The following is a 57,671-nucleotide window of genomic DNA, read 5'->3' on the forward strand; positions in this document are numbered from 1 at the left end:
TTTCCTCCCAAATCATACAGTTCTCGACAAACTTATGATAAGGGATGGGTGTTAAGGGTGGTCAACTTTTTGGTTAGCGAAAACCGCTAAAGTGGTCAACTTTTATTTTAGCGTTTACATTTTCCGTTTATTGTGGTGAATACTCCTAATTTATAAGCTCCATTCTAAGACGCAATGATATAAGACTGTCAGTTAGGAAGTAAAGTGTAATTGAGACTCAGGGTATGAATAATATTAATTAGATATTTATTGAAATATACATAAAATTTGATGAAAGCTTCTCTGAGCATCTAATAAGAATTTATTCTTAAAGGGTGATAGACTAAAATACATAGAGTTTTCGAAAAACTCTATCAATACATAATAAAGGAGCTAATGATCATGGAATACCGGCGTCTTGGAAATACAGGCCTTAAGGTCAGCGAGATCAGCCTCGGCAGCTGGCTCACCTATGGAGGGTATGTGGAGGAGCAGAAGGCATCATCTTCCATAGATAAAGCATATGAGCTCGGCATCAATTTTTTTGATACGGCTAACGTGTATATGCGCGGAGAGGCAGAAAAGGTCGTTGGTAAGGCACTTGCCAAATATGACAGGAGCTCCTATGTGCTTGCAACGAAGGTTTTCGGCAAGATGGGGGACGGGCCCAATGATTCAGGGCTTTCGCGCAAGCATATCATGGAGCAGGCGGATGCAAGCCTGAAGCGGCTTGGGCTTGATTATATCGACATCTACTATTGCCACCGCTTCCATCCGGAAACCCCTCTTGAAGAAACCTTGCGCGCTCTTGATGATCTGATCAGGCAGGGCAAGATATTGTATGCAGGTGTGAGCGAGTGGACGGCAGAGCAGATGACAGAAGCCGTACACCTGGCAGATAAGAAGCTGTGGGACCGGATCGTCGTGAACCAGCCGAATTACAGCATGCTGCACAGGAATATTGAAAAAGAAATCATCCCTGTCAGCGAAAAGCATGGAATCGGCCAGGTCGTGTTCTCGCCGCTTGCCCAAGGCGTGCTGACAGGCAAATATAAAAAAGGGGAAGCACCGCCGGAAGGAAGCCGTGCCTCTCAAAAGGACCTGGGCACTCTTTACGGTGTCCTGAACGACCGTAATCTTGAAAAAGCAGAGAGCCTGGAAAAAATTGCGCAGCAAGAGGACCTTACCTTATCCCAGCTCGCACTTGCCTGGATCCTCAGGCAGCCAAACGTAGCAAGCGCCCTTGTCGGGGCAAGCCGCCCTGAGCAGCTTGAGGAAAATGTAAAGGCATCTGGCGTAAAGCTGAAAGAAGACAGCCTCCAGCAGATAGAAGAAATCCTTACTGCTGAATAAGGCTAATCTGACAGCAGCAGTTCTCATCTATTTAATTTTTAAGGGTTCCGTAGTAAAACTTACCGGAACCCTTTATTTTTTTGGAAACATGGCGCTTTGCTTTCCGTGCATTAATCCTATTCGTTTGACCATTGATTATTCTATAAAGTATATACCTATAATTAAGGCAGGCCGCTGGCAGAACAAAAAAATGTTAACGTTAACAAAAGTCGTTTACAGACCTTTTTAAATTTGTTAGACTGAATTTATAGAAAATTGTTAACGTTAACAAACAAATGGAGGGTGATTCATATGGAAAGGTTTATGGGTGAGAATTTTCTCCTGAAAAATGAAACAGCTGTGTCTTTATATCATGAGTCTGCAAAGGATCTGCCGATCATTGATTACCATTGCCACATCAGCCCAAAGGAAATCTATGAAAATAAAAAATTCAAGAATATTACGGAAGCATGGCTGTACGGGGACCATTACAAATGGAGGGTAATGCGGGCCAATGGGATTGATGAAAAGTACATAACCGGTGATGCAGACGATTATGATAAGTTTCTTGCCTGGGCGAGGACCGTGCCGATGACAATAGGAAATCCGCTTTACAATTGGACTCACCTGGAGCTTCAGCGCTTTTTTGGCATCTATGACATTTTAAACGAAAAATCCGCCTCGGACATTTGGGATAAGGTCAATAAGCAGCTCGCAACAGAAGATTTCAGAGTCAGGGAGATCATTAAGAAATCTAATGTCCGGGTCATCTGCACGACCGACGATCCAGCTGATTCACTTGAATATCACCAGCTTCTTTCAAAAGAAGCGGATTTCCCCGTACTTGTCGTACCGGGCTTCAGGCCTGATAAAGGACTGGAAATCAACCGCCAGGGCTATGAAGAGTGGATAAAGCGGCTTGAAACAGCGAGCGGTACAACGGTTGACAGCTATGCAAGCTTCCTTGATGCATTGGATTCAAGAGTCCACTTCTTCCACTCACTCGGCGGCCGGGTTTCCGACCACGCGCTTGATCAGGTTGTATATGAAGAAACAACCTTTGAAGAGGTTTCAGAGATTTTTGCTAAAAAGCTTTCAGGCGGCATTGTGTCCGAGAAAGAGGAAAAGCAGTATAAAACTTATACGCTCGTTCACCTGGGCAAGCTTTATGCCAGCCTGGGATGGGCTATGCAGTACCATATGAATGCACACCGCAATAATAATACGAAGATGTTCCAAACCCTTGGCCCTGATACTGGCTATGACTCTATCAATGATGACAAGATTGCAAAGCCGCTCGTCCGGCTGCTTGATTCTTTAGCTCAGGCAGGAGGGCTGCCTAAAACGATCCTGTATTCATTGAATCCGGGCGACAACTATATTCTTGCCAGCATCATCAACAGCTTCCAGGACGGCAGCATACCTGGGAAAATCCAATTCGGGACTGCCTGGTGGTTCAATGATACGAGGGATGGGATGCTCGATCAGATGAAAGCCTTGGCAAATATGGGGCTCTTCAGCAGGTTCATCGGGATGCTTACCGATTCAAGAAGCTTCCTGTCTTATACCAGGCATGAATATTTCCGCAGGATTGTCTGCAGCCTGATCGGTGAATGGGTCGAAAATGGGGAAGTTCCGAATGACAAGGAACTGCTCAGCCGGATTATCAAAGGGATTTCCTATTATAATGCAGAGGAATATTTTCAATTCCAGGAAGCTGGAAAACAGCATGCAGCTGCTGTTAAATAATCCGTGATCACGTCCAGGCTTGGAGCCGGCGGGCAGGGAAGGTTATAATAAAAGGATGAATAGCATTGATTGGGTAAAAGGAAGGTTTATATATGGTAACGATTAAAGATATTGCAAGAATGGCCAATGTGTCGCATACAACTGTGTCGCGGGCATTGAACAACAGTCCGCTGATCAAAGAGCCGACAAAGCGGAAAATCCTTGAAATTGCCTCCCAGCTGAACTATTCGCCGAATGTGAATGCCAAGAGCCTGGTTATGCAGAAATCACATACAATCGGCCTGTTCCTGACAAGCATCGCAAATGGAACATCCGCAAGCTTCCTTGCGGATACAATCAAGGGAGTCAACGGGGCAATTTCTCAGGATTATAATCTGTTCATCCGCGGAATCGATGATTATCAGGATTTCTCCAGCATCAACAGGCAGCGTTTTGACGGAATCATCCTTATGAGCCAAAGCGTCCGGGATAACCCCTTTATCTACCATGTCCTGCAAAAGGAGATTCCTCTAATCGTCCTGAACAGGGAGATAGAAGAAGAAAGTGTATACAATATATGCTCAAACGATGCTGAAGGCTCGAAACAGGCAGTGGAATTTCTGATCAATAACGGCCATAAGGATATTGCGATCATTGAGGGAACTTCAAGCTTTAAATCATCTCAGATGCGCAAGGACGGTTATATGAACGCATTGATTGAGAAGGGAATTCCTGTCAAAAGCAGTTATGCAGTGAAAGGCAATTATGATATGGAAAGCGGCTTTCTGGCCATGGAGCAGCTTTTATCCCTTAAGGAACCGCCGACTGCCGTTTTCTGCTCGAATGACGATATGGCGATCGGTGCCATGAACTGTGCATTTGAAAAAGGTCTGAAAGTGCCCGATGATCTATCTGTTATCGGCTTTGATGATATAGGTTATTCACAATACACGACTCCGCCGCTTTCCACCTTGAAGAGGCCTGTAGAGCAAATCAGCCTGCTGGGTGCGGAAAAAATGCTCTCTCTTGTTCAAGGAGGGCTTGATGCGGAAAAAATCTTTGTTAACACAGAGCTTATCATTAGAAGCTCTGTGAAGAGGCTTAGCTAGCACAGCCCGAAGCCAGCGGGCTTCCGAGAAAATGTTAACGTGTGCAGGATTGAATAAAAGGGAGGAAGGATATGGAACGCCTAAGCAGTAAAACACATGCCAAAAGGATATTCCCTGAAAAAATCCTTCAATTTGGCGAAGGGAACTTTTTAAGGGGTTTCGCAGACTGGCAGATTCAAATTTTAAATGAGAAAAAAGGGTTCAATGGAAGTGCGGTTGTCGTACAGCCCCGTGGGTCCAGCAAAATTGAACGGCTTAACAGGCAGGATGGGCTGTACACCCTTTATCTTGAAGGGCTGAAGGAAGGGGTCCCTGTAAAGGAACATATGATAATCGATTCAATCAGCAGGGGAATCAATCTTCAAACAGATTATGAGGAATTCAAAAGGCTTGCCGGACAGAAGGAGCTCAGATTCATCATCAGCAATGCGACCGAGGCTGGAATGGTCTTTGATCCCGATGACAAGCTGGAGGACCTTCCGCAGAAGGGGTTTACCGGAAAGCTTGCAGGTTTTTTATACCATCGTTACCTGGCCTTTAAGGGTGATGAAAAATATGGATGCATCATCCTTCCGTGTGAACTGGTTGAAGATAATGGCGGGAAATTGAAGGAAATCATGCTCCAATATGCAGATTCATGGAATCTCGGCGCTGATTTCAAGAATTGGATTGATAAATCCAATGTCTTTTGCTCGACATTGGTCGACCGGATTGTCCCGGGTTTCCCTAAGGATACCCTGGAAGAGAAAACAAAAGAACTGGGTTACGAGGACGAACTTCTTGTTACAGGGGAGCATTATCATCTCTGGGCAATAGAGGGGCCGTCCTGGCTGAAGGATGAGCTGTCTGCTGAGGGGACTGGTCTGAATCTTGTCATCACTGAGGACATCACTCCATTTCGTACAAGGAAAGTAAGGGTATTAAACGGTGCTCATACGGCAATGACGCCCCTGGCACTCCTTTCCGGGCTTGAAACAGTTGAAGAATCTGTCACACATCCAGAGGTGGGGCTTTTTATAAGAAAGCTGATAGAAGAGGAAATCCTTCCGGCACTTGATGGGGACAGAAAAGAGCTGGAGCAGTATGCAGAAGAGGTAATGAACCGTTTTGCCAACCCTTATATCAAGCATTACCTAAAGAGCATTTCCTTGAACTCGATGTCGAAATTTTCTGCCAGAAACCTGCCTGCCCTGCTTGATTATCTAAAACAAGAAGGAAAGCTGCCGGCAAAAATCGTCTTTTCCTTATGCTGCTTATTGTATCTATACAAGAAAATGGATGTGGAAGACAGCAGTACGGTACTCGAAATCCTTCAATCGGAATGGCGAAGCTTTGAGAAAAAGCAGATTGGGATAGAGCAGCTGTCCGCTAACCTTTTGAAAGAACAAAAGCTTTGGGGCATGGACCTCACCGGGATTGCAGGCCTTAAGGAAGCAGTTGCTGAATATCTCAGGGAAATAGAAGAAACAGGCATTCAGAAAGCGCTTCAGCGCGTAATCGGCAAGCCTGTCCTAGCTAGGGGGAACTAGAATGAGAGATTTTCTTAAAATCAATCCGGCAGACAATATTATTCTCGCACTGAAAGACCTGAAAGCCGGTGCTGAATTAACAGTGGATGGCCAAACCATCATCTTGCGCGAGGATATCCTCCGTGGACATAAAATTGCAGCAGCCGAAATTAATGAGAATGAAAATATCGTAAAGTACGGCTATCCAATCGGGCATGCAGCAGCAGCGATCGGCCAGGGAGAGCTGGTCCATACCCATAATACGAAAACGAATCTTTCCGGCCAGGAGGAATACAGCTACTCCCCGGCTTTTGCAGACAGTCCTTTCCGCAATGAACAAAGAACCTTCAAGGGATATCGGCGCAAGAACGGCAAAGCCGGAATCCGCAATGAATTGTGGATTGTCCCGACGGTCGGCTGTGTGAATGGAATTGCTGAGAAAATCATCAGCCGCTTTGAAAAGCATGCCGGCGGCCAAAATCCATTTGACCAGGCCCTGGTTCTAAAGCACAGCTATGGCTGCTCCCAGCTGGGAGATGATCATGAAAATACGAAGCAAATCCTTCTTGATGCAGTCCATCACCCTAATGCAGGCGGCGTGCTCGTTTTAGGTCTTGGATGTGAGAACAATGAGATGGAGGAATTCAGGAAAGCTCTTGGAACAGTAGATGAAAGCCGGGTTAAATTCCTCGTTTCCCAGGAAGTTTCAGATGAGATTGAAGCGGGATTTCAGCTAGTGAAAGAAATCTATGAAGCAGCCAAGGATGATAAAAGAGAGGATATCCCGCTCTCTGAATTGAACATCGGCCTGAAGTGCGGGGGATCTGACGGGTTCTCGGGCATAACCGCCAACCCTCTGCTCGGCCGCTTTTCTGATTATCTGATCGCCCAGGGAGGGACGACCGTATTGACTGAAGTGCCGGAAATGTTCGGTGCAGAGACCATCCTTATGGAAAGGGCGGAAAACGAAGAGGTTTTTGAAAAAGTTGTCAGCCTGATCAATGATTTTAAAGGTTATTTCCTTGAACATAAACAGCCTGTCTATGAGAATCCATCACCAGGCAATAAAGCGGGCGGCATCACCACTCTTGAGGATAAGTCTCTTGGCTGCACACAGAAAGCCGGAACCTCCAAGGTGGTTGATGTCCTGCCATACGGCGGCACTCTCCGTAAAAAAGGGCTGAACCTTCTCAGCGCGCCAGGGAATGATCTGATTGCTTCCACTGCACTGGCCGCAGCAGGCTGCCATATTGTCCTGTTCACCACAGGCAGGGGAACCCCGTTCGGAACTTTTGTACCGACGATGAAAATCTCGACCAATACCCAGCTTTATGAAACAAAGCCACATTGGATCGATTTAAATGCAGGCACACTCCTTGAAGAAGAAATTTCTGCAGATGAGGTACTGCAGCAGTTCACAGACTATATCATCAGTGTGGCAAGCGGGGAATTGGTCAATAACGAGAAAAACGATTTCAGGGAAATTTCCATTTTTAAAAGCGGAGTCACTTTATAGGCAGGAGATGCTGATCAATTTTCTGCCGGGGAGGCAATTATGAAGAAGCTGAACATATTAAATCGATTAACAGAATCTGGAGTGGTGGCGGTTGTCCGGGCCGATTCAAGGGAAGAGGCCGTTAAAATCTCTGAAGCCTGTGTAAAGGGAGGGATTGCCGGGATAGAAATTACCTTTACCATCGATGGGGCTGAAGCCGTTTTAAAGGAATTGGCGGGATATTTTGCAGATGATTCGCGTGCAGTGCTGGGGGCCGGAACTGTCCTGGATGCGGCGACAGCGAGGATTGCCATTCTCGCAGGCGCCGAATTCATCGTCAGCCCTGCCTTTGACAGGGAGACTGCCAAGCTGTGCAACCTTTATCAGGTGCCTTATATGCCGGGCTGCATGACGATCACTGAAATGAAGGAAGCGCTGGAATATGGGGCAGATATTATCAAGCTGTTCCCTGGGAATGCCTTCGGGCCGGACTTCATAAAGGCGGTCAAGGCGCCGCTTCCGCAGGCTAATCTCATGCCGACCGGCGGAGTCAGCCTGGAAAATGCCGGGGAATGGATCAGAAACGGCTGTGTGGCAGTAGGGGTTGGAGGAAACCTGGCGGCGCCTGCCAAAACAGGAAACTATGAAAAAATTACCGAAATGTCTGCAGAATATATAAAAATTGTCAAAGAAGCAAGGAAAGAGGGGCTGCAATGAAGAAGATTGTAACTCTGGGAGAGATTATGCTGCGATTTTCAACAGAAGAGGGCGTAAGGCTTTCCCAGGCAGCAGGCCTTACCGTCCACTATGGCGGTGCAGAAGCTAATGTCGCTGTATCTCTGGCCAACTTTGGCTATGAATCTTTTTTTGCCGGCAAGGTGCCTGACAATCCTTTAGGGCAAGGGGCAGAAAGGCATTTAAAAGCAAATGGCGTCCGGACAGACTTCCTTTTAAAAGGCGGAGACCGCCTCGGCACCTACTATTTGGAATCAGGGACAGGGGAACGAAGCGCCCAGGTCACCTACGACCGCAAGCATTCGAGCTTCTCGGAACTGGTGCCTGAAGAAGCAGACTTGGACGAAATGCTGCGCGATGCTTCACTTTTTCATGTAAGCGGAATCACACTGGCCCTTTCTCCTGAGCTCAGGGAGCTTGTACTCCTCGCTTTCAAGAAAGCTAAGGAATATGGGGTGCTGACAAGCCTTGACTTCAATTACCGCGGAAAGCTCTGGAGCCAGGCAGAAGCCGGGGAAGCCTTAAAGAAACTGCTTCCATATGCAGACATCTGTTCATGCGGGGAATTGGACAGCATCCATCTCTTGGGGATGGAGCCTGCAGATAGCTCTCTTTCACAAACGGAAAGGCTGCAAAACTATTATAGTAAACTGGCTGCTTCATATCCCGGCATCCGGTATATCTGCTCTACCTTCCGGAAAATCAAATCAGCCACAAGCAACACGCTTCAGGGTAATCTGTACATTGGAAGCCGGCTTTTTCAGTCTAAAGTCCACAATATAGAGCCTATCGTGGACAGGGTTGGCGGAGGGGATGCCTTTATGGCCGGAATTCTTGCTGGTGTGCTGGAGGGGTGGGATCCCCAGATGACGGCAGATTTTGCGACAGCGGCTTCAGCTCTTAAACACACAGTCCATGGAGACAGCAATTCATTTACAAAGGTAGAAGTTTTAGCTTTGGCGGAAAGTGAACCAGGAAAAATACTCCGCTGAAAATAATGATTGAAAAGGAGAATGCACAATGGAAACACGCTATGCGATTCATCCCGAGGATATGAAAAAGTATACGACAGATGATTTAAGAAGAGAGTTCCTGGTGGAAACACTGTTTGAATCAGGGCAGGTCCACCTGACATATACACATAATGACCGGATGATATTTGGCGGTGTTACACCTGCAGAGGGCGAACTGACCATTAAGCTCGACAAGGAATTGGGCGTCGATTATTTCCTGGAACGGCGTGAGCTTGGCATCATCAACATTGGAGGGGATGGGACAGTCATCCTCGATGGAACAGAGTATGATATGCAGGCCAGGGACGGTTTATATGTAGGAAAAGGGACTAAGGAGGTGCTTTTCCGCTCCAAAGATGCGGCAGCGCCGGCAAAATTCTATATAAACTCCACCCCTGCCCATCAGCAGTATCCGACAGTCAAAATTGATATCAATGAAATCAAGCCGCTGGAAATGGGAGAGCCGGGAACCTTGAATGAGCGGAAAATCTACCAGTATGTCCATCCAAATGTCTGTGAGAGCTGCCAGCTGCAGATGGGCTTAACAATGCTGTCGCCGGGAAGCGTCTGGAATACGATGCCGTGCCATACACATGAGCGGAGAATGGAGGTTTATCTCTATTTTGATATGGAGGAAGATACCCGTGTGTTCCACTTCATGGGAAGGCCGGATGAAACAAGGCATCTTGTTATGAAGAATGAACAGGCTGCCATCTCCCCGAGCTGGTCCATCCATACCGGCACGGCAACAAGCAATTATACCTTCATCTGGGGAATGTGCGGAGAGAATATCACTTATACCGATATGGACCATGTCAAAATGGAAGAATTGCGATAAGAGACTGATAGAAACGGAGGATTTCGTATGACAGAGGCACTGAGTTCTTTTTCAATGGATATGTTCAGCCTTGCTGGCAAGACTGCAATCGTAACAGGGGGAAATAAAGGCCTTGGCCAGGCATATGCGGCGGCGCTTGCCAAGGCAGGGGCCGACCTGTTTGTCATTTCAAGGAGCGGCGATTGGCAGGAAACTGAAAGATTAATAGAAGAAACAGGGCAGAAGGCGGTATTTTTCCAGGCAGACCTTAGCGATCGAACAAAGATTAAAGAAGCAGTAGACGCCTGTCTGAATGAATATGGAAAAATTGATATCCTTGTCAATAATGCAGGCACGATCCGCCGTGCCCCGCTTCTCCAGTATAAAGAAGAAGACTGGGATGCTGTATTGGAAGTTAATTTGAATTCCCTTTATCTGCTCAGCCAGGAGGCAGCGAAAGTAATGGCTGAACAGAAATCCGGGAAAATCATTAATATCGCGAGCATGCTGTCTTTCCAGGGCGGAAAATTCGTCCCTTCCTATACGGCAAGCAAGCATGCAGTGGCAGGCCTGACGAAGGCGTTTGCGAATGAGCTGGCAGAATCCAATATCCAGGTCAATGCGATTGCCCCAGGCTATATTGCGACAGATAATACAGCTGCAATCATGGCTGATGAAAAGAGGAATGCAGAAATTCTTTCACGGATTCCTGCAGGGAAATGGGGGCAGGCTGCCGATCTGATGGGGGCCGTTGTGTTCCTTGCAAGCGACGCTTCCAGCTATATGAATGGACATCTTCTAGCAGTAGATGGAGGCTGGCTCGTACGATAAGAGAATATATGAGAGAAGCCGTACAAGAGTGCGGCTTTCTTATTAGGAGGGAATTAAAATGAACCTTGGAATCAGAGCCCACGATATTGAAAAAGATTCATTGGAGGAGCTGGCAAATGAAATTGGCCGGAAAGGTTTTTCATGCATCCAGCTTGCCCTGGGAAAATCACTAGCATCTCTTTATCCCTCACCAGGCAGCCTGTCACCGGGGCTGGCACAATACATTGGGAATACATTCGGAAGTGCCGGCGTCCAAATTGCTGTCCTGGGCTGTTATGTGAATCTTATTCATCCGGATCTGTCAGAGAGGCAGAAAGGACTGGAGAAATTTAAAGAGCATATCCGGTATGCAAGGGATTTTGGCTGCAGCATCGTCGGTACCGAGACTGGAAGTGTTCTTCCTGAAATGGGCTATAGTGAAAGAAATTTTGAGGAAAAGCCGTTTTTAGCAGCAGTGGAAAGTGTTGCCGAGCTCGCACAGGAAGCTGAAAAATTCGGTGTAATTGTCGGTGTAGAGGCAGGGGTTAATCATCCAGTCCACTCAGCTGATAGACTCAAACGCCTCTTGGATCTTGTAGATTCAAATAATGTCCAGGTCATATTTGATCCCGCCAACCTCATCACGGTTGAAAACTATCATAGGCAGGATGAGCTGTTAGCAGAAGCTATTCACCTTCTTGGGGAAAGGATCGCCATTTTCCATGCAAAAGACTTTGTTATCGAAGAAGATCAGGTGAAGATCGTCCCGGCAGGACAGGGCCTGTTAAACTATAGCCTTATCTCAAAGCTGCTTAAAGATCGGAAGCCGTACATCCAAGTCCTTATGGAAGGAACAAGAGAACCGGATATTGATGCATGTTCAGACTTTCTAAAAATGAAATTTGACAGCAGAGGCATTGGCTCAGGCCTTTCCAGGTAAGGAGAAACACTTCCCAGCGGAAGTGTTTTTTTTAGGGCAAATCGCTTCCTTTCATTCCCATACCCCCTAATTCTTTATAAAGAATCCATTTTATTGTAAAATAGTAGATAGTTCCTAGCTTTGCTGGGAATACCTTCAAAGTTGAAGAATAAGATGATAAGCGGAAGCGTTTTTAGGATAGAAGTTTGTGTATTCTGGAAATAAAAAACAGGGTTGGGGGACTCATGGCGAAAAGCAGACGATGGATTGCAGCTTTGTTGATTGGCAGTTTGGCAGTTTTGGGCGGATGTGCGGACCAGGCATCCAAGGAGGAGAAGCTGGAGGAAAAAGTGAATGAACTTGAAAGCCAGCTTCAAAAGGAAAAAGAAAAGCAGGAACAGGAAAAACTGGCTGAAGAAGCAAAAGAACCCGTTGTGGTCCAGATTATTGATCCGAATACCAAAGCAATCATTAAGACCTTTAAACCAGAGGAAATGGGCTATGAAAAAGATCTGGAAAAGTATAAGAAGCAAATCAGCCAATGGGCGAAGGATCTTGCTAGAGGGACGGACGCAAACGCTGGCTATGACAAGAGGATGGTACCGGACAGGATTGATGCGAACGGCGGGATTGTGAAAGGCAATCCCAGGACGATTCTTGAAGAATCCGAGCTTACGGCAAAGGTGATTGAAGCTTCTGCTGAGGGAGGAAATGTTGAACTGCCGCTCGTCGTCTCTGAAAGCGGCTATAAGCCGGAGGACGCTGCTCATTTAAGCGAAGTGGTGGTTGCCTCTTATACAACCAAGTTTAATAGCTCTGTAGCAGGAAGGACAAAAAATATCGAGCTGTCGGCCCAGGCGATTCAAAATGTGATTGTGGGAGCCGGCGATTATTTCTCCTTTAATACAACAGTAGGGCCAAGCGATGAGGCACATGGCTATCAGCCCGCGCAGGAGGCCATCAATGGAAAGCTGGTTATGGGCATCGGCGGCGGAATTTGCCAGACATCTTCGACTCTCTTCAATGCAGTCGATCAGATCGGGGTAGACTATGTTGAAAAGCATCATCATTCTGTAACGGTCGGTTATGTGCCTGTCGGCAGGGATGCCACTGTTTCATACGGAGGCAAGGATTTCCGGTTCCAGAATAAAGCAGGAGCCCCGTTCCTTCTGAAAACTGTCATGGCAAACGGAAAACTGACAGTTGAGGTGAGGACCTCCAAGCAGTACGCTGATATCATTAAGAAGAAAATATGATTCTTTTTTCTATAAATTGGATGTTATCTCCTTCGAAAACAGGGTAAAGATGGATTAACAGTACATCGAAGAGAGGGATTCATCCATGAGGATTATTGAGAAACTTTGGGACAATATGATAAAAAGCGACTGGACTTACCTGATAGACGAAGAAGAGCACCTGAATACATCAGAAGAAGACGAATGAGAGAGAGCTTCCCCTGCGAAGCTCTTTTTTCTTTTATTTTTATAAAATCAAGATGTTTGAAATCCCAAAAAGAAAGGTGTACGATTCATTTAACCAAGAATTCTTACATAAAATAAGCCAATCTTGTCCGCTTCAAGATGAATAAGAAAAGGGAGGAATTCATTCATGGCCAAACAGGTAATCCTTAATGGGAACCGGATTGATGTGTACAACTATAAAGAGGAAACACTGGCTGAAAAAGGGGAGCAGGCCATTCATCTCTCCTTTGATTTCAAAGTGAGCCATCAGGAATATCATGACATCACCACGCTGTTATATGATCTATATTTTGATGTGTCGGTGCCTGAGGATGAATTAGAGTTCCGTGGAATGATTGATAATTATTATACCTCGTTAACGAATCTTTACGAGGAGGATGCAGTCGGGGAATTTCATTTAGAGCTGAAAGAAACAGACGGCAAAGAAGACTGAAGGTGGAAGAAGGAAACAGGGCGGTACGGCTGTTTCCTTTTTCATATGAATATATAAAATGGAAGACTTATGTATAATTTTCAAATCTGGATCCGCGTCCAGCAGGGTTATAAGCCGAACCTACCAAAAAGGCAAAGAACGCCTGTCCGGGAGGTTCGGCTTATGATTGCTGGAGGTGATCAAGGCGCTTGCGCTTTTGTTCTTCCATTTATTGAGGAGCATTGTCCTGGTCGTATTCCAAATGCAGCAGGATTTCATCTTCAAGTAGGGATAATGCCATCCTTACAGCCTTCAGCCGGCTTTTTGAGAACTCCTGCACGGTAATTTGCCGGATCTGTTCCTTGGCCATGGCAATATACCCTTCTTCTCCACCTTTCGTGTTTCCTGCAGGGTATATGGATATTTCTATCTGCCTGTCCGGGTTATTGATGAATAAACCTCTCCATTCCATAGCATCACCTCTTATGTCTCTACGGTGCTGTTCCATTTTTACCCTCATTTCTCTAATTATAAGCCGTTTTGTTAAGTAACAGCTGAAAATTAATGAAAACGTTCAGATGTTTTGTCCACACTTTTTCTGGAGGATTGTAATATATTGAAAGGGAAGACTTCCTCCGTATATTTCAGTATCTGCTGCTGCAGGTGCTGAGCTGCCGTCTCTATAGACGGGCACCATGAAAGCTTAGTGCTTTCATGGTGTTTTTTTTTTTTATCTGAAAATATCAAAAGAGCAGCATATGACCGACTCGCAAATATCGGCTGAAAACAGCAAGCCTCCCCTTAGCCTTTATGCTTTTTCTTTTTCCTGGCTGCAGGTTTGCTGAGAAATGACTGCTTGTACATTTGATGTCCAAGCACAGCTACCCCTGCAGCAATAACGCCGTTCAGGATCCCGTTTAGGGAAAAGCCAAAGACAAACGCCCCAAAGCCGACCGATAGCAGCAAAAGGATCCAGATGATGGTCCAGTCAGGAACCCGGGGTGTGTGCTTCAAGGCCAGCCCAATGACCCATAGCGCCGGCACCATCATGATATATTTCTGGTTCAGAAACTGAAGCAAGTCCAAAATAGTCACCTCCTTCATGGTATGCGAATGACGGTAAGATATGCTGCTAATGGTACATCCTATGCTTGCTGTGATCTTTTGCCTGTTTTAATGCCGTATGCCGGAAGCATGAAGGATGAATCTATAAAAATATTCGGAATATATTGACTATAAGAAGGCGCTTTCATTATGATGTACTTAATACCAGGTTATAAAAGGAGGTTACAGAATTGAATTCAATTTGGCTGGCGGTTATCGGCATGCTTGTTTTTGCGGCAGGCTACAGGTATTACTCAAAATGGGTGGCAGAAAAGATTTACAGGCTTGACCCCAACTATGTCACTCCTGCTCATCAATACCAGGATGGGGTTGACTTTGTGCCCACCAATAAATTTGTCCTTTGGGGGCATCATTTTACATCGGTTGCAGGAGCTGCACCGATTGTGGGACCAGCTATTGCAGTATATTGGGGGTGGCTGCCTGCCTTTTTGTGGGTCATTCTCGGGACTGTGTTTGCAGCCGGAGTCCATGACTTTGGCACGCTCGTGCTGTCTGTCAGGAATAAAGGGCAATCGATAGGAACCATTACAAGCAAACTAATAGGCAAAAGAGCAAAAATGATGTTCTTATTCATTATTTTAATTCTGGTTCTTATGGTGAATGCCGTCTTTGCATGGGTAATTTCCAATTTGTTCATTCAGTTTCCTGCCAGCGTCCTGCCTGTGTTCATCGAAATACCGCTGGCCATCTGGATCGGGTATGCCGTGTACAAACGGAAAAAAGAAATGCTCATCCCGTCCATCATCGCCCTTGTGGTCATGTACGGAACTGCCGTGCTCGCGAGCCTGGTGCCTGCCCTGCAGATCGATTTGCCGAAATACTTAGGCGGAGCAGAGACTGAAGTGCTTTTTGGGCTTGACGGCGTGGCGATGTCGTTCTTTATCTGGATCGTCATTTTGATGATTTACTGCTATATCGCATCAATCCTTCCGGTATGGAAGCTTCTGCAGCCAAGGGATTATATCAATTCCCATCAGCTTGTCGTCGGTCTTGTCATCATGTATGCCGGACTAGTATTCCTGCAGCCGAAGGTGACAGCGCCAGCCGTAAATGCGAGCGCCGCGGATCTTTCATGGCTGCCGCTATTATTCATAACGATTGCCTGCGGTGCGATTTCAGGCTTTCACGGGCTTGTTTCCTCAGGTACTTCTTCCAAGCAGCTTGATAAAGAAACGGATGCCAGGTTTGTGGGCTACCTTGGGGCAGTAGGGGAAGGGGCACTTGCTTTAATCTCCATCATCGCTGTCATTACCTTATTCGCTTCACAGGGTGACTTTACGGCTGCTTACAGCAGCTTTGCCGCTGCAAGCTCAGGAGGGCTCGGGTCATTCATCAATGGAGCGGCCCAGCTGGCAACCGGCGTCTGGATCCCTGCTGATATTGCGAAAACGATTGTATCTGTCATCGTCGTCAGCTTTGCTGCGACAACGCTTGATACATCAGTCCGGCTGATGCGCTATATCATTGCTGAAATAGGTGAAGAATACAATTTCAAGCCGCTCACAAAAGCCCATGTCGCAACATCGGCAGCCGTTGTTGCAAGTGCAGCATTGGTCCTGCTTCCTAAGGGGCCGAATGGCTTCGGTTCAGGCGGGTATCTGCTCTGGCCGCTCTTTGGCACAAGCAATCAGCTTCTGGCAGGAGTCAGCCTTCTGCTGATCAGCATTTGGCTGAAGCGCCAGGGCAGGAATTTCCTTGTTACTTTCATACCGATGGTTTTTGTATTCATCATGACTCTTTGGGCGATGATCAAGCAGGTTGTGTTTGACTGGTCAGGATTAGGCACTGCGGACGCCAATATGCTTCTGTTTATTTTGGGAGGGCTGATCCTTGTATTTGTCTTCTGGATCATCCTGGAAGCATTTGCAGCCTTCAAAAAGGATGTGCCGCCTGCAGACACAACCCATCATTTCTAAAGCCTGGCCGGCATTGCCGGCCATAGCTTTTTCAGACTGAAAGGAGGGAACCGGGATGGATCTGCTGTCACAGCTGAAAAAGGCTGCTGCCTTTTATGATGAGGTGCTAAAGCTCCCGCATCGGGCCGAAATTGCGAGGGAGCTAAGGGATGAAGAGGATTTATTCATTCTCCTATGCTTCTCGGAATTGGCAGGGCTGCCCAATCCTGCTTTTTATTACACACTGGAGCTTTATCCGCATATCATCGAGAAATTTCATCAGTGGCATCTGCGGATGGGAATGGAGAAATCTCCGCTTGACGGAATCCGCTGCTGCTGAAAAGGAGGCTATGAAACTGATACTGGATAAAAAGGTTTATTTTGTCGGAGGAAAAGGGGGAGTCGGGAAAAGCACCTGTTCCGCGGCGCTTGCCCTGCTGCTTTCAGAAAAAGGAAAAAAGGTCTTGCTCGTATCAACGGATCCTGCCCATAACACAGGTGATCTGTTCCACCTTAAGCCGGGTCAGGGAATCATGAATGTCAGCCGGAACCTGGATATTCTTGAAATAGATTCTGAGAGAGAAGCTAAAAGATATATTGAAGAGGTCAAAGGCAATCTCAAAGGCATGGTGAAAGCCTCTATGGCTGACGAAGTATACCGCCAGATCGATTTGGCCGCTTCTTCGCCCGGCGCCGATGAAGCGGCGGTATTCGACCGGATCACTTCACTGCTGCTTGAGGAAATTGCCTCCTACGATACCATTGTGTTTGATACAGCCCCGACAGGACACACAATACGCCTGCTGACACTTCCTGAACTGATGGGCGCATGGATAGACGGGCTGCTTCAAAGAAGAAAGAAAAATAACGATAACTTCGCGCAATGGATGAATGACGGGGAACCAGTTGAGGATCCCATATACGAAAAGCTTCTCACCCGCAAAAACAAATTTGCCAAAGTGAGGGATATCCTTTTGGACAGCCAGTCGGCAGCCTGCCTGTTCGTGCTGAATGCCGAGCGCCTCCCGATCCTTGAAACAGAAAAAGCGGTTAAGGTCCTGGCCGGCCATGGACTTCATACGGAGGCAGTCATTGTCAATAAAGTGATACCCGAAGAAGCAGATGGCCGGTTCATGAAGATGAGAAGAGAAAATGAAAATCTGCATCTTATTGAGATCCGAAAGGTGTTCTCTGCTATGAAGAATATCCATATTCCCCTGTTCCACCATGATATATCAGAGCCTGCCCATCTTGGCTTGTTTGCCGGGCATTTAAGTTCAGAACTGGTGAAAAGCAAAGAATAACAGGAGTGGTCCAAGAGCCACTGGATTTTTTGTAAGCAAGCATTTATGATAGCAATAATAGGGCTTTGACCTTCATTGAAAAGGGGAGGATAGACCATGAACACACCGATAGGACGCTTTCGCATCATGGGGTTTCTGGAGGGAGGCTCGCTGCTGGTCCTGCTGTTTATCGCGATGCCTTTAAAGTATTTTGCCGGGTTTCCTGAAGCGGTTACTGTAGTAGGTTCACTGCATGGATTATTATTTGTTACATACCTGTTCATCATCGCCTATGTGACCTTTAAGGTCCGCTGGTCCTTTATATGGGTCGCGAGTGCATTGGCTGTTGCTTTTATCCCATTCGGCAATTTCGTTTTGGATTCAAGGCTGAGAAAATCGAGATTTGCCTGAAAAGCCGGTAACCCGGCTTTTTTTGTTTTTTATATTATCAAAGGCAGAAGAAAATGAATATGTCTGCGAACCTGAAATATATTAGGCGCTGAGAACGCTATCTAATTCTAGAAGCCCTGCTGATTGGAGTGGAAGGCACGCAGACTCCTGCGGGATTGCAGCGGCAAAGCTGAGATCCCGCAGGAGCGGCAGCGACGAGGAAGCTCAGCGCCGCCCCGCGGAAAGCGAAGTGCCTGGAACGCAAATCAGCAGCCCACTTTTATAAATATAACCCATTGCTTTAATCCCCCTATACCGGCTTCCCCGGCCATTACTCCTGCCCCTTTCAATATTTTTGAAGTTTGAGGTTCCCTCTTCTAAAGCGTATGAAACTCTCTTTCACACACAACACAGAAAAACCCTTTTCTGAAAAAATTTTCATCACCCATGTCCTTTTCGCCGGCAAATCTATATATAGAAGGTGAAAGGAGGTGATGCAAGATGGCACAAACAGTCGCAACAGCTACAAGCCTTCGAATCTATTTCGAAACAGGAATGAACGAAAAAGGCGATCCGATTTACAAATCCAAGACATTGTCCAATGTCAAAAACTCAGCTACAGCTGACCAGCTTCACCAGGCAGCCCAGGCATTCGGAGCCCTTAGCGAACATCCTGTCAACTCTGTTCAAAGAAACGACAGCTTTGATGTAATCGCCTAATAAAAATGAATCAGGAAAGGAGGTGAGATGATGGCAAAGACACTGGAAATCCAATTTCTCACTGAAAATGGCAAAACCGCATCCCTGACAGTAGATTCACCAAAAGAACCAATCGATACGGCCGCCGTGAAACAGGCGATGGAGGAGCTGATTGCAGCTGACATTTTTGCGGGGCCAAGCGGAAAGCTGGTTTCTGTCAAAGGGGCAAGGGTGATTGACCGCAATGTATCTGAATATGAGCTAGTCTAATAGAATGAGAGGGCCGGCTCAGGGTTTGGGCCGGCCTCTTTCTTTTCCGGAAGTGACTATATGATGATAGAAAGTTTTATGAAGGAGGAGCATATGGACCAATTGATCCCGTTAATCAGCGATGTAGGCTTTCCTATAGTTGTAACCTTGTATCTGCTTCACAGGATTGAAGCGAAGCTGGATTCAGTGGTGCAATCCATACAGAGCCTGCCCGGGAATTTAAAGGAAAAAGCCTGGAATGACAGTGCTTCCGGCCTATAATGTAACAGGTGCCAATCCTTGACAGTCTATTGGAATAATGCTAAATTTATATTAACCGTTCTGCATCGTGATAGATTTGCAAAGCTGCTTGTTCCAGCGTTAAATACTTGTTTGGAGAAGTGTGATTCGTAAAAGCTATATACGCTGTAAATGGTGAATTTACACATGGCTGTAGCTGGCCATTAGGAGGATACTCTTTATGAAAAACGGTAAAGTAAAATGGTTTAACGCAGAAAAAGGTTTCGGTTTCATCGAAGCTGAAGACGGAAACGATGTATTCGTTCACTATTCTGCTATCCAATCAGAAGGTTTCAAATCCCTGGAAGAAGGCCAAGAAGTTTCTTTCGAAGTTGTTGAAGGAGCTCGCGGACCTCAAGCGGCTAACGTTACTAAACTATAATTAGAAATACCATATATCGCAGTTCAGCCTTCGCGGCTGGACTGTTTTTTTATATAAAGAAGGGACTCAGGCGGCGCGGCCTTCATCCATATTGGCAAATGCCCTGCAGATCAGAAGAATATCTTTATAGATGGCCTTTTTGACCGGCTTTACATTGCAGCGGCAGTATTCGTTCAATAGCTCTTTCAATTCATTTAAAAAAATCATTTGTTCTGTCATTATTATCACTGCCCCTAAATTCAGACTTATTTCACTGCTACTTTATACCCACAAGGAAGCGTCAAAAAACCTATCTAAGTAAATTCAGTCTTTTCTGGAAAATTTTTCTCGGTAAGCCCCTGCTTTTTCTGTTAAAATAAGAGAACAAACATTCTGGCTGGAAAGGCTTCTTATTTTTTCAGAAACTTTCCCTATGCTCTTTTTGATATAATGATAGGATTCTGAAAGAGAAGCAATAAGGTAAAAGAGGGGGAGAATCATGAAGTTTATTCATACTGCAGACTGGCATCTGGGCAAACTTGTCCATGGTGTGTATATGACAGAAGATCAGCGGGAGGTGCTGCAGCAGTTTGTCAGACTGGTGGAAGAGGAAAAACCGGACGCCGTTATCATTGCAGGCGACCTTTATGACCGTTCCGTCCCGCCTACAGATGCTGTCCGCCTGCTGGACGAAACCCTGTTTAAGCTGAATATTGATCTCAAAACGCCGATTGTGGCGATTTCCGGCAACCATGACAGTGCCGAACGCCTGTCATTCGGCAGCTCGTGGTATCAGCACAGCCAATTTTATTTGAATGGTAATATTGAAGCCAGCTTTCGGCCTGTACATATAAATGGCGTCAACTTCTACCTGGTTCCTTATGCAGAACCAGGTACTGTCAGGCAGCTTTTGGGAGATGATTCCATTCACTCCCATCAGGATGCCATGAAGAGCCTTATAGGAAAAATGGAAGAAACAATCAATCCTAATGAACCGAATGTGCTTGTGGGACATGCTTTCGTGCTGGGAGGACAAACCAGCGATTCTGAACGGACTTTATCTGTCGGCGGGTCCGGCTGTGTCACTGCGGATCTGTTTGCGCCTTTCTCTTATACGGCGCTCGGCCATCTTCACAGCCCAGATGCCATCAAGCATGATACGGTCCGGTATGCCGGCTCACTGCTGAAGTATTCTTTTTCTGAAAGCAAGCAGAAAAAGTCAGTTTCCATCATAGAAATGGATGACAATGGCTCCTTTGAAATCCGCGAGCATTCTCTTGCTCCCAAGCAGGATATGCGCGAGGTTGAAGGCTATCTGGAGGAGCTTCTCGATCCATCGTTTGCAGGGGGTCAGAATCATATGGATTATCTGAAAATCACCCTGCTGGATGACGGCAGCCTTATTGATCCGATGGGCAAGCTCCGGCAGTTATATCCTAACGTCCTCCATCTGGACAGAAAAATCGAACAGACCGACCTGAAAAGGAAAACGGCCTTCCAGGCTGTGAAAGAAGAGAAAAAATCCGAACTTGATCTGTTCGAGCAATTTTATAAAGAAATGACAGAGGCAGAATTCACAGGCGAAAAGAAATCAGCTATGGCTGATATTATTCAATCTGTGCTGAAGGAGGAGGGTTTGAAATGAAGCCGTTAAAGCTTTCTATGCAGGCGTTTGGACCCTATGCAGGGACCGAAGTAATTGATTTCTCCTCACTCGGCAGCAAAACCATGTTTGTGATCTCAGGAAAGACCGGCGCGGGCAAAACTACTATTTTTGATGGCATCAGCTATGCCATCTATGGAAAAGCAAGCGGGGAAGACAGGAACGGTCCTGAGCTTAGAAGCCAATTCGCTGAAAATAATCTGCTGACAGAAGTATCGCTCCAATTTTCGCTGCGCGACCGGACCTACTATATCACACGTTCTCCGCAGCAGGAAAAAAAGAAGGAGCGGGGCGAAGGCTACACGACAATCGGCGCCAGGGCCGAGCTTTATATGTATGATGAAAAAAATGAGAAAGTGCTGCTCGCTGCCAATGTCAGGGATGTGGATGAAAAAATTAAGGAGATCATGCTCATCGACAGCAGCCAATTCCGGCAGATCCTGATGATTCCACAGGGGGAATTCCGCAAGCTGCTTACTTCTGACAGCAAAGAAAAAGAGGTTATCCTCCAAAGGCTGTTCCATACGGAGATCTATAAAAAAATTGAAGAAAAGCTCAGGACTGAAGCGACAGAGCTGAAGAAGAGTGTTGAAAAGCAGGCAGACAAGAGAAACCTTCTTCTGCATGGGATCCATGCCTCCTATCAGGAAGACTTGCTCGAAGCTTTGGAAGAAGATCCGCTGAATGACAGCAGAATCCTCCGGCTGCTTGAAAAAGAGATCGAGCTTTTAAACGGGGAAATGGATAAGCTTGTTCAAGAGGGCCGTAAGAAGCAGGAGGAAAGGGATTCTCTCCAGCAGAAAATCTATGAAGCAGAAGCAGTCCTGAAACAGCTGGCTCAAAAAGAGGAGCTTAAAGCCAAAAAAGAACTACTGGAAAGCCGGAAGGAATGGTCGGAAGCAAAAGAGCAGGAAATCATCCTCGCTCAAAAGGCCGCAATCCTTGAGCAGCAGGAAGAGCTATGCCATAAGCTGAAAAGTGATTTGGACTCTTGCAAAGCTGAATTTGAACGGCTTGAGAAAAGTACGGAGGCATTATATCGGCTTCTCCAGCAAAAAGAAGCCTCATACCAGTATGAAAAGAACAGGGAAGCTGAACGGAAAGAATCAGCGGAAGCTGTTTCAAGGCTGCAGGCTATGAAAGAAGATGTCCTTGCCCTGTCCAAAATTAAATCAGAGGCTGAGATATTGAAAAAGAGGCTCGATTCCTCCAAGCAAACAATAGAGAATCTTGAAGCAGGCCAGAAGCAGTGGGATGATACATTAAAACGGCTCAATGCTGAGAAAAAAGAGGCTGATGGAAGCCTCCTGCAAGCCGTTGAAATGGAGAGGAAGCTTGAAGGGTCCCAATCTCTTCTTGAAAATATCAATAAATATGAGATCCAGGAACAAAAGCTGGCCGATTCACTTAAAAATTTGGAACAGCAAAAACAGCTGCTGGAAAAGCAGCAGGACCGCGCTGAAGATGCCAGGCAGCTGGTGGCGGAGCTTGAGCAGAAATGGCTGCATGGCCAGGCGGCAATTCTTGCCGGCAAGCTTCAGGATGGAGAAGCATGCCCTGTATGCGGATCCATGGAGCATCCTTTGCCTGCCGTATCCGGCGGCCCGGATTTTCCGGACGAAAAGGATATAGAGGCAGCCAGGAAACAGCAGCTTTCTTGCGAAGAAGACCGCTCCAAGGCAGAGTCCCGCTATTATGAAATCCAGTCGGCAGCCAGCAGCCTGAAAGAGTCGATGGGAGAATTGGCTGCCAGAGTGGCAGAACAAAAACCGGGGCTCTCACAAGAAACCATTACAGCGTATAAGCAGGAGCTCCTTTCGGAAATAAGCAGGATGGAAAGTGAGCTTGCAGGGTTTCTCAGAAAAGCATCTCAGGCTGACAGGCTTGAGCAGGAAATCAAAAGAGCTGAAAGTGAAAAAAGCAGGCAGGCTGATGAGCTTCGCCAGGCCGCAGCGGATAATCAGGAGGCGGGCATTCTTTTTGCAGAGAAAAATACGGTGCTTTCCAGAATGATGGAAACAGTTCCGGAAAATCTCCGCTCCCGCCAGGCGTATGAGGAAGAGCTGCAGACGGCCCAAAAGCAGCAGCAAAAGCTCACTCAGCTGCTGGAGGAGGCACAGGCTGCCTATACAGATACAAGGGAAAAGCATTCTAATGAGAAGACTCGCCTTGAGGTTGCCGAAAACCAGCTAAAGCAGACTGGCGACAAGCTTTCCGCCGAGCGGGAGCTGTTCCGGGACAGGATGGTTGGACAGGGCTTCAATGTCTACCAGGACTATCATCATGCCAAAAGGAATGAAAGGGAGCTTGAAGGCCTGCAGGCAGAGCTCAGAAGCTACCGGGAAGAACTCCGCTCCGCGGCAGACAGGTACCATGAGCTTACAGAATTACTGAAGGATGTTAAAGAGCCTGATATCCAGGCCCTGAAGGAGCAATTCGGGGAAGTGGACAAGCTGCTTGCAGCGCTGCAGGAGCAGTATACCGGCCTGCTCGTGAAAAAGCGGGAAAACGAGGAAATCCACAAAAAGGTTTCAGCAATCAACGAAGACATCAAACAGCTTGAGGAGCAGTATCATCTCCTTGGCCATTTGTTTGAGATTTCCAAGGGCCAGAACACATTCAGGATTACATTTGAGCGCTATGTACTTGCAGCTTTCCTTGATGACATACTGCGCGAGGCAAATGGCAGGCTGGCCAAAATGACCAGCGGAAGATACCGGCTTTTAAGGAAGACGGACCGTTCCAAAGGAAATGTACAAAGCGGCCTGGAGCTGCTCATCTTTGATCAGTACACAGGACAGGAGCGCCATGTTAAGACACTGTCTGGCGGGGAGAGCTTCAAGGCGGCATTGTCGCTCGCGCTTGGCCTTGCAGAAGTTGTCCAGCAATATGCGGGCGGCGTCTCGCTTGAAACGATGTTCATCGACGAAGGCTTCGGGACCCTTGATCCTGAATCACTTGACCAGGCTATAGAAGCGCTCATCGATATCCAGAGCACAGGAAGGCTAGTGGGCATCATCTCCCATGTTCCTGAACTGAAGGAGCGCATCGATGTCAGGCTTGAAGTAACAGCAACCCAGCTGGGAAGCAGGACCGAGTTCCACTTTTTAAACGGATGAATACACGGGGGCAGGGATTGATTCCTGCCCTATTTGTTTTGGGTGGGAGTTTGCCGATTGGAGCAGGGAGTGTGAGGATGTTGTTTTATATAGAAAAGTGTAACTGATGAACGAGTGTGAGGGGAAAGGGGCGAGTCATGTAGTAATCAATGCATGAGTGCCGTGGAAAGAGCAGAGTCGCGCTTAAAAAAGAGAGTAATCTATGCATGAGTACAATTGAGAGAGCAGAGTCATGTATAGAATAGAGTGTAATCGATGCATAAAAGCCCTGAAAAGAGCCAAGTCATGCATAGAATGGAGCACAATCAATGCATGAGCCCCCTGAAAAAAGCCAAGTCATGCATAGAATAGAGCACAATCAATGCATGAGTGCCGTAAAGTGAGCCAAGTCATGCATAGAATAGAGCACAATCAATGCATGAGCCCCCTGAAAAGGGCCAAGTCATGCATAGAATAGAGCACAATCAATGCATGAGCCCCCTGAAAAAAGCCAAGTCATGCATAGAATAGAGCACAATCAATGCATGAACCCCAAGCAAAGAGCCAAGCCACGCATAGAATAGAACAAAATCAATGCAAGAGTACCATAAGAAAATCCAAATCATGCACAGAAAGAATCCTAAGCACCGCAAGACCCACTTAAAAAGGGCCATATGAAAGGAAAAATCCCAATTCCTTTAAATTCAACCAACCACATACAGCCTTTCCCCTATAAAAAAACATCCTGCAGCACACGCCGCAGGATGTTTTTCCCATTCTACTTGCTTTCAGCCGGCACTTTCTTAAATCCAAGATAAAGCATCGGCACGATGATTACGGTAAGGATGACTGAGAACAGTATCCCGGAAATGATGGTGATGGCCAGCGGTGTAAAGAGGGCATCTCCGCTGACTGCGACTGGTATCAGTGCTACGATGGATGTCAATGCAGTCAGGAGGATCGGCCTCAGTCTCACACGGCCGGCTTCCACTACGGCATCTTTGATGGCCATTCCGTCACGCAGCCCCTGTTCCATGAATTCTATCAGGACGACAGAGTTACGGACTACGATTCCTGTCAGTGAAACCATTCCCATGACAGCAAGGAAAGAGATCGGCGTCTGTGTTACGAACAGGCCGAGGATGCTGCCGGCTAGTGCCAGGTAAACGGCTGTCAGTACCAGGAAAGGAAGGCCCAGTGAATTGAATTGGAAGGCGATCAGCAGATACACCAGGAAAATGACAATGATGAACAGTACGGTAATTTCGGCAAAGAAGTCATTTTGCGCCTGATTCTCTCCGCCTAACAGGATGCTGTAATCATTGCTGTCGAGTGCTTCCCGCTCATCCTCAACGATTTTTTGGACATTCTCCTTGAAGTTTTCCTCCTCCTTAGGGAAGGCTCTTATGGTGATCGCCCGGTCTCCATCCTGGTGGGGGATGCGCTGAATTTCTTCGGTTCTTTCCTCATCCACAAGCTCTGAGACGGGAATAAGTTCAGGCGGTCCGGCCTGTGTGCTGCCGGCAGCCGGAATCTCAAGCTCTTCAAGGTTCAGCGGTTCTTCCGGGTTGCCCAGGATAATGCTCATATCGCGCTTAGATACGCCATTATCAAATGCCTGCAGCGGAATGCCTTCTGTTGCCAGGCCGATCTGCTCACTGATCTGGTTGATGGTGATGCCGTATTCTTCTAATTTGGCACGGTCAGGGACATATTTTACAGCCGGCTCTGGAGTTCCGATATTGTCGACTACAAAGTCTGCCCCAGCGTCTTCTATATTCCTGGACAGTGTATCCCTGAGGTCAAGGAGCTTTTCTATCTCCGGCCCTTTTACAGTCACTGTCACAGGGGCGCCTGCAGGAGGTCCCTGCTGGATGGTTTCCATAAATATTTCAGCATCAGGATATTCTTCCCTCAGAACAGAAGACCAGTCGTCGATAAGCCCCTGGGCAGTCTGGTTCTTCCGGTCGACCCTTGCGACAATCTGCCCCGTATTCTCCCCGGATGCCTGCAGGGAGCTGTTGAAAAGATTAGGCAGGCCGGTTCCGGCGAAAACGCTTGTTTCCTTGACGCCAGGGTCAGTCAGCAGCATTTCTTCGATATTCCTAAGCTGGCCGGCTGTGTCCTCGAGCGTCACACCAATTGGCAGTGTGACATCAATCGTCACCTCTTCACGGTCGGCGGCTGGGAAGAATTCAAATGGAGTCAGTACAGCGAGCCCGAAGATCGCCGTTGTAAAAATTAAGCCAAGAAAACCGACAAGCTTCGGCCTTTTGGAAAATGGCTTAAGGATTTTGTCTGCATAAATATCTGCCATTAGATTGAGCGGCCTTCCGAGCAGCCCGGGAGCGTCAGAAACTTTTTTGCTCGTTTTCCGGTAAAGCATAAAGCGCATCATCGGCACAAATATTAATGCGACGAGTGTTGACGCCAAAATGGTCGTGATCAACACGGTCGGCAAGGCCCGTATGAAAGCTCCGTTCCCCCCGGAAAGAAAGACGAGCGGAAGGAAGGTGAAAACAATGGCGAGTGATGATGTGACGATGGAAACCCAAATTTCCTTCGTTCCATTGATAGCTCCTAGCATCGCGCCTTCACCCATTTTATAGCGCCTTTGGATATTATCGTTGACGACAATGCTGTCATCAACAAGGATACCGAGCGCGATGATCGCCCCGATGACAGAAATCTGGTTCAAGTCCACATCTGCGAATGGAAGGGGTATCAGCCCCATCAATACGGAAATCGGGACAGCTAGTGCAACGACGAATGCCCCTGAGGCGGTCAGTCCGAGAGCTGTGGTCAGGATGACTGCAGCTACCGAGATCGCAAGAGACAGATAGAGGCCGTCAAAAATATCGGATACCTGATTGGCCTGTGAATAATATGGCTGAAGGTCAATATCGTCCGGCAGCTCTTTTCCCAGATCTTCGATGAGGCTGCTGACTGCTTCATCGACTGAAGGGATATCCTGTCCTGTTTCGACAAAGGCAGTAAATGAAATAGAAGGCTTTCCGTCGATGGTGACAATATCCTCCGTTTCTTTCTGCACGACTTCAGCTTTTCCGATGTCGCCAAGCAAGACGGATTCACCCTGCGGTGATTTGCCGACGAATAATTTTTCCATATCCTCAACAGAGCCGTAATGCTCTAATGTAAGCTGCACAATTTCCTGATCCATTTCCTGCTTTCCTAATGGAGCAGGATAGAATTCTTCATTAATGCTGCTGATGACGTCCGGCAGTAGGATGCCTTTTTCCTTGAGCAGCTCCGGGTCCAGCTCAATAGAAATTTTCTCTTCTGGCAGTCCTTTGATGCTGGTGCCTGAAATGCCAGGTACAGATTCTACTTCTTCTTTCCAGCGCGAAAGTTCGTCCTGAAGAGCAAAAAGGCTTTCCGTATCATTTCCCGTTATGTGGTAAGAAACAATCGGCATTTTGACATTTGCTTCACTGACTTCTGGTTCAAAGGCCTCTTCCGGGAAAGAAGCTGTAAGGTCAGAGATAGCCTGGCGCACATTGCTGAACACTTCTTTTTTGTCTTCTCCGTCAGCAACCGTTACGATAATAGAAGAGAATCCAGCGCTTGAGGATGAGCTTGTTTCCTCGATTCCCTCAATGGACTGCAGCTTCGTTTCTATCGGATTGGTAATATTTCTTTCAACACTGTCGACCGTTGCTCCAGGATAGACGGTGCTGACCGTTCCGATATTGATGGAAGTCTCGGGTATTTCCCTTTGCGGAAGCTGAAGGAAAGTGAAGACGCCAACGATAATAAATAATAAGAACAAAATGATAAAGATTTTGGATCTCTTTAGTATCCATTCAAGCATATTGCATTCCTCCTGAGGTTTGACTGGTCGGTCAAATTTTGTTGGATGTAAAATAAATTATAATATTATCAAGGGATAAACTCTTGACTACATGGTCATTTTTGCATGACTTAGTTAAACTAGTCAAGAATGAATGTGTTTAGTGAATGTGCAGGCATTAAGATATGAGGTGTGATGATGAACAAACGTGAAGCGATTTTAGAAACAGCTGTTGAGCTTTTCGCTGAAAAAGGATACAGCCAGACTTCCATGCAGGAAATTGCGGACGGTGTAGGGATAGCAAAAGGATCACTGTATTCTTTTTTTTCATCAAAGGAAGATCTGATCATTTCCATTTATGAGCATTACCAGCAGCTCGTCTTTGAAAGGGTCCTTGTCATCGGACTGGATGCGGATCTGGATCCTAAGCTGAAGCTGGAAAAGCAGTTCAGTGCCCAGTTTGAAGGGATACTCGAATATAAAGCGTATATGAAGATGCAGATGCGGGGAGAGACGGCTGTTAACAGCGAAAAGATTGCAGGGATGGAGCACAGGATGAGGGGACGGCTGTTTTCCTGGCTCCAGAAAAGCCTGATTGAGCTGTATGGGGAAAGAATCAGGACATATCAATGGGATCTGCTGTTCATGATTCAATCGATCTATCGGACATATATGATGCTGATGGTATCTGACCAGGCAAAGATCCTGCCGGATGATATCGGCGTCCATCTAGTACGGCAGCTTGATGCAATGGCAAATGGTTTTCTTGAAGAGGGCGGAAATCCAATTCTTAATGATGAAATGATGCAGCATTTTGTCGTCCATATGGATAAGGAAGGGGCTTTTGTTTCTTTTGAAAAAAGGGAACAGGCATGGAAGGATCTTTATCAAAAGCTGAACAATCTGGAGCCTCAGAAATCTTCATGGTTAAAAGAGATTGCAAACAGGATTTCTGAGGAAACCAAAAAGTCCAATCCTGAAAAAATCATCCTGGAAGGGCTGTTTGCTTTGCTGAAGGGTGAGGGAGATATCCAGAAGGAGGCCAGGGAGCTTGAGGAGGAAATCTTGAATGACTGACTGCTGGAACCCTGGCATTCAACACTGTTCTGTCATGCAGTGCTTATGCTTTTCATGGTAAAATAGCGGCAGAAGATTCAAATAACAGGGAGTTGGAAAGATGAAGAAAGCAGCACTTTCATGGAGCGGAGGCAAAGACGGCTGCATGGCTCTTGATCTAATGGTCAAGAAAGGGGTAAAAGTTGAGTGTCTCCTGACAACAGTGCCAAAAGAGCTGGGAAGGACTTTCGGCCATGGGGAAAAGCAGGAGCTGATTGCCCTTCAGGGAGAAGCTCTAGGGATACCTGTCCGCTTTATTGAATGCACATTTGAAGGATATACAGATTCCTTTATCGCAGCTTTAAAAGATGTAAAAAAGGAATACGGGCTCGATATGATCGCGTTTGGGGATCTTTATTTAAATGGGCATAGAGAATGGGGCGAAAAGACAGCTGACGCCGCAGGTCTGGAAGCGTCCTACCCTTTATGGATGAAGGAAGAGGAAGCACATTCAGCCCTTGAAGCATTCGCGGCTTCAGGTTATAAGGCAAGAGTGATCAGGGTAAGAGATGAGATCCTTGGCACTGAATGGCTTGGCCGTGAAGTGGATGATTCTTTTGCAAGGGATATCAGGAATACGGACAGCTGCCCGATGGGTGAGGCAGGGGAGTATCATACTTTTGTCTGCGACGGCCCTCTATTCCGCAAAAAAGTCAGCTTTGACACAGGAGAAATCATTCAGCTCGAGACAACTAAGCGGCTTGAGCTTGAGAACTTCGCTTTAATGGAAAAGCCTAATACATAAGTAAGGAGGAAACTCCAGTGGCAGAGCTATTCGGGCAAAATTCGGATCTTTATCCTTTTGCGGCTTTTTCGGCAGGCCATTGGGTCATGCTGGCTGTTTTTGCGGCAGGCTCTCTTGCTTTATACTTTTTCCGGGCGTTTTTCGCAGCAAATGATAAAGCGGTCAGATGGACGTTCTTCTCAGGTTTATTCTTCCTGGAGTCGCTGTATCACTATTGGCTGTACCGTGCAGGAATATGGGATGTTTCCTTCACGCTGCCGCTGCAGCTGTGCTCGATCAGCCTGGTTCTTTGCCTGATCCTTCTCGCAACAGGATCAAGACCCGTTTTTCAAATTGTTTATTTTATCGGGATTGCCGGTGCCTTAATGGCGGTGCTGACGCCTGAATTATTTTTTGGCTATCCTCACTTCCGCTATTTCCAGTTTTTCATCACCCATATTCTGATCATCTGGACCTGTCTTTTCTATGTTTTTGCAAAAGGCTTTGCACCAGACCATAAAGGGATGTGGCTGAGCTTTCTGTTTCTTAATTTATCAGCAGGCATTGCATACCTGGCCAACAAATGGACCGGGGGAAATTATATGTTTCTCGCCTATAAGCCTTCCAACGGCTCGCTGATTGATTTTTTGGGGCCTTATCCATTTTATATCCTGTCCCTTGAAGGGATTGCACTTATTTTATTTTATGTGCTGCTTGCTCCGTTTCGTTTAGGGAAAAGAGAATAAACAAGCCCTGCCTTTGGCGGGGCTTTATCAATTTCAGGACGGCTGACTGCACGGCCTGGGATTAGAAGGCATCATGCTGGGGTAGAGCAGGAGAGACAGCGGAACATGCAAATTACATTAGAAAGAAGTGTGCTTATGAAGAAATTTTACATCCTGCACAGCATCAGCTGCCTGGCTTTCCTTTTTATTTTATGGGCTTCTTTTTTATCTCCCGTGTCAGAGAGCGGGGAGAATAGAGAGATGAATGAAACGCTATTCCAGCCGGCGCCATATGCTTTTTCCATCTGGGGTCTGATTTATGTGCTGATCGCCATCTGGCTTGTCAGGGGATTTTTCTCGTCAGGAGATGAAAGGAAGCTTTACAGTGACACAGCCATCTGGTTTTCAATCAGCTCTGTCTTAAGCGGGCTGTCGATTACAGCTGGATTGGCTGTAAAAGGTCTAGGTGCCATTCTGCTCATTGCTTCACTGGCAGCACTTTGTATGGTTTATGCAAAAATCAGGCAAAGCCAGTACCATCGGACTTTTTTCAGAGTTCCGTTCTCATTCTATCTTGGATGGACCTCCATTGCTGTTATTGTTATTATTTTTCAGCAGTTTACGGACTTTGGAGTCGGGGAGTTCCTTGCTATAGGTGAACTTGGGTGGACAAACATCATGCTTATTACGGGAGCTTTGCTTGCTATTGGCTTTATGCTGCTGCAAAAGGATATCATCTACCCGCTCGTATTCATATGGGGTTATATTGGGATTGCGGTTGAGCAGAGCGGGGAAGCTTCAGTGGTCTGGACTGCTGCAGCAGCCTGCATTTTGATTGCTGCTGCTGTGTTGATTTACATTTTTAAAAAGAAACAATAAAGCAGGACATCAGGCCAAGCCGAAAGTATACTTTGATTCTTCCGGCCCAATAATAAGCTTAAGATACTGAGTTGGAAGGAGCTTTGCCTAAATGAAAAACCTTCGTTTTTTATTGAAAGATGGAACAGATAGTGCACAGATTGCAAAAGACCTTCGCGTCCAGCTGGATGTTAACCGCTATCAGCATGTGAGTGTAACTCCTGTTACGGGGAGAAATGAAGTGATTGTCCAGGTTCCTGATGAAAGCGGCATGATTGAGGAAACAATAGAGAGTTTTATGAAGGATTATCAGACCGGCGAGATGCTGGAATAGAACTTGGCCCCCTTTCAGCAAGGGGGCCTTATTTTTAGTGAAACTACTCTTCTCAGTTAACGGGCCTTAATGCTGGCAGCCCTCTCCCAAGATTGCTTATAATGAGATTACTATATTCAGGGGAGGGCATTCGGGTGAGAATAGGGATTGATGCTGGCGGGACTCTGATTAAAATCGTTTACGAAGAACATGGCCTTCATTTTAAAAAAATTGAATATAATGAGGCTGAGCAGGCGCTGAACTGGCTTAAGACGACGGCTCCTTCTGCGGATTATGTCCTAACTGGCGGTAAAGCCGCCATTCTCAAGGAAGCCTTTTTTCCAGAAGCGGCAGTCATACCTGAGTTTACCGCCACCTGTGAAGGGGCTCTCCATTTGCTCAAGAAAGCGGGCCTCCCCCACAAAAGTCTGCTGCTCGTTAACATCGGGACAGGGACATCCTGGTATAAAATAGAGGATGGAAGGCATGAAAGAATCCTGGGCAGCGGAATAGGCGGGGGCACTTTTATGGGGCTTGGCAGGATTTTTTCGGGAAAAGCGGACCACCAGAGGCTGGCGGGTCTGGCAGCTCAAGGAAACAGGGGAAATACCGACCTGCTGGTAAGCGATATTTATGGAGACAGAAGCTGGCTCCCTTCCATAGCCGGCCAGAATGGAAGGCAAAAGGATGTTGAAGCGCCAATTGACGGCAAGCTTACCGCAGGCAATTTTGCCAATATCGCGGGTAAGCCTTCTGAAGAGGATCTTATGGCAGCGGCGGCAAACATGATTGCCGAAACAACGGTCCTTTTGACCAAAGGGGCTGCTGACATCCACCATTCTGAAAGAATTTATTATATCGGAAGCTCCCTGCTGGGTAATGATGCACTGAAAAAGGGACTCCTTACATACAGCAGGATGACAGGGCTGGATGCCGATTTCATCCCAAATGGCGAGTACGGGGGCGCAATTGGTGCATACTTGTCCAGCTGGCATTGATAACAATAAGATATTAAAGTAGGTGCATTTGTGGGAAAGAAATATTTTACGATCGGCATGGCTGGACATATAGATCATGGCAAAACATCGCTCACCAAAGCGTTGACAAATATAGATACAGACAGGCTGAAGGAAGAAAAAGAAAGGCAGATATCGATCGAGCCGGGATTTGCTCCTTTGTATGAAGATGAGGATATGGAAGTATCTGTTATCGATGTTCCCGGGCATGAACGGTTTATCAGGCAGATGATCGCCGGTGTTGCCGGCATCGATCTTGTTATCCTGGTCGTTGCAGCCGATGAGGGTGTAATGCCGCAGACAAAAGAGCATCTCCAGATTCTTGGATTCCTTGGCATTGAGAAAGGGATCGTCGCTATTTCTAAAGCTGACCGGGTTGATGAAGAATTCATCGGCCTTGTCGAGGAGGACATTCTGGCAGAACTTGAAGGAACGGTTTTTGAAGGCTCGCCTTCTGTCCTCGTGGACAGCCTTTCACTAAAAGGGATGGAAGAACTGAAAATGCTGATTGAGGGTGAACTAAAGGAGATAAAGCCCCGCAGCGCAGCAGGCGCCTTCAGGCTGCCGATAGACCAGGCCTTTACGGTGAAGGGGCAGGGGACTGTGGTCCGCGGAACCGTTTATGAAGGATCTGTTGAAGAAGGCCAGCAGCTCAAGATCATGCCCTCAGGCATTGAAACGAGGGCGAGGCAGATCCAGGTGCACCGGAAGCAGGCTGAAAAGGCGTTTGCAGGGCAGAGGGCAGCCATCAACTTGTCCGGTGTAGCTAAAGAAGATGCCGCCAGGGGGCAGGTCCTTGTTTCAGCTGACAGTTTTACTGTGACAAACGTATTTGATGCAAGCATCAGGACTGCAGAAGGGCTCGAATCTATCATCAAGCAGCGGATGCCTGTCAAATGCCATATAGGAACAGCTGAAGTGATGGGCCGGATTGTATTTTTTGACCGCAATGAGCTGAAGGAAGATAAAGAAGAAATCTTATGTCAGATCAGGCTGGATGAAGAGGTGGTCACAAAGCGGGGAGACCGGTTCATCCTCAGGAGGCCGAGCCCTGCTGAAACCATTGGGGGAGGATGGGTCATTGATCCTCATGGCCAGAAATATAAATTTGGCAAGCATACCGTTGAGCTCCTTGATAGGAAGAAACAAGGTTCTCCCCATGAAAGGATCAGCGGAGCCCTGAGAATGAACAGCAGCCTGAAGCCTTCGGAGCTTGCCCATTTAGCCGGTGTGGACGAAGAAACCGTTCTTCTGGTGCTTCAAGAAGACGATTTTGTAAAAATCGGGCAGAATGACTTTGCCCACAGTGAAATGGTACAGGCTGCCTCCATGGATGCAGAAAAGAAGCTCGGCGAATTCCATTCTGCTTATCCTATGAGGAAAGGAATCCCCAAAGCAGAGCTGGTCCAATCGCTGGCAGGCATCTACGGCAAAAGCCTGGTGGACTTTACGGTTGAAAAAGGAATCATCGATGGAAAATGGGTAAAAGAAGAGCAGTGGCTGTTTTCTTCTAGCTTTGAAAGGGATATTCCGAAGAGCTGGCAAAAGCGGGCTGAAAATATGCTGGAGCAGCTAAAGAAAGATGGAATGCAGGTTCAATACCTTGATGACTATTTCTCCAAATCGGGTATTCCGGGAGATTTGAAGGCTGACATGATCCGCTTTCTGACAGATACAGGAAGAATCGAACCGATTGATGGCCAGTATTACTATCATGAGGACATTTTCACGGATGCGATTGAAAAACTGAAGTCTGGAACCGGAATCAGTTTTGAAGTAGGTGAGGCTAAAGATCTGCTGGGATTATCGAGGAAATATATCATCCCTCTTCTCGAAAGGCTTGACGATCTGCAGCTGACCGAAAGGGAAGGCAATAAAAGGATCTGGAAAAAATAGAAAAAGCACCCGGCGGGGTGCTTTTCTTCGTTATTTTACTTCCTGTTCTTGATATAAATGAGGCGTTTTGTGCTTTTTCCCTTTTTTCGGCTTAGGCAGCTTCCGGTCGAATTTCGCCTGGTCATAAATCGCTGATCCCACGATTTCTGCTACATCCTGAAGCTTGTCCTTGCTGATTTTATCAATTGTATCCTCTGGGGTGTGGTACCATGGCTCACTGGGACTGTGGATGAACAGTGCTGCCGGGATCCCTGCTTCCGCAAATGGCACATGGTCGCTCCGGCCTCCCTGCCCATATGGAGTTGCTGCACCATTCAGCTTCAAGCTGGATTTCTGGGCCAGTTCTGTTACCAGGTTCGGTTCGCCATCAGCCGTCAGCATCACCAGGTCGCCTGCATCCCTGCTTCCGACCATATCCAGGTTAAAGTTGGCAATGATGCTATCCTGCTCTTTGTCTGACAGGTTCTCTACATAATGCCTTGATCCAAGCAAGCCGAGCTCTTCAGCACCAAATGTGACAAATCGGATTTCTGAATCGGTGGGAATGTTTTTGAACACTCTTGCCAATTCCAGTGTCATCGCTGTGCCTGAAGCATCATCATTCGCTCCCGGTGCACCTGCGACAGAGTCATGGTGTGCGCCAAGCACAATGACTTCTCCTGTATCTTTCTTTTTATTAGTCGGCTTTTTAACGGCAATTACATTATGAGATGTTTTTTCACCGGCGTCAGCGCCCTCAATGACAAGGTTTGCGGTAAGGGTTTCGCCGGCTGCGAGTCTTGCTGCCAGGCTTTCTCCTTCAGATTTTGATAAAGCTGCAGCAGGTATGTACTGCTCATTGGCCTCTCCAAGTGTTCCGCTGAGCGGACCATCCGCGTTATTATAGATCAGTATGCCTGCAGCACCTTGTTCAGCTGCATTCAATACCTTTTCGGCAAAGCTGATCTCCCCTCTTTGAACAAGTGCAATCTTACCGTCCAGATCAGCTGCTGCAGCGTCTTCCTTTGTTCCCAGTCCTGCTTCTGCCAGTTCTGCAGTGACATTCCCGTTAACTGTATAAGTGAAAGGCGCAGGGGATAAAGGCTCCTCCGTTCCCTGGACGGTTAACTCTATCTTTTCAGGCGGGGTATAGCCATAAAATGTGAAAGGCTGGATTTCTGTCTTATAGCCATAACTTTCAAATTTCCGCTTTATATACTCTACTGCCTGATCTTCAGAAGCTGTTCCTGCCACGCGCGGGGTCTGTGAGAGATCCATAATGGATTGATAGATTTTTTCCGCTGAAATCCTTTTGATGAGACTATTCTCAAGGCCATGGAGAGCTTCCAGTGTCGGAGCTTCCTTTGGCTGTGCCAGCACAGGAGCATTTACAGCCCCAAAAGCCAAAAAGCCTGCTAGTGACATAGAAATAAAAGTTTTTTTCATACTATTCCTCCCTTGATAAATTTAATAGGCAAGTATAGTCTAGAATATTCCTAATATTTGTATAAGGTAAAAAACTCCTGCATTTTTTAGTCCTTTGCATTCATTTTTCGGACGGCATCCTGCTGGAGCGACTTTTTAATCAGGAGGTGCTAACTAGAAAAAATGCGGAGGAATAAATTACCTTCCGGATATTGTCGTAAAATTTGAGTCTTAAGACGGTAGAAATTATTTTTGAATAAGTTTAAAAGATTTTAACATGGGGTATATAACCTATTTATTTGTGGGAAATAGAAGATGATATTCCTTAATTACCCTATAAAAATAGTAAATTCCAGTCACTCCATTTTTTACACATACTATTCTAGTGTAATGATTACTAAAATTAGGATGTGAAAGAAATTAAAGGAGTGTACACCATGAAAAAACAACTTATTACAATGGCAGCCGCAGCAGGCTTGATGCTGACTCCTTTTCAAGGTTCAGCAAGCGCACATGAACAGACTCATAAAGTAGCCTCCGGAGACACGCTTTGGAAGATCTCGAGGCAATACAATATAAATACAGGCGAGCTTCAAAGCTGGAATGGGCTAAGCGGTGCAGTCATCTATCCGGGGCAGGAGCTTTCCGTCATCGCTCCGCACAGCCACGCATCACAGCCTGCAGCAGCAGGCACCACAGTACATACTGTGCAAGCAGGAGACACCCTATGGGGAATCAGCTTGAAATACAAGGTCAGTGTAGCATCTCTCAAGCAATGGAATGGTTTGTCAACTGATACAATTTATAAAGGCCAGAAGCTTTCAATCAGAGCTGCTGCAAGCAGCTCTGCCAATGCTCCAGTGCTGAATCCGGCACCCGCCCAAACAGTGTCAAGTTATACTGTGCAAAAAGGAGATTCGCTTTGGAGCATTAGCAGCAGGAACAATACCTCTGTACTTCAATTGAAAGCAGTGAATAATCTTTCCAGCGATACGATCTATGCAGGGCAGAAGCTTCAATTGAATGGAACAGCAGCAGCTGCAAAGCCTCCAGCGCCAGTATCTGTTTCCTCGAAAGCCAATGCGGTCATCAGCGAAGCGAAGAAGTATATCGGCGTCCCGTACAAGTGGGCAGGAAGCACACCGGCAGGTTTTGACTGCAGCGGCTATATCAACTATGTCTTCAAGCAGTCGGGAGTTTCGATCCCAAGGACAGTTGCAACGATCTGGGGCGCCGGAAAAGCGGTATCTTCACCATCACCGGGAGATATCGTCTTCTTTGAGACCGGGACAGGCCCTTCCCATGCAGGCATCTATCTTGGCGGAAACAAATTCATCCATTCAGGCTCTTCCACAGGTGTAACAATCAGCGATATGAATTTATCTTATTGGAAGACTAGGTATCTTGGGGCAAAGTCTTTGCTATAATGGGCTGCAAGGCTTCTAATATTGAAGCTGTTCCGTATAAATAGAGATAAATATCTTCAAAAAGATGCACTTGGCAGCAATTAAATCTATGAGAATTACATTGGACAGACTCTTTTCAAAAGAGCTGTCTTTTTTTTATAATATTCCAGCTGTAAAAGATCCTTCATCTCCATTTTTTATCAGATGCTCCGTTTTGTTTTCCTGAAATTTTACAGCCAGCACGCAAAGCAGCTTCATCCTAGACTGAATAAACAATTTCCTAGTATAATAAGATACAAGATGTAAGGCGGATTTTTAGATGATGCCCCGCATCTTTTTTTATATCTATTTGTATACGGCTTTATTCAACAACACAGCTTTTTATATAGAAAGGACTGACAAAGTGCCGATTAAAAGATCTGGCTTCTGGATTTTTATATTGATTGCCGGGATGATTTATCTGCTTTTTCTCATGAAGGCAGAACAGCTTCCGGAAATCGATTTTCATATTGATAATGGCTTTGACGAGAATGCACCCCTTCCGGTCCAGCTTCATCCGGTTGTTAGCGCCAAAAAGGATGAGCTGATCAGCCTGGCGGCGGATAAAGGGATTAATATTGTCATAACTCAGGACTTCCGCAGTATTGAAGAGCAGGATAAATTATATGCAAAAGGCCGGACAGCTGGAGGAGATATTGTAACGAATGCCAAAGGCGGGGAGTCATACCATAATTTCGGCCTCGCTATTGATTTTGCCCTTCTTTCCATAAACGGAGCTGTTATATGGGATATGAATTATGATGGAAACGGCAATTCCCGTGCTGACTGGGATGAGGTCGTCGAGATTGCAAAGGGGCTTGGATTTGATTGGGGCGGCGATTGGCGCAGCTTTAAGGATTATCCTCATCTGCAATATGATTTTGGTCTGAGTATATGGGAGCTTCAGAGAGGGAAGAGGCCTCCTGAGGAGGAATAAAAAGGAGGATGCGGCAAAACGCATCCTCCTTTGCATTGTAAAGGAATTTATAAATTGTAAGTCTGTGGATTATTATCAATTCTTGATCAACGTCCAGCAGCTGCGCCGAGGTCACAAGCCAAACCTCCCAAAAAGGCAAAGAACGCCTTTCCGGGAGGTTCGTCTTGAGGCCCCCAGGAAGCTGGTCATGCAGACGTTGCCACAGGACGTGGCGTTCTTAGTCTGCGTTCTTTAAGGTGATCAAGGCGCTTGCGCTTTTGTTCTTAATTGACAAGCTCAGATTGTACATAATGGAACAGCAGTCTTGCCGTGTTGTCCAGGGATTCCATGTGAGTCCTCTCATAGGCGTGTGAGGAGTCGATCCCCGGCCCGATCAGTCCATGGACGATATCATGGCCGGAACGGATGGCAGCAGAAGCATCAGATCCATAATAAGGATAGATATCAAGCTTGTAGCCGATGTTGTGATCCTTTGCAATCTTTACGAGATTCTTCCTCAATCCATAGTGATACGGACCGCTTGCGTCTTTCACACAGATGGACACTGTATACTCATCTGTTGACTGGCCTTCACCCATCGCCCCCATGTCGACAGCCAGATATTCAACAGTTTCCGGCGTGATATTAGAGTTCCCGCCATAGCCGATTTCCTCGTTGTTCGAAATCAGGAAGTGGGTAGTATAAGGCAGCTCGATATTCTCGTCTTTTAATGTTTTGATCAGCTGAAGCAGAATCGCTACGCTGGCTTTATCATCAAGGTGGCGCGATTTGATATAACCGGATTCTGTTTGCTGGACACGGGGATCAAAAGATACAAAATCTCCGACTTCAATGCCAAGGGCAAGCACATCCTCTTTGCTGTGGACCTTTTCGTCTATGCGCACCTCCATGTTCTGCTGGTTTCTCTCGGCCTTTGCTGCATCCTTATACACATGTACAGAGGTTTGCTTCATGAGGATCGTGCCAGTATATTTTTTCCCTTCTGCCGTTTCAATCCCGCAATATTCGCCTTCAATCGAGTTGTATGTAAATCCGCCGATCAAATCAATTTTGAGCCTGCCATTTGGTTTAATTTCCTTTACAATCGCTCCCAATGTGTCAACATGAGCAGTGAGCATCCGGTGCTGCTTTTCATTTTTTCCTGGAAGGGTGGCGATCAGCCCGCCTTTCCTGTTCAGGTATGTATGTACGCCAAGCTGCTCGAGATAATCCTTCACGAATGAAATTACTTCACTTGTGTTTCCGGAAGGACTGGGAATGGATACAAGCTTTTTTATCAAATCTGCCGTCTGCTTTACGTTGCTATCAGTCAAAAGATCACTCCTAAGTTTGTTTGGCTTCCTTTTCATTATACTAGAGACAAATCGATTGTTAAATCACATCGACGATTGAATTAATCAATTATTATTGCGCTAAAAAGGAAAACTTTAGTAAGATTGAAATAACGTTTTAAGCTTTATCGGAGGCAATATGAAGAATACTAACATGTTTATGCAGCTGTTTTATCAATCCACGATCCCACAGACTGTGATGATCGGCAATATAGACCAAATGATAGTCAATGAGGCCTTTTGCAGATTTCTCGGTTATTCAACGGAAGAGTGGCCAGGCCGTCACTATTAAAGATGTAAGCCATCCGGATGATTATAAAAAAGATTTAGAGCTTCTCAATGAAGTCTTTGCTGGAAAACAGACGAGTTGCAAGCTTGAAAAGAGATACATCTGCAAAAATGGCTTACTGAAAATGGGCCTGCTCAATCTTTCCCTTGTTATGGGGGATGGGGCGGACGAGAAATACTTGTTATGCCAGATTGTTGATATCACCGAACAAAAGCAATTGGAGAAGAATAGGGAAGAAAGCGAGCGCAAATACAGGCTGCTGGCAGATAATATCTCAGATTTAATCATTCTCCACAAGCATGATATTTCTTATTTGTATGCTTCACCATCGGTTAAGCGGATTCTGGGATATGAACCGGAAGAAATGCTGGAGCTGGACGCTTTACAGCTTATACACCCTGAAGATATCGGGGAAGTAAAAAGCAAACAGCAGCAGATCCTGCATTCAGGTGAGCCCGTCCTGGTCACTCACCGAGTCAAAAAGAAGGACGGTAATTATATCTGGATGGAATCCCATGTGAAAGGTGTTGGCGAGTATTCCCATGACGAAGGTGCTCAGCTTCTATCGGTCTCCCGGGACATTGAGCAAAGAATAGAGACGAGTGAATTGCTGAGAAGGTCGGAAAAGCTGGCAGTTGTAGGCCAGATGGCAGCAGCTGTAGCTCATGAAATCAGGAATCCCCTGACACCTATAAAGGGATTTATGCAGCTGTTTTCAGACGGACAAAGCTTCAATCCTGCTTTTTCTTCCATCATTATTAATGAAATTAACCGAATAGAAAGCATCATTACGGAATTTCTTGCACTTGCAAAGCCCCACAGCACGAAAGTTGAAGTTCTTGAACTGAATGATCTCATCAGGCATGTTGTTGATTTAATGATGCCTCAGGCGTTGATGGACAATAAAGAGCTTATATTCAAGCCGGGGTCTGAAAGCTATAAGCTGCATGGAGATCCTAATTCACTAAAGCAGCTTTTTATAAATATCATTCAAAATGCGCTTGATGCCATTGAAGAAAAAGGACGCTGTATCATCAGCACGTTAATGGCAGATGGAGAGATATGCGCCATCATCAAAGACAACGGATGCGGCATCCCGGAAGAAAGGCTTACAAATCTGGGGGAGCCTTTTTATTCAACAAAAGAGAAGGGGACCGGCCTCGGCCTGATGACAAGCTATAAAATTGCTGATGACCATCATGGGAGGGTAAAAGTCGAAAGTGAAGAGGGTAAGGGTACTGCGGTAAAAGTCTACTTTCCGGCCAGCGGCCATTAATTTTTTCATGAACTGCAGAAATCAAGAATGCTAAAAACCGCCTGGCTTAATCTCCAGGCGGTTCTTCGTTGTTTCCTCACTCTTTGTTTCCTATTGACGCTGTTAAATGGCGGAGCCGGTAAAACTTCCAGAAATCCCTCACAATCACCTTGACAACAGAGTAGAATGGGATGGCCACCAGGATACCGATGAAGCCGTAGAGGGAACCGGCAACCAGCAGGAGGAGAATGACTGTCAGCGGATGGATGTTCAGCCTTTTCCCCATTACTTGCGGTGTTATGAGATTTCCTTCCAGCTGCTGGACCGCAACAAGGACAATCAGGATTTTGACTACCATGAATGGGTCCTGCATTAATCCGACAAATATGGCAGGAATGATGCCGAGAAGCGGTCCCAGAAAAGGGACGACTGTCAGGAACGTGGCAAACAATGCAAGAACCAGGGCATAATCAAGGCCGATGATCAGATAGCCGATATACATGAGGATCCCGTCGGCCAAAGCGATGATGAACTGCCCGATGATATAGGCTGATAGTGTCTTGTCAATATCAAGCAATATCCGGTTCCCTTCTATTTTGTGCTCATCCGGTATCCACTTCAGCAGTTTTGGCCGGAGCTTTTCGTCATCTTTTGAAAAATAGAACAGAATGAAGGGGACAACAACCAGTACGGTAGCGATGCTTGTTATGGCTGAGATGATCCCGGTCAGATTGCTGCCGACTGTATTAAAGAAAGATTGCGAATAGGAAAGGACCTTCTGTTCAATCTCCTCATAGGAAAGGAAGCCAAAGTCGTTCTTATCGACCATCTCCTTGGTCTCGGAACTAAGGTCCTCCATTTTATCCGGGAAAGAGTCAGATATTTGGGTGATCTGTTCTGCTATCAGGCTTCCGCCGTAATAAAAAATTCCGGTTCCGACTCCAATCAGTGTGGCAAATACAACAAGGATGGAAGCGGTCTTCGGTATATAGCCGCCCAGCCAGCGGATAACTGGCCTGAGGATATAGTAAAGGAGGCCCGATATCAGGATCGGAAAGAAAATGGTGGCCACAAGCTTCCTGAAAGGCCAAATGAACCAATCGATCTTACCGAGCAGAAAAATTACAGTCAGTACGAGGATGGCTCCTGTTATATACATAAAAAACGGTTTTCTAATCCACATATTATCCCCCTGGAGTCCATAATTACAATTAATATTCCCCTTCCTTTTTTCCCTTGCCGCCTTGCTCCAAACCCATTCTTTTGCCGGCTGAAAAAAACATCCCAGTTTAGAAACCGGCTGCATAAGGAATACAAAGAGAAATAAAGGTTGTAAAGGTGAATGATGATGGACTTTTTTAAAGAACTATCAAGACAAGAATATATCCTGTTTTTCTCCTGGCTTGCTTCCATATGGATCCTTAAATACATACTGCAATTCTTTGCTGCAAGAAGGCAATGGTCCCAGCCGGAAGCAAAGGAAGGCATACTCTCGGTCCTCAATTGGGCTGCCTTTTATGCTTCACTGATACTGTTTTTGAACTTTTTTTCAACGCAGAATTGGCTGAATTATACGCTTTATCAGGCAGGGGATGTTAAGGTTTCACTGCGGCTGATTTTTACTGCCTTCCTCATTGTTTCCCTGGCGAATAAGTTTGTCAGAGTTATTACGCTCCAAATCCTGTCTTCTGTCTACGAACATTATCATGTCGACAGGGGGCTGAGGTATACATTTAACCGCTTTATCTATTATGCGGTCATGATTGCTGCAGTTGCCGTCAGCCTGACAACGGTGGGCCTTGACCTTACTGCGGCAGGGGCGGCGCTCGGGGTGCTCGGAATCGGGATTGGCTTTGGTATGAGAAATATCGCCGGCAACTTCATTTCAGGCATCATCATCCTGTTTGAACGGCCTGTAGAAGTGGGGGAACTGATTGAGATCAATAATAAAATCGGAACCATTGAAAGCATCCGGCTTCGTTCCACTATTGTAAGAACAGCCAAAGAGGGGACATTGATCGTTCCGAACCAGCATTTTATTGAACAGATCATCAAAAACCGGACCGGATCGGAAATGCTTGCTTCTGTGGAGGTCAGTATTGAGTTCGGCGAAGATACAGGCAGGATTGAAAGGCTGCTGAAAGAGGCGGTCCTTCAGGAGGCGGATCGTTTTTCAGCTTATTTAAAAGTCGACCTTGCTGAAATAAGGCTTGTTGACTTCAAGTATAATACGATGCTGTTTTTAATCGAGGTCCCGGTCAGGAATTTTGATACAAAGCAAAAATATGAAAGCCGCCTGCGCCATGCGATAGCCGGGATTTTTTATGAACATAATATCAGCCTTGCCAGCTTTCCTGCAGTAAAGGGAGAGGCTGGTATGTAAACGGAGGCCGGAACATTGGCCTCTGTTTTTTTCAGGTGAATTGAAACTAATGCTTTCTGCCAAACAATGCCTTCAAGCCAAGGAAAAGCAGGGCTGCTGCAAATAGTATCATTGCTGATACACCTACTGCAGTGATAAAAGCGGCAAAACCTCCTGTCACGAAAGCCAGCCCGGCTGTTTTCACCAGTGCGTACCCTGCCAGGATGCATGCAAGATAGAGAAGCGGAAGCTGCTGCATGAAAAACACCTCCTTTTTTGACAGTATATGTACTTTAGGAAATGGGGGATTGGGTAGATTGCAACCGCTCACAATAGTCATGTTGGTCGAAAAACGTCAGTATTTGTAATCTGTTTGTTACATAACAAACATCATAATGTAAAATATTTTTCAGGAAGCATGTGAGAAACTAAGTTCATTACAAAAACAGAGAGAGAAAATTACTTGGGGGACAACATGAAGAAGCTGATCACATGCGTTTTTCTTTGCACTAGCCTGCTTTTTGCCGGATTGTTTGGGGGAGAAAATACAGAAGCGGCTTCCTATGGTTCTTCTGCGGCTGCCACGGCCCAAAAATACATAGGAGTTCCTTATAAATGGGGCGGCACTTCGCCAAAGGGCTTCGACTGTTCAGGCCTTGTCGGGTTCACCTACAGCAAAGCCGGGAAAAAGATTCCCAGGACTACCGGGCAGCTTTATAAAACAGGACAAGCAGTACAAAAGAAAAGCCTGAAAAAAGGGGACGTCGTTTTTTTCAGCACCTATAAAAAAGGGCCCTCTCATGTCGGCCTTTACCTTGGAGGCAACAAATTCATCCATGCATCAAGCTCCAAGGGCGTTAAAATTGATTCTATGTCCAATCCTTATTGGAGCAAAGCATATTATGGAGCTAAACGTATTTAAATGAATGAAAACAAGGGCGGGCCAATCCTGTCCTTTTTGTTTGCCTCAGTCAGGGAACGTATGTGCTATAATGGTTCTATTATAGATGGCAAGGAGACCTTGTGATGACTAAAAGCTGGAGAATTTCTGCCAGAAGCCTGGCGGAATATGTATATCGTTCCGGAAGCATTGAGTCTGGATTTGCAGCAGCTTCTTCGATGGCAGAAGGAACGAAAGCACACCGGAAAATTCAGGGAGCCTATAAGGAAGAAGATGAGCATGAGGTCTTCTTGAAGGAAGCAATTCAGCATGAGGAGATTGAGTTTCTCCTTGAGGGCCGCTGCGACGGTATTATTAACGAGGAAGGGGATTTAGTCATAGATGAGATCAAGTCGACGGCAAAGGATCTGTCGGCCATAGATGAGGACACCCATCCCGTGCATTGGGCCCAGGCAAGATGCTATGCATATATGCTTGCAAAAGAGCGGGGGCTCAAGAGAATCACGGTTCAGCTTACTTATCTGCAAATCCGCACAGAAGAGGAAAAGCGCTTCAGGAAGGCAGAAACATTGGCATTCCTTGAAGACTATGTGAAAGGGCTGATTGCAGACTTTTATCCTTATGCCCGGCTCATGCTCAGTCATCGGGAAAAAAGGGACAGCAGCATTAAAGCTCTCCCATTCCCTTTTCCGGATTACAGAAAGGGCCAGCGAAAGCTTGCAAAGGCGGTGTACAAATCAATTCTGGACGAAAAGGATTTGTTTGCCCAGGCGCCAACCGGGACAGGAAAGACCATTTCAACATCTTTTCCCGCCATCAAAGCAATGGGAGAGGGACTTCTGTCAAGGATTGTGTATCTTACAGCCAAAACAATCACAAGGCAGGCGGCAGAAGAAGCTTTTTCGATGATGAAGCAAAAAGGCCTCCATATGCACACTGTAACCATTACTGCCAAGGACAAGATATGTTTTCTGGAGCAGACGGTCTGCCGGAAAGAACATTGCCCTTTCGCTGATGGGTTTTATGACCGCATTAATGAAGCTGTCCTCGATATCCTCTCCCATGAAACCACAGTTGACCGGACTGTTATTGAAAAATATGCCATGAAGCACACGGTATGCCCGTTTGAATTCTCCCTGGAGCTTGCTTATGCAGCAGACTCTATCATATGCGATTACAATTATATCTTTGATCCCCGGGTGTCCCTCAAAAGGCTTCATACAGAAGGAAAGAAAAAGACGGCCCTCCTGATTGATGAGGCGCATAATCTGGTCGACCGGGCGAGGGAGATGTTTTCTGCGGTACTTGGGAAGCAGAGTTTTCTTCAGCTGAAAAGGACTTATAAAAACACAGCCCCGCCGCTTTATGCTGCAGCTAAAAGAATGAATGATGTTTTCATCTCTTACAATAAAGAATTGAAGGAGGAGAGCTATCGTATTCATGAAGAGCTGCCGGAAAATTTGCTGGAGCATCTTGAGGAATTTTCCCTTTGCTCAGAAAAGGAGCTTATAAGCGGCAGGGGAAATGAGGGGCAGGAGCTGCTTCTTGATACTTATTTTTCTGTACAGGCTTTTTTGAGGATATCAAGGCTGGCAGATGAGCGGTTTGTCATCTATACAGAAAAGTCCGGAAAGGATGTTGTACTCAAGCTGTTTTGTTTAGATCCATCATATCTTGTCCAGAAAATGGGAAAGGGGTTCCGCAGCAAACTCTTTTTTTCGGCTACCTTCCAGCCATTCGATTACTTTAAAACCATGCTGGGCTGGAATGCAGAAAATTATTCCCTGTCACTGCCTTCCCCGTTCCCGAAAGAAAATGCAGAAGTCCTTGCTTTGCCGCTTTCCACCCGATACAGGGACAGAGGCGCAACAGGATCTGCATTGATTACCGCGGTGGAGAGGCTGACAGCTGAAAGACCCGGAAATTATCTGATGTTTTTTCCATCATATCAATATATGAGGGAAATCCATGAACAAATGAAAGATTCGGGCAATATCAGGATGATAGTCCAGGAGCAGGGCATGACAGAAGGCGAAAGAGAAGAATTTCTGGCTTCATTCGAGGAAAATCCTGCAGAAAGCCTTCTCGGCTTCGCTGTGCTTGGCGGTATTTTCTCCGAGGGAATCAATTTGAAGGGAACCCGGCTTGGCGGTGTTATCATTGTTGGTGTTGGGCTTCCGCAGCTGAGCCTGGAGCGAAACCTGATTAAGGATCACTTTCAGTCTGCAGGAAAAAACGGCTATGATTATGCGTATACTTTTCCGGGAGCCAATAAAGCAGCCCAGGCTGGCGGACGCCTTATCCGTTCAGAGGAAGACACAGGAACAATCCTGCTGATTGATGACCGCTTCCTTCAAAAAAGATATGAAAAACTGCTTCCTGCAGAATGGTTTCCGCTAAAAAGGCTCACACGATAATTAGGGCTTGTAGAAAAAAGAAAAAAGCAGTATCATTTTTTAAAATAGTTAGACTAGTCAGTTGACAGAAAACCGACCTTTGTTGTAGGATTACTATGAAATCAATTGAATATTTCTTATCGAGAGTGGTGGAGGGACTGGCCCTGTGATACCCGGCAGCCGCTGACTTAGTCAGAATGGTGCTAAATCCAGCAAAGCGCAATGCTTTGGCAGATAAGATAGAGGCATATCAAACTTCTTCTTATCGGGGAAGTTTTTTTTTATTGCTGACAACAAGGTGCAAGTGAGAGGAGAAGAGACAGATGAAATACGGATTTTGGCTGCCGATCTTTGGAGGCTGGCTGCGCAATGTAGAAGATGAGAATATGCCCCCGACCTTCAGCTATGCAAAAGAAGTCATCCAGGCAGCAGAGAAGTGGGGATATGATACCACATTAATAGCAGAACTTTACTTGAATGATATAAAAGGCCCGGAGCAGGATTCGCTTGAAGCATGGTCTACAGCGGCCGCTCTTGCTGCGGTGACTGAGAAGATAGAAATTATGACGGCTGTCCGCCCAGGCTTCCACAATCCTGCCGTAACGGCAAAGATGGCGAGCAATATTGACCATATCAGCAATGGCCGTTTTACACTGAATGTCGTATCGGCATGGTGGGAGGAAGAGGCTCGCCAGTATGGAGGCATCTTTACAGAGCATGATGAACGCTATGACCGGACGGAAGAATTCGTCAAGGTTATGAAAGGTTTATGGGAAGAAGAGACTTTTAATTTTGACGGAAAATATTATTCTATCAAAAATGCCCATTTGTCCCCTAAGCCGGTGCAAAGGCCGAATCCGATCCTTTATGCAGGCGGAGAAAGCCCGCGAGGCAAAGAGGCGATTGTTAATCACTGTGATGCCTATGTTATGCACGGCGGTACAGTTGAAGAAGTAAAAGCTAAAATCGATGATATGAGAGCACGCAGACAGGAAAGCGGAAAAGAGCCATTTAAATCGTTTGGCCTGGCTGCCTATATTGTCTGCCGCGACACAGAAGAAGAGGCACAGGAAGAGCTTGCCCGCATCACTAATGTAAAGGAATCAAGCGGCTATGCAGGCTACAAAGATTTTGTCGGCAAATCACAGCTCGAGCAGCAGGTAAAGCTGTACGATTATTCCGTTTCCAACCGCGGCCTCAGGCCGAATCTGATTGGAACCCCTGAACAGATTGCTGAACAGATTCTTGCCTATGAAGAAGCCGGCGTCGATCTGCTGCTGCTTCAGTTCTCTCCACAGCTGGAGGAAATGCAGAGATTTTCTGAAAAAGTCATGCCGCTGGTTGAATCCAAAAGGAAAATTCTAAAGTAAAAGAGGGAGAACATATGAGCAAAATACACATCATACACGAAAACAGCGAATGGACTGCCCATTTGACAAAAAGGCTGGAGGAGCTGGGTCTTCCTTATGAGGAATGGTTCTTGAACGAAGGGATTGTTGATTTGACCAGTGCACCCCCGGAGGGTATTTTCTACAGCAGGATGAGCGCTTCTTCCCACACAAGGGGGAACCGCTTTGCTCCTGAACTTACTGAGTCGGTCCTTTCATGGCTTGAACAGCATGGCCGCACTGTTTTCAACGGAAGCCGTGCTTTGAGGCTTGAGGTCAGCAAAGTTAATCAATATACAGCACTGAATGCTGCCGGGATCGCGACTCCGAAAACAATAGCAGCTGTCGGGAAAAATCAAATTCTTGAAGCAGCTGTAAAGCTCGACAGCGCCCCGTTCATCACGAAGCATAACCGCGCAGGCAAAGGGCTCGGTGTTCAGCTGTTCCATTCACTGGATGCATTGAGGGAATATGTCGAAGGGCCAAATTTTGAAGAGCCTGTCGATGGCATCACCCTGATCCAGGAATATATTGAGTCGCCGGAATCATATATTACCAGATGCGAGTTCGTCGGCGGAAAATTCGTCTATGCCGTCCAGGTTGATACCTCAGAAGGCTTTGAGCTTTGCCCGGCCGATGCCTGCCAAATCGGCGATCTTTTCTGCCCGGTTGGCGAAGAGGTGGAAGAGAAGCCAAAGTTTAAGATCATTGAAGGCTTCAATGATCCAATCATTGAAAAATACGAAACTTTCCTCAAGAATAACGGCATTCAAATCGCCGGAATTGAATTCATTAAAAATGCCAATGGGGATATTTATACGTACGATGTCAACACAAACACAAACTATAATACTGACGCAGAAGCAAAAGCCGGCAAATACGGTATGCTTGAAGCCGCCAAATTCCTCGGTGCCGAGCTTGAAAAAGAACAATCAAAGGTAAGGGAATACAGCAGAGTTTGATAAATTATAGAAGAAAGCCGCTCATTTGGGAGCGGCCTTCTTTAATTACTTTTGACTTTTATTGGCTGAACGAACGAATAAATCAGTAAAAAATGAAAGTTATTAATTCACTCCTAATCTGCTAATTTAAGCAGCAGCCCTCTTAAACCCATTTGCCATCAATAATTCCAGCTTAGGGTGGAAATACTGCACCACAAGGCCAAGTGTCAGTGTGACCAGAATTGTTCCTGGGCCGATCGCTCCCTGGAAAAGGAAAGCAAGAACAAGGGCAAATCCTTCACTTACAATACGGGAAATCCTTAAAGACAGGCCGAACCTGGTATGAACGGCGACCATCAGGGTATCCATCAGGCTTGGCGGGAACTTCGCCTGAAGATAGACGGCGATCCCGAGACCCATCGTCAGAATGCCTGAAAGCAAAGTGCAGGACTGAGTTAACAGCATGGCTGGAGAAAAGTCCTTGAACACTGCCAGCAGCCAGAAATCGATTAAAGCACCAATGACGAGAATGGTTCCCGCCGAAAGAACTTCCGGCTTTTTCTTCAATAATATAGAGTTGATAACGATCAAAGCGAGTCCATTTATAAAAACACAAGTCCCCACAGTCAGCCCAAACAGATTAGATTCCCCAACTGCTAATGCATCCCATGCAGAAGCGCCTAGGGCAGATTTGATAATGAGCGCTACACCCATTGTGAGGACAAGCAGCCCTGCTGTAAAAAATAAGATTCTTTCCTTCATTTTATTCTCCTTTTTATCAGGCTGTTACACCTTTGTTTCCTGTTTTAGCCGCATGAGAGAAAGCGGATTCACGCGGAAGATACATTGTACCATCAGAAATTCTTGTATAAAAGATTAATTTTTTCCCAAAACAAAATTTGCTTCAAATTTGAAGAATGTTTTCAAGTAGGATAAAATATGGTATAGTATTTAACATTCGTTCACTATTAATTAACGAATCTTTTACAAAAACTAGGTTCTGAGCCCGCGGGTTCGGATTATAAAGTTTTTTCCGAACTTAGCGGCTGCTAAGTTTTTCTAGTTTTGGCAGGAAGCATGAAATAGGAATTTGTGCTCTTGCAATAACTTTACTAACTAAGAGGTGTAAAAGGATGAAATCGATCTTAAAATCGCCTAAGGAGCTATTTAAAAACAGCATGGCCGTTTTTTTCCTTGCAGTTGTTTTGCTGTGGCTGAAAACATATGCTGCCTATCAGATTGAATTCAATTTAGGAATCGACAACAGCATGCAGGAATTCCTGCTTTTCCTGAATCCGCTGAGCTCGTCCCTTCTTTTCCTGGGGATCGCGCTATTTTTTAAAGGAAAGATACAATCAGGCGTACTGATTGCAGTTCAGTTTCTGCTGTCTTTCCTGCTGTATGCCAATGTGGTGTACTACCGATTCTTCAATGACTTTATTACAGTCCCTGTCCTAATGCAGACAAAAACAAATGCCGGACAGCTTGGAGACAGTGCACTTTCACTGATGTCACCGTTTGATATCCTGTATTTTGCCGACACGATCCTTTTGATTGTACTGGCAGCGATCAAATGGTATAAGCCGGCGAAGCAGACACGGAAAAGAATGACGGCAAGCCTGGTGATTGCTGCTGCAATCATCACTTTCTTCATTAATCTCGGGCTTGCTGAGAAAGACCGTCCTGAACTCCTGACGCGCTCTTTTGACCGCAATTATCTGGTCAAGTATCTGGGCGCCTACAATTTCACTGTTTATGACATCATTCAAAATGCCAGGTCTGCCAGCCAGCGTGCCATGGCAGACAGCAGTGATATCACAGAGGTTGAAAACTATGTGAAAGCCAATTATGCAGAACCGAATCCTGATTATTTCGGTAAAGCAAAAGGCATGAATGTCATTTATGTTTCACTGGAATCTTTCCAGACATTCCTGATCGACTATAAGCTGGACGGCCAGGAAGTAACGCCATTCCTGAATTCACTGGCTCATAATGGACAGACTTTTTACTTCAAGAACTATTTCCACCAGACAGGACAAGGGAAAACTTCCGATGCCGAGTTCATGATGGAAAATTCCCTGTATCCGATGTCCCAGGGGGCTGTTTTTGTCAACAAGGCCCAAAACACCTACCAGGCAGCACCTGCGATACTGAAGACGCGCGGTTATACGTCAGCTTCTTTTCACGGGAATTATAAAACGTTCTGGAACCGGAATGAAATTTACAAATCCTTCGGCTATGACCGTTTCTTTGATGCCGAATATTACAACATGACAGATGAGAACACGAAGAACTATGGGCTCAAGGATAAGCCTTTCTTTAAAGAATCCATGCCGATGCTGGAAAGCCTGAAGCAGCCGTTCTATACAAAGTTCATCACTCTGTCCAATCACTTCCCATTCAAAATGGATGAAGGTGACACAGAATTCCAGCCGGCAGAAACAGAAGACAGTGTTGTTAATCATTACTTTACTTCTGCCAATTATATGGACCAGGCGCTTGAGCAGTTCTTTAACGACCTTAAAGCATCCGGCCTGTATGATAATACAGTGATCGTCATGTATGGTGACCATTATGGCATTTCAGAAAACCACAACCCTGCAATGGAGCAGGTTCTTGGCAAGGAAATCGATTCCTTTGAATATGCCCAGCTGCAGAGGGTCCCTCTGTTCATCCACGTACCTGGTGTAAAAGGCGGCGAGATGGACACATACGGTGGCGCGGTGGATGTAATGCCTACCCTGATGCATCTTCTTGGGGTCAGCACAAAAGACTATATGCAGATCGGTTCAGATTTATTGTCTGAAACCCACCGGGAAGTTATTCCTTTCCGCAACGGCGACTTCATCAGCCCGGAATATACTTCTGTTGATGAAAAATGCTACTCTACGGAAACCGGTGAAGAGCTTAAAGATGGCAGTGCGTGTGTAAGGCTGTCAGAACAAGCGAAGAAGGAACTGCTGATGTCTGATAATATCGTGTACAAAGATCTGCTGAGATTCCACAATCCAGAAGGCTTTGAACCGATCAACCGCAAGGATTACAAATATATTAAAGAAGAACCTGCCGAGGAAGCGAACCCAATGACAGGGCTTCAAAAATAAAACACCAAAAAGCAGAAGCCCCGGCTTCTGCTTTTTGCATGTTAGAATACTTTAAGGCAGGTGTAAATCCCCTGAAATTAGGGAACCTATTTAAAAAGTCAAATACTTTTTATAACAGAAAGGAGAGGTAAGGATGAGTGAATGCCAGCTGGACCATTCAGCAGAGGATGTTAAAAATAAATATGAACAGCAAAAAGGGCATCTCCCCAAAGAGCTTCAGCCACTGATGGAAGAATTCCTTCAAAAAGAACACACACAGGAAATCCTGAACGACGTATTTCATCTGTTAAAGAAATACGATCTTGCTTCAGAAGACGAGAAGGAAGAACGGGAGAGAAGGCTGTACTTGGTTGTTAATAATGTGTAAAAAAATAGAAAGAAAATCGAATTTGTGAGCTATTCAATTAGGTTTAGGGCATACTTGTTTCAAATCTAAAAATGAAAGCATAAAGTGCTATATGTCTCTAATTGGGAATATACTTACAAATTGATTGCCATAAAATTTAGAAGAACCTGTTGATTGGAGTGGAAGGCACGCAGACTCCTGCGGGAAATAGCGGAAGAGTTGAGACCCCACAGCGCGCAGCGCGAGGAGGCTTAGGCTCCGCCCCGCGGAAAGCGAAGTGCCTGGAACGGAAATCAACACCCCATTGCAAGCGGAAAAAATTTTTTCAGACAAAGGTATTTTTATATTCGTGAAGAAAAGAGCCGCTGTGGCTCTTTTTTGCTGTCTAATGAAGGAAATTGCCGAAAATTGCCGAAGTTGTTAGGTAAGCAAAAAGCAGCGAACATGTCATTCTGACAAAGGAGTCACCATGGAAGGTAATCAAGGTTTAGATACAATAAGCATGGAAATCAAAAACCTGGAAAAAAGATTCAAGCAGGAGATAGAGCCTTACCGCTCTTTACTGTGGAAATATTGCTACAGACTGACCGGCTCTCCATGGGATGCAGAAGATCTAGTCCAGGACACATTGCTGAAATCACTGGCAATGCTCTCAAAGGTTTTTCAGGAGCTGAATGTAAAATCCTATTTATTTAAAATCGCCACTAATGTATGGATCGATCAGCAAAGAAAGAACCGGATTGCCTATACAGATTCATATCCTATAGAAATTCTGGAAAGCGGGAGCGAGAAGCAGCTCGAGATCCTCCCAGCCCTCGATTATCTGGCCAGCCAGCTGAGTCCCAAGCAATTTGTCTGCCTTCTGCTAACAGACGTTTTTCTTTTTACAGCAAAAGAGGCTGCAGACATCGTCAGCCTTTCGCCTGGAGCTGTCTACGCAAATACGCAGAGGGCAAGAGATCTGTTAAAGGATATTCCTGAAAGGCAGCAGAATCGGAGAGTAATGAAAGGGCCTGCTTCATCTATCACACATGACAAGACAATCAGCACCATGCTTGAAGGCTTTCGAAGAAAAGACCCGGACATGATTGCTTCTCTCCTTGGCGAAAATCTCCTCACGGATATTACCCATGCTGGCGTGGAATTCGGAAAAAGAGAAACAGAAGGAAATTCGCTCAAGGATTGGGCAGAGGTGGTTTCCATGCAGGAAGGAGTCGAAGCAGCCATTGCCGTGCTATGGGGCAGGCAGATTATATTGGAGTTTGCTCTTAAATCCGGTGAAAAGCTGCTGCAGAACATTCACTATATTGAACTGGAAAATGATAAAATAGTGTATTGGAAATTTTATTGTTTTTCCTGGGATTTGATGATTGCAGCTGCAAAAGAGCTGGATGTGACACTCGGGGCAGATTATTTTTATCATATTTTTTAAATACAATGTATAATTTGGCTTCTTTTTCCCGTTATAGAACTTGAAGAGCTTTTGAATTGGTTCTATTAAAAAGACAGGGAGAGATGAAATGATGGGAACGCCAATAGTCAATAGGATGAATACGGTTTTTGTACATGTAGCAGATTTGAAAAAGTCGGCAGGGTGGTACTGTAAGCTTCTTGGCCAGAAAGTCACAGAGCCGGTTGAGAACCCGGTATATAATGTGAAAATTGATGGGGTGACTGGACTTACCCTGGATGCTGGATCATGCGCTGAAGTGAAAAGACCGCAGGCTGGCCCTTATCCATTGTTCAACCTGCATACCGGGGACATCCATAAGGCGTACAGCTGGATGGAGAACGAAGGTTTTGCCGTTCAAGAAGAAATTACTCACTTTGACGATTTCAGCTTTTTCAACGTAAAAGATCCTGACGGCCATATCATTATGATCTGTACAGGATAAAAAAGCATGGGGAGACTGGAAAAATGACAGGTACAAAAGAAAGGCTGCCTGCGGCCGAATCGGCGCAGATGCTTTTAGATGAAAGATTCCCGGACTGCAGAGGAGCCATCCTCGGAGGAAGCGTTGTTAGGGGAGAAGGAACCATCACTTCTGATCTGGATATTATCGTAATCAATGACAAGACTGGATCTGCCAGAAGAGAATCCTTCTATTATAAAGGATGGCCTGTTGAGCTTTTTGTTCACACCAGGGATTCCTGCAGAGAGTATTGCCGGAAGGATGCAGAAAGGGCCAGGCCGACGCTTCCGAGGATGCTGGCAGAGGGGCAGGTGTTAAAGGGTGAGGACTTTCTTAGCGGAATAAGGAATGAAGCCGCCCTCCTGCTGGCAGCTGGCCCTGCTCTGTGGACAGATGCTGAGCTGACTTTTAAGCGCTATTTCCTGACTGATGCTCTGGATGATTTCATGGGCAGCACTAAAAGGCATGAAACCCTTTTTATCGCTGGGAAACTGGCTGAGCTGGCACATGAATTTCTTCTTAGAACCAATAAGCAATGGATCGGCCAGTCAAAATGGATTTACAGGGAATTATCTCATTTTGATCAAGCCCTGGCGATTAGGTTCGCGGAATGCTTCGACAGCTTTTATCAAGACGGGGATAAACAACCCGTCATTGAGCTTGTGGATGACATCATGAAGCCGTTTGGCGGCAGATGCTTCGACGGTTTTTCGCTGTAAGGAAAATAATCCAAAGCAGATCAAAAAACAAAAAGGAATGAAAACACAGATGGAAAAGTTATATTATCAAGATCCTTACATAAAAGAATTTACAGCTTCGGTCATCCGCCAGGACCAGAAATCTGACGGTAAATGGTATGCAGTTCTGGATCGGACCGCTTTTTATCCGACCGGTGGGGGACAGCCTTTTGATACAGGGACGATTCATGGTATCTCTGTAACTGATGTTGAAGAAGAAGAAGGCGAAATCAGGCATTATCTTGAAGAGAAGCTTCCAGACGCAGGGGAAGTCCAGGGAGGGCTTAACTGGCAGAGAAGATTTGATCATATGCAGCAGCATGCAGGGCAGCATATTCTATCTGCTGCCTTTGATGAGCTGTTCGGGTACAGGACTGTCAGCTTTCATCTTGGAAAAGAGACTTTGACTATCGATCTTGAAACAGAGAACCTGAGTGAAGAAGAAGCAGCAAGGGCAGAAAGAAAAGCGAACGAGATTATTACAGATAATCTTCCGATTGAAACAAAATGGGTCAGTGAAGATGAGCTTGCAGGCTACCCATTAAGAAAAGAAACTAAGGTAAAAGAGAATATCCGTCTTGTTATCATTCCTGGATTTGACTATAACGGCTGCGGCGGAACCCACCCGAAAGCTACAGGGGAAGTCCAGGCTATAAAGATTCTCGGCTGGAGCCGGCAGAAGAAGCAGAACAGGGTAGAATTTGTCTGCGGCGGCAGGGTACTGAAGCAGCTGCACACCAAGAATGTAATTGTGAATCGGACAGGCCAGCTGATCAGTTCGCCAGAGGAGGAAATACCCGAGGCGATCATCAAGCTGCTCGATACGCAGAAACAGATGGAAAAAGAAATGGAGGAAATGAAGAACCAGCTTCTTGAGCAGGAAGGCAAGGAATATGCCAGAAGCGCCGTGGGTGGACAGCACATCATCCAGAAAGTTTTTCATGATAGAAGCATTAAAGAACTCCAGAAGCTGGCCAAGTCCATAGCCATGCAAAATGAACAGGCAGTTGTTTTATTTGCTGCGGAAAACGGCCGGCAGCTGCAGGCAGTATGTGCGAGCGGAACAGAAACAGACGCAGATATGAAAGGGATCATCCAGTCCATTCTCCCTGCCATCAATGGCAGAGGCGGAGGAAACAAGCATTTTGCCCAGGGAGGCGGAGAGGCTGAAATGAGCGGAGAAAGGCTTCTTGAGCTGATGATGGATAGTCTTTGATTGATTTTTTGGGGAGGCCCAGGAACATTTGGGGCCTTCCTTATTTTTTTTTGATGGGGTATTTTCAGCTTTTCTTTTGTCTGAAAAGTGATTTTAGAGATTTTGGCTAGTTATTATTGTGGTCTTTGGCTAGGTAGTGGACCCAGCGTGTTGGCTGGAACCACTATTTTGGATTTTCGCAGAAATAGTGGTTCCAGTGCTTGTGACTAGGACCACTATTTTGGATTTTCAAAGAAATAGCGGTTCCAGCGTTCGTGGCTAGGACCACTATTTTGGTTTTTCGCAGAAATAGTGGTTCCAGTGCTTGTGGCTGGAACCACTATTTTGGCTTTTCGCAGAAATAGTGGTTCCAGTGCTTGTGGCTAGGACCACTGTTTTGGATTTTCAAAGAAATAGCGGTTCCAGCGTTCGTGGCTAGGGCCACTATTTTGGCTTTTCCCAGAAATAGTGGTTCCAGTGCCCGTGTCTAGGACCACTATTTTGGTTTTTCCCAGAAATAGTGGTTCCAGCGCCTGAGGCTAGGACCACTATTTTGGTTTTTCCCAGAAATAGTGGTTCCAGCGCTCGTGGCTAGGACCACTATTTTGGTTTTTTCCAGAAATAGTGGTTCCAGCGCCCGAGGCTAGGACCACTATTTTGGTTTTTTCCAGAAATAGTGGTTCCAGCGCCCGTGGCTAGGACCACTATTTTGGCTTTTCAAAGAAATAGTGGTTCAAGCCCCCTCCGCATCTTATGTAAAGTTCACTTGACGTAAAGCTCCCTTTACAATATAGTAAAACCAAGGAGGACGTTTATGAAAAATAATTTGGCAGAGCTGAGAAAGAAGCATGGTTTTTCGCAGGACCG

Annotated in this window: 53 protein-coding genes and 1 riboswitch (1 of these 54 running past the window's edge); of the genes, 44 read left to right on the forward strand and 9 right to left on the reverse strand. The window is 46.0% G+C overall.

Annotated features, from left to right (window positions below; translation table 11 throughout):
* Positions 1-381: 381 nt before the first annotated feature.
* The 12 genes from LCM00_RS00005 to LCM00_RS00060 all read left to right on the forward strand — a co-directional run bounded on the left by LCM00_RS00005 (position 382) and on the right by LCM00_RS00060 (position 13,359).
* On the forward strand, positions 382-1,332 hold the full coding sequence (locus LCM00_RS00005; protein WP_224896657.1) for an aldo/keto reductase family protein: 951 nt from the start codon (positions 382-384) through the stop codon (positions 1,330-1,332).
* Positions 1,333-1,623: 291 nt separating this feature from the next.
* Positions 1,624-3,060, forward strand: coding sequence for a glucuronate isomerase (gene uxaC, locus LCM00_RS00010; protein ID WP_224896659.1), 1,437 nt, complete (start codon positions 1,624-1,626; stop codon positions 3,058-3,060).
* A gap of 92 nt (positions 3,061-3,152) precedes the next feature.
* Positions 3,153-4,148, forward strand: a complete 996-nt coding sequence (locus tag LCM00_RS00015; RefSeq protein WP_224896661.1) for a LacI family DNA-binding transcriptional regulator — start codon at positions 3,153-3,155, stop codon at positions 4,146-4,148.
* A 71-nt stretch (positions 4,149-4,219) separates the two neighbouring features.
* On the forward strand, positions 4,220-5,677 hold the full coding sequence (locus LCM00_RS00020; protein ID WP_224896663.1) for a tagaturonate reductase: 1,458 nt from the start codon (positions 4,220-4,222) through the stop codon (positions 5,675-5,677).
* 1 nt (position 5,678) lies between these two features.
* Positions 5,679-7,172 (forward strand): UxaA family hydrolase, encoded by a 1,494-nt coding sequence (locus LCM00_RS00025; protein ID WP_224896665.1) that lies wholly within the window; start codon positions 5,679-5,681, stop codon positions 7,170-7,172.
* A gap of 39 nt (positions 7,173-7,211) precedes the next feature.
* Complete coding sequence (locus LCM00_RS00030; RefSeq protein ID WP_224896667.1) at positions 7,212-7,868, forward strand: bifunctional 4-hydroxy-2-oxoglutarate aldolase/2-dehydro-3-deoxy-phosphogluconate aldolase; 657 nt, start codon at positions 7,212-7,214, stop codon at positions 7,866-7,868.
* Positions 7,865-8,878: a sugar kinase gene (locus tag LCM00_RS00035; protein WP_224896669.1), complete on the forward strand. Its 1,014-nt coding sequence runs from the start codon at positions 7,865-7,867 to the stop codon at positions 8,876-8,878. Before LCM00_RS00030 ends, LCM00_RS00035 begins: the two co-directional genes overlap by 4 nt.
* A gap of 28 nt (positions 8,879-8,906) precedes the next feature.
* Complete coding sequence (gene kduI, locus LCM00_RS00040; protein WP_224896671.1) at positions 8,907-9,737, forward strand: 5-dehydro-4-deoxy-D-glucuronate isomerase; 831 nt, start codon at positions 8,907-8,909, stop codon at positions 9,735-9,737.
* Between the two features lie 27 nt (positions 9,738-9,764).
* On the forward strand, positions 9,765-10,547 hold the full coding sequence (kduD, locus tag LCM00_RS00045; protein ID WP_224896673.1) for a 2-dehydro-3-deoxy-D-gluconate 5-dehydrogenase KduD: 783 nt from the start codon (positions 9,765-9,767) through the stop codon (positions 10,545-10,547).
* Between the two features lie 58 nt (positions 10,548-10,605).
* On the forward strand, positions 10,606-11,466 hold the full coding sequence (locus LCM00_RS00050; RefSeq protein ID WP_224896674.1) for a sugar phosphate isomerase/epimerase family protein: 861 nt from the start codon (positions 10,606-10,608) through the stop codon (positions 11,464-11,466).
* Positions 11,467-11,690: 224 nt separating this feature from the next.
* The gene (locus tag LCM00_RS00055) at positions 11,691-12,701 is read left to right on the forward strand and encodes a VanW family protein (protein ID WP_224896676.1); all 1,011 of its coding nucleotides are present in this window, start codon (positions 11,691-11,693) and stop codon (positions 12,699-12,701) included.
* Between the two features lie 352 nt (positions 12,702-13,053).
* Positions 13,054-13,359: a DUF3219 family protein gene (locus LCM00_RS00060; RefSeq protein WP_224896678.1), complete on the forward strand. Its 306-nt coding sequence runs from the start codon at positions 13,054-13,056 to the stop codon at positions 13,357-13,359.
* 208 nt (positions 13,360-13,567) lie between these two features.
* Here the strand turns inward: LCM00_RS00060 and LCM00_RS00065 are convergent, their stop codons facing one another.
* Entirely contained in the window at positions 13,568-13,810 is a 243-nt protein-coding gene (locus LCM00_RS00065) for a hypothetical protein (protein WP_224896680.1), read from the reverse strand.
* Between the two features lie 329 nt (positions 13,811-14,139).
* On the reverse strand, positions 14,140-14,433 hold the full coding sequence (locus LCM00_RS00070; protein WP_404802134.1) for a phage holin family protein: 294 nt from the start codon (positions 14,431-14,433) through the stop codon (positions 14,140-14,142).
* A gap of 200 nt (positions 14,434-14,633) precedes the next feature.
* On the opposite strand from LCM00_RS00070, the gene LCM00_RS00075 reads away from it, so the two are divergent.
* The 8 genes from LCM00_RS00075 (at position 14,634) to LCM00_RS00110 (ending at position 19,661) form a co-directional block, all read left to right on the forward strand.
* Complete coding sequence (locus LCM00_RS00075) at positions 14,634-16,379, forward strand: carbon starvation CstA family protein (protein ID WP_224896684.1); 1,746 nt, start codon at positions 14,634-14,636, stop codon at positions 16,377-16,379.
* Positions 16,380-16,434: 55 nt separating this feature from the next.
* The gene (locus LCM00_RS00080) at positions 16,435-16,698 is read left to right on the forward strand and encodes a cory-CC-star protein (protein ID WP_224896686.1); all 264 of its coding nucleotides are present in this window, start codon (positions 16,435-16,437) and stop codon (positions 16,696-16,698) included.
* A gap of 10 nt (positions 16,699-16,708) precedes the next feature.
* Complete coding sequence (locus LCM00_RS00085; RefSeq protein WP_224896688.1) at positions 16,709-17,662, forward strand: ArsA family ATPase; 954 nt, start codon at positions 16,709-16,711, stop codon at positions 17,660-17,662.
* 96 nt (positions 17,663-17,758) lie between these two features.
* Positions 17,759-18,052, forward strand: a complete 294-nt coding sequence (locus LCM00_RS00090; protein ID WP_224896690.1) for a DUF3817 domain-containing protein — start codon at positions 17,759-17,761, stop codon at positions 18,050-18,052.
* A gap of 480 nt (positions 18,053-18,532) precedes the next feature.
* Positions 18,533-18,751, forward strand: coding sequence for a DUF1659 domain-containing protein (locus LCM00_RS00095; RefSeq protein ID WP_224896692.1), 219 nt, complete (start codon positions 18,533-18,535; stop codon positions 18,749-18,751).
* Positions 18,752-18,781: 30 nt separating this feature from the next.
* Positions 18,782-19,000, forward strand: coding sequence for a DUF2922 domain-containing protein (locus LCM00_RS00100; RefSeq protein WP_224896694.1), 219 nt, complete (start codon positions 18,782-18,784; stop codon positions 18,998-19,000).
* A 93-nt stretch (positions 19,001-19,093) separates the two neighbouring features.
* On the forward strand, positions 19,094-19,261 hold the full coding sequence (locus tag LCM00_RS00105) for a YvrJ family protein (protein WP_224896696.1): 168 nt from the start codon (positions 19,094-19,096) through the stop codon (positions 19,259-19,261).
* 199 nt (positions 19,262-19,460) lie between these two features.
* Positions 19,461-19,661: a cold-shock protein gene (locus tag LCM00_RS00110; RefSeq protein WP_009791059.1), complete on the forward strand. Its 201-nt coding sequence runs from the start codon at positions 19,461-19,463 to the stop codon at positions 19,659-19,661.
* A 66-nt stretch (positions 19,662-19,727) separates the two neighbouring features.
* Here LCM00_RS00110 and LCM00_RS00115 read toward each other — a convergent pair whose 3' ends face one another.
* Complete coding sequence (locus LCM00_RS00115) at positions 19,728-19,880, reverse strand: hypothetical protein (protein WP_009791060.1); 153 nt, start codon at positions 19,878-19,880, stop codon at positions 19,728-19,730.
* Between the two features lie 259 nt (positions 19,881-20,139).
* Here LCM00_RS00115 and LCM00_RS00120 point away from each other — a divergent pair, with 259 nt between their 5' ends.
* Both LCM00_RS00120 and LCM00_RS00125 read left to right on the forward strand, forming a co-directional pair.
* Positions 20,140-21,285 carry an exonuclease SbcCD subunit D gene (locus LCM00_RS00120; RefSeq protein ID WP_224896698.1) on the forward strand — a complete coding sequence of 382 codons (1,146 nt, stop codon included), beginning with the start codon at positions 20,140-20,142 and terminating at the stop codon, positions 21,283-21,285.
* A complete protein-coding gene (locus LCM00_RS00125; RefSeq protein WP_224896700.1) occupies positions 21,282-24,422 on the forward strand; it encodes an AAA family ATPase in 3,141 nt (1,046 codons plus the stop codon). The genes LCM00_RS00120 and LCM00_RS00125 overlap by 4 nt, the downstream gene beginning before the upstream one ends.
* A gap of 757 nt (positions 24,423-25,179) precedes the next feature.
* Here the strand turns inward: LCM00_RS00125 and LCM00_RS00130 are convergent.
* The gene (locus LCM00_RS00130) at positions 25,180-28,233 is read right to left on the reverse strand and encodes an efflux RND transporter permease subunit (RefSeq protein WP_224896702.1); all 3,054 of its coding nucleotides are present in this window, start codon (positions 28,231-28,233) and stop codon (positions 25,180-25,182) included.
* A gap of 177 nt (positions 28,234-28,410) precedes the next feature.
* Between LCM00_RS00130 and LCM00_RS00135 the strand changes: the two genes are divergently transcribed.
* The 7 genes from LCM00_RS00135 (at position 28,411) to selB (ending at position 34,860) form a co-directional block, all read left to right on the forward strand.
* A complete protein-coding gene (locus LCM00_RS00135) occupies positions 28,411-29,289 on the forward strand; it encodes a TetR/AcrR family transcriptional regulator (protein ID WP_224896704.1) in 879 nt (292 codons plus the stop codon).
* A gap of 100 nt (positions 29,290-29,389) precedes the next feature.
* Entirely contained in the window at positions 29,390-30,073 is a 684-nt protein-coding gene (locus tag LCM00_RS00140) for a Dph6-related ATP pyrophosphatase (RefSeq protein ID WP_224896706.1), read from the forward strand.
* Positions 30,074-30,090: 17 nt separating this feature from the next.
* On the forward strand, positions 30,091-30,798 hold the full coding sequence (locus tag LCM00_RS00145) for a YwaF family protein (protein WP_224896709.1): 708 nt from the start codon (positions 30,091-30,093) through the stop codon (positions 30,796-30,798).
* Positions 30,799-30,933: 135 nt separating this feature from the next.
* Entirely contained in the window at positions 30,934-31,656 is a 723-nt protein-coding gene (locus LCM00_RS00150) for a hypothetical protein (protein ID WP_224896711.1), read from the forward strand.
* Positions 31,657-31,747: 91 nt separating this feature from the next.
* Positions 31,748-31,969: a hypothetical protein gene (locus LCM00_RS00155; RefSeq protein WP_224896713.1), complete on the forward strand. Its 222-nt coding sequence runs from the start codon at positions 31,748-31,750 to the stop codon at positions 31,967-31,969.
* Positions 31,970-32,103: 134 nt separating this feature from the next.
* Complete coding sequence (locus LCM00_RS00160) at positions 32,104-32,946, forward strand: type II pantothenate kinase (protein WP_224896715.1); 843 nt, start codon at positions 32,104-32,106, stop codon at positions 32,944-32,946.
* Between the two features lie 30 nt (positions 32,947-32,976).
* Complete coding sequence (gene selB / locus LCM00_RS00165; RefSeq protein ID WP_224896717.1) at positions 32,977-34,860, forward strand: selenocysteine-specific translation elongation factor; 1,884 nt, start codon at positions 32,977-32,979, stop codon at positions 34,858-34,860.
* A gap of 30 nt (positions 34,861-34,890) precedes the next feature.
* Here the strand turns inward: selB and LCM00_RS00170 are convergent, their stop codons facing one another.
* A complete protein-coding gene (locus LCM00_RS00170; RefSeq protein ID WP_224896719.1) occupies positions 34,891-36,285 on the reverse strand; it encodes a M28 family peptidase in 1,395 nt (464 codons plus the stop codon).
* Between the two features lie 416 nt (positions 36,286-36,701).
* Here LCM00_RS00170 and LCM00_RS00175 point away from each other — a divergent pair, with 416 nt between their 5' ends.
* Together LCM00_RS00175 and LCM00_RS00180 are read left to right on the forward strand one after the other, a co-directional pair.
* Complete coding sequence (locus LCM00_RS00175; protein WP_224896721.1) at positions 36,702-37,691, forward strand: C40 family peptidase; 990 nt, start codon at positions 36,702-36,704, stop codon at positions 37,689-37,691.
* Positions 37,692-37,989: 298 nt separating this feature from the next.
* Complete coding sequence (locus LCM00_RS00180) at positions 37,990-38,646, forward strand: M15 family metallopeptidase (RefSeq protein ID WP_404802128.1); 657 nt, start codon at positions 37,990-37,992, stop codon at positions 38,644-38,646.
* A gap of 263 nt (positions 38,647-38,909) precedes the next feature.
* On the opposite strand, the gene LCM00_RS00185 is transcribed toward LCM00_RS00180, so the two are convergent.
* A complete protein-coding gene (locus LCM00_RS00185) occupies positions 38,910-39,959 on the reverse strand; it encodes a M42 family metallopeptidase (RefSeq protein ID WP_404802129.1) in 1,050 nt (349 codons plus the stop codon).
* Between the two features lie 248 nt (positions 39,960-40,207).
* Here LCM00_RS00185 and LCM00_RS00190 point away from each other — a divergent pair, with 248 nt between their 5' ends.
* The gene (locus LCM00_RS00190; RefSeq protein WP_224896725.1) at positions 40,208-41,542 is read left to right on the forward strand and encodes a PAS domain-containing sensor histidine kinase; all 1,335 of its coding nucleotides are present in this window, start codon (positions 40,208-40,210) and stop codon (positions 41,540-41,542) included.
* Positions 41,543-41,618: 76 nt separating this feature from the next.
* Here LCM00_RS00190 and LCM00_RS00195 read toward each other — a convergent pair whose 3' ends face one another.
* Positions 41,619-42,704, reverse strand: a complete 1,086-nt coding sequence (locus LCM00_RS00195) for an AI-2E family transporter (RefSeq protein ID WP_224896727.1) — start codon at positions 42,702-42,704, stop codon at positions 41,619-41,621.
* A 165-nt stretch (positions 42,705-42,869) separates the two neighbouring features.
* Between LCM00_RS00195 and LCM00_RS00200 the strand changes: the two genes are divergently transcribed.
* Complete coding sequence (locus LCM00_RS00200) at positions 42,870-43,904, forward strand: mechanosensitive ion channel family protein (protein WP_224896729.1); 1,035 nt, start codon at positions 42,870-42,872, stop codon at positions 43,902-43,904.
* A gap of 46 nt (positions 43,905-43,950) precedes the next feature.
* Here LCM00_RS00200 and LCM00_RS00205 read toward each other — a convergent pair whose 3' ends face one another.
* Complete coding sequence (locus LCM00_RS00205) at positions 43,951-44,142, reverse strand: hypothetical protein (RefSeq protein ID WP_224896732.1); 192 nt, start codon at positions 44,140-44,142, stop codon at positions 43,951-43,953.
* Between the two features lie 216 nt (positions 44,143-44,358).
* On the opposite strand from LCM00_RS00205, the gene LCM00_RS00210 reads away from it, so the two are divergent.
* The 4 genes from LCM00_RS00210 to LCM00_RS00225 all read left to right on the forward strand — a co-directional run bounded on the left by LCM00_RS00210 (position 44,359) and on the right by LCM00_RS00225 (position 49,530).
* A complete protein-coding gene (locus LCM00_RS00210; protein ID WP_148976937.1) occupies positions 44,359-44,805 on the forward strand; it encodes a C40 family peptidase in 447 nt (148 codons plus the stop codon).
* 104 nt (positions 44,806-44,909) lie between these two features.
* Positions 44,910-47,201: a helicase C-terminal domain-containing protein gene (locus LCM00_RS00215; protein WP_224896734.1), complete on the forward strand. Its 2,292-nt coding sequence runs from the start codon at positions 44,910-44,912 to the stop codon at positions 47,199-47,201.
* 113 nt (positions 47,202-47,314) lie between these two features.
* Positions 47,315-47,421, forward strand: a riboswitch (SAM riboswitch).
* Positions 47,422-47,503: 82 nt separating this feature from the next.
* Positions 47,504-48,550, forward strand: coding sequence for an LLM class flavin-dependent oxidoreductase (locus LCM00_RS00220; RefSeq protein ID WP_224896736.1), 1,047 nt, complete (start codon positions 47,504-47,506; stop codon positions 48,548-48,550).
* 14 nt (positions 48,551-48,564) lie between these two features.
* Positions 48,565-49,530: an ATP-grasp domain-containing protein gene (locus LCM00_RS00225; RefSeq protein ID WP_224896738.1), complete on the forward strand. Its 966-nt coding sequence runs from the start codon at positions 48,565-48,567 to the stop codon at positions 49,528-49,530.
* Positions 49,531-49,656: 126 nt separating this feature from the next.
* Here the strand turns inward: LCM00_RS00225 and LCM00_RS00230 are convergent, their stop codons facing one another.
* Positions 49,657-50,271: a YczE/YyaS/YitT family protein gene (locus tag LCM00_RS00230; protein ID WP_224896740.1), complete on the reverse strand. Its 615-nt coding sequence runs from the start codon at positions 50,269-50,271 to the stop codon at positions 49,657-49,659.
* A gap of 371 nt (positions 50,272-50,642) precedes the next feature.
* Between LCM00_RS00230 and LCM00_RS00235 the strand changes: the two genes are divergently transcribed.
* From LCM00_RS00235 to LCM00_RS00265, 7 genes are all read left to right on the forward strand, one after another.
* Positions 50,643-52,613: an LTA synthase family protein gene (locus tag LCM00_RS00235; protein ID WP_224896742.1), complete on the forward strand. Its 1,971-nt coding sequence runs from the start codon at positions 50,643-50,645 to the stop codon at positions 52,611-52,613.
* 133 nt (positions 52,614-52,746) lie between these two features.
* A complete protein-coding gene (locus LCM00_RS00240; RefSeq protein WP_224896744.1) occupies positions 52,747-52,980 on the forward strand; it encodes a group-specific protein in 234 nt (77 codons plus the stop codon).
* A gap of 448 nt (positions 52,981-53,428) precedes the next feature.
* Entirely contained in the window at positions 53,429-54,391 is a 963-nt protein-coding gene (locus LCM00_RS00245) for an RNA polymerase sigma factor (protein WP_224896746.1), read from the forward strand.
* 91 nt (positions 54,392-54,482) lie between these two features.
* Positions 54,483-54,854, forward strand: coding sequence for a VOC family protein (locus LCM00_RS00250; RefSeq protein WP_224896747.1), 372 nt, complete (start codon positions 54,483-54,485; stop codon positions 54,852-54,854).
* 23 nt (positions 54,855-54,877) lie between these two features.
* Positions 54,878-55,591 carry a nucleotidyltransferase domain-containing protein gene (locus tag LCM00_RS00255; protein ID WP_224896748.1) on the forward strand — a complete coding sequence of 238 codons (714 nt, stop codon included), beginning with the start codon at positions 54,878-54,880 and terminating at the stop codon, positions 55,589-55,591.
* Positions 55,592-55,610: 19 nt separating this feature from the next.
* A complete protein-coding gene (locus LCM00_RS00260; protein ID WP_404802135.1) occupies positions 55,611-56,825 on the forward strand; it encodes an alanyl-tRNA editing protein in 1,215 nt (404 codons plus the stop codon).
* Positions 56,826-57,618: 793 nt separating this feature from the next.
* On the forward strand, positions 57,619-57,671 hold the 5' end (the start) of the coding sequence (locus tag LCM00_RS00265; protein WP_101547618.1) for a helix-turn-helix transcriptional regulator. Its footprint extends 163 nt past the window's final position; the window shows 53 of its 216 coding nt (coding positions 1-53); it begins with the start codon at positions 57,619-57,621; its stop codon lies beyond the right edge, outside the window.

Origin of the sequence: Bacillus infantis (assembly GCF_020171945.1) — a bacterium.
GTDB lineage: Bacteria > Bacillota > Bacilli > Bacillales > Cytobacillaceae > Bacillus_AB > Bacillus_AB infantis_A.

Bases quoted from the DNA above. Each gene is read 5' to 3' on its own strand.
- LCM00_RS00240 (WP_224896744.1), top strand. From the start codon at position 52,747: ATGAGTGAATGCCAGCTGGACCATTCAGCAGAGGATGTTAAAAATAAA.
- LCM00_RS00150 (WP_224896711.1), top strand. From the start codon at position 30,934: ATGAAGAAATTTTACATCCTGCACAGCATCAGCTGCCTGGCTTTCCTT.
- LCM00_RS00105 (WP_224896696.1), top strand. From the start codon at position 19,094: ATGGACCAATTGATCCCGTTAATCAGCGATGTAGGCTTTCCTATAGTT.
- LCM00_RS00050 (WP_224896674.1), top strand. From the start codon at position 10,606: ATGAACCTTGGAATCAGAGCCCACGATATTGAAAAAGATTCATTGGAG.
- LCM00_RS00230 (WP_224896740.1), bottom strand. From the start codon at position 50,271: ATGAAGGAAAGAATCTTATTTTTTACAGCAGGGCTGCTTGTCCTCACA.
- LCM00_RS00090 (WP_224896690.1), top strand. From the start codon at position 17,759: ATGAACACACCGATAGGACGCTTTCGCATCATGGGGTTTCTGGAGGGA.
- LCM00_RS00195 (WP_224896727.1), bottom strand. From the start codon at position 42,704: ATGTGGATTAGAAAACCGTTTTTTATGTATATAACAGGAGCCATCCTC.
- LCM00_RS00220 (WP_224896736.1), top strand. From the start codon at position 47,504: ATGAAATACGGATTTTGGCTGCCGATCTTTGGAGGCTGGCTGCGCAAT.
- LCM00_RS00175 (WP_224896721.1), top strand. From the start codon at position 36,702: ATGAAAAAACAACTTATTACAATGGCAGCCGCAGCAGGCTTGATGCTG.
- LCM00_RS00130 (WP_224896702.1), bottom strand. From the start codon at position 28,233: ATGCTTGAATGGATACTAAAGAGATCCAAAATCTTTATCATTTTGTTC.
- LCM00_RS00210 (WP_148976937.1), top strand. From the start codon at position 44,359: ATGAAGAAGCTGATCACATGCGTTTTTCTTTGCACTAGCCTGCTTTTT.
- LCM00_RS00120 (WP_224896698.1), top strand. From the start codon at position 20,140: ATGAAGTTTATTCATACTGCAGACTGGCATCTGGGCAAACTTGTCCAT.
- LCM00_RS00025 (WP_224896665.1), top strand. From the start codon at position 5,679: ATGAGAGATTTTCTTAAAATCAATCCGGCAGACAATATTATTCTCGCA.
- LCM00_RS00015 (WP_224896661.1), top strand. From the start codon at position 3,153: ATGGTAACGATTAAAGATATTGCAAGAATGGCCAATGTGTCGCATACA.
- LCM00_RS00005 (WP_224896657.1), top strand. From the start codon at position 382: ATGGAATACCGGCGTCTTGGAAATACAGGCCTTAAGGTCAGCGAGATC.
- LCM00_RS00170 (WP_224896719.1), bottom strand. From the start codon at position 36,285: ATGAAAAAAACTTTTATTTCTATGTCACTAGCAGGCTTTTTGGCTTTT.
- LCM00_RS00060 (WP_224896678.1), top strand. From the start codon at position 13,054: ATGGCCAAACAGGTAATCCTTAATGGGAACCGGATTGATGTGTACAAC.
- LCM00_RS00110 (WP_009791059.1), top strand. From the start codon at position 19,461: ATGAAAAACGGTAAAGTAAAATGGTTTAACGCAGAAAAAGGTTTCGGT.
- LCM00_RS00180 (WP_404802128.1), top strand. From the start codon at position 37,990: ATGATGCCCCGCATCTTTTTTTATATCTATTTGTATACGGCTTTATTC.
- LCM00_RS00155 (WP_224896713.1), top strand. From the start codon at position 31,748: ATGAAAAACCTTCGTTTTTTATTGAAAGATGGAACAGATAGTGCACAG.
- LCM00_RS00190 (WP_224896725.1), top strand. From the start codon at position 40,208: ATGAGGCCTTTTGCAGATTTCTCGGTTATTCAACGGAAGAGTGGCCAG.
- LCM00_RS00255 (WP_224896748.1), top strand. From the start codon at position 54,878: ATGACAGGTACAAAAGAAAGGCTGCCTGCGGCCGAATCGGCGCAGATG.
- LCM00_RS00250 (WP_224896747.1), top strand. From the start codon at position 54,483: ATGGGAACGCCAATAGTCAATAGGATGAATACGGTTTTTGTACATGTA.
- LCM00_RS00115 (WP_009791060.1), bottom strand. From the start codon at position 19,880: ATGACAGAACAAATGATTTTTTTAAATGAATTGAAAGAGCTATTGAAC.
- LCM00_RS00135 (WP_224896704.1), top strand. From the start codon at position 28,411: ATGAACAAACGTGAAGCGATTTTAGAAACAGCTGTTGAGCTTTTCGCT.
- LCM00_RS00100 (WP_224896694.1), top strand. From the start codon at position 18,782: ATGGCAAAGACACTGGAAATCCAATTTCTCACTGAAAATGGCAAAACC.
- uxaC (WP_224896659.1), top strand. From the start codon at position 1,624: ATGGAAAGGTTTATGGGTGAGAATTTTCTCCTGAAAAATGAAACAGCT.
- LCM00_RS00055 (WP_224896676.1), top strand. From the start codon at position 11,691: ATGGCGAAAAGCAGACGATGGATTGCAGCTTTGTTGATTGGCAGTTTG.
- LCM00_RS00095 (WP_224896692.1), top strand. From the start codon at position 18,533: ATGGCACAAACAGTCGCAACAGCTACAAGCCTTCGAATCTATTTCGAA.
- LCM00_RS00080 (WP_224896686.1), top strand. From the start codon at position 16,435: ATGGATCTGCTGTCACAGCTGAAAAAGGCTGCTGCCTTTTATGATGAG.
- LCM00_RS00235 (WP_224896742.1), top strand. From the start codon at position 50,643: ATGAAATCGATCTTAAAATCGCCTAAGGAGCTATTTAAAAACAGCATG.
- LCM00_RS00035 (WP_224896669.1), top strand. From the start codon at position 7,865: ATGAAGAAGATTGTAACTCTGGGAGAGATTATGCTGCGATTTTCAACA.
- LCM00_RS00020 (WP_224896663.1), top strand. From the start codon at position 4,220: ATGGAACGCCTAAGCAGTAAAACACATGCCAAAAGGATATTCCCTGAA.
- kduD (WP_224896673.1), top strand. From the start codon at position 9,765: ATGACAGAGGCACTGAGTTCTTTTTCAATGGATATGTTCAGCCTTGCT.
- LCM00_RS00030 (WP_224896667.1), top strand. From the start codon at position 7,212: ATGAAGAAGCTGAACATATTAAATCGATTAACAGAATCTGGAGTGGTG.
- LCM00_RS00200 (WP_224896729.1), top strand. From the start codon at position 42,870: ATGGACTTTTTTAAAGAACTATCAAGACAAGAATATATCCTGTTTTTC.
- LCM00_RS00245 (WP_224896746.1), top strand. From the start codon at position 53,429: ATGGAAGGTAATCAAGGTTTAGATACAATAAGCATGGAAATCAAAAAC.
- LCM00_RS00065 (WP_224896680.1), bottom strand. From the start codon at position 13,810: ATGGAATGGAGAGGTTTATTCATCAATAACCCGGACAGGCAGATAGAA.
- LCM00_RS00225 (WP_224896738.1), top strand. From the start codon at position 48,565: ATGAGCAAAATACACATCATACACGAAAACAGCGAATGGACTGCCCAT.
- LCM00_RS00205 (WP_224896732.1), bottom strand. From the start codon at position 44,142: ATGCAGCAGCTTCCGCTTCTCTATCTTGCATGCATCCTGGCAGGGTAC.
- LCM00_RS00215 (WP_224896734.1), top strand. From the start codon at position 44,910: ATGACTAAAAGCTGGAGAATTTCTGCCAGAAGCCTGGCGGAATATGTA.
- LCM00_RS00085 (WP_224896688.1), top strand. From the start codon at position 16,709: ATGAAACTGATACTGGATAAAAAGGTTTATTTTGTCGGAGGAAAAGGG.
- LCM00_RS00140 (WP_224896706.1), top strand. From the start codon at position 29,390: ATGAAGAAAGCAGCACTTTCATGGAGCGGAGGCAAAGACGGCTGCATG.
- kduI (WP_224896671.1), top strand. From the start codon at position 8,907: ATGGAAACACGCTATGCGATTCATCCCGAGGATATGAAAAAGTATACG.
- LCM00_RS00125 (WP_224896700.1), top strand. From the start codon at position 21,282: ATGAAGCCGTTAAAGCTTTCTATGCAGGCGTTTGGACCCTATGCAGGG.